The following is a 55585-nucleotide window of genomic DNA, read 5'->3' on the forward strand; positions in this document are numbered from 1 at the left end:
TGTCCCGCTACAAGGGCTACGGCGACCCGGCGCTCGCCTCCAGCTTCCGCTGCGTCTCCCCGACCCGGCACTGACCTGACCGCCGACCACCCGACGACTTGAGAAGGGCCGAACCATCATGAGCACGCAGACGGCGACACCCACCGCCCCGGCGGCCACGGGCGAACGCTCCTCCCTGCTGAGGCTGTACCTGGGCCGCGGCGTCCTGGCCGTGGCGTGGGCGCTGGCGTTCGCCGGTGCCCATGAGGACCTCAACGCCCTGGCGATCACGTTGCTGGTCGTCTACCCGCTGATCGACGCGGTGTCCTCAGTGATCGACTACCGTGCTCTGCCCGACGGCTCGGAGCGCCAAGTCACCGCGTTCAACGGGCTGCTGAGCACGCTCGCCGCGATCGCCCTCGCTCTCGCGGGCGCCGGTGGCGTCGCGCCCGTGCTCCATGTCTTCGGTGCCTGGGCTGTCATCTCCGGGGCGGCCCAGGTGATCGTCGGACTCCGGCGGCGCGGGCCCGAGCTGGGCAAGCAGTGGCCGATGCTGATCGCGGGCGGGCTGTCATTCCTCGTCGGCATCTTCTACAACATCCAGGCCGCGGGCGACAATCCCTCGCTCGACGTGCTGTCGGTCTACGCCACGGGCGGCGGGGTGTTCTTCATCGCGCAGGCCGCCCTGCTGGGCTGGAAGTCCCGCCAGCTGCGCACCCGGACCGTCTAACCTTCTCGTACACCGCACAACGCATTTCGACCCGCGGCTCCCTGGAGCCGCGGGTCGAAACATGTCCGGACTCCCGGTGATCACAAGGACAGGTGAGTCACAAGGACAGGCCGAACTCCTCCGCCAGGAGCGCGTACGAACGCTCACGTGTCCCGAAGTCGTGGATCAGCGTGGTGAGCATCAACTCGTCCGTGCCGGTGTGCTTCTGCAGATCCGTCAGGCCGGTCCGGACGGTGCCGGGCGTACCGTAAACGACGCCGCCCAGCCATCCGTCGACGAATTCCTGCTCCCGTGGCGTGTACGGGTACTGCTCCGCGGAGTCCGCGGCCGGTACGGCGGACTGCTCACCCCGCCGCACGCGCATCATCATTTCAAGGTACACGTGTGCGGGGGCACGGAAGGTTCACGGGTGGCGGTAGCCGGGCAGGCGCGGCCATGGCTGGCGGCAGAGCCGGGCGAATGCGGGCGGGCACAATGGACCGGTGAAGCCCGTGGAGACGAGTCCGAGCCCTACCGAATCCGGCGCACCCCCGCGCCGGGCCGGCGCCCGTCGCAACCACGAGCGCGTCTTCGCGGCGGCGCTCGAGGTCTTCCAGGAGTCCGGCCTGCAGAGGGCACCGCGCCGCAGATCGCCGAACGGGCCGCGGTGGGCAAGGCCCGGCCGCCGGGTGGCGATCGCGATGGCCGGTGCGCCTCCCACCGGGGATGACTGTCATGTGGTCCTCACCTTCATGGTCACGGCAGCGGGAAACACGCTCCCCGCCGTCGACGAGGGCACATGTGCTGTGCCGAAGTCGGCCCCAGCCACATACGTATCTGCGGAGCGGAGTCTACCGCCGCCGTCGAGCGTGCGGCCCGGACGTGTGCGCGTGACACATGTGTCAGCCAGAGCCGGGACGGGGCCTCCGCTACGGCCGCACCGGGCCCGTATGCTCATGTCCATGAGTGCTGCGCAGCCCGGCCGTCGCCGCGATGCCGTGGCGACCCGTGAGGCGATCCTCGCCGCCGCGGTCGTCGAGTTCACCGAGCATGGATACGCGAAGGCCGGAGTCCGGCAGATCGCCGAACGGGCTGGCGTGACGGCGATGATGATCAATCGCTATTTCGGGTCCAAGAAGGACCTCTTCGCCGAGACCGTGGACCGTTCCTTCGGACCGCCGACCATCGTCGGCGACGAACCCCGCGGACTGACGCGTGCCATGGCGCACACGCTCGCCGAGCGCACTGCCTCCGACGCCGAGCGCCTGGATCCGTTCCTGCTGATGCTCCGCTCGGCATCGGACCCGGAGGCCGTGGACATCGTGCGGCGGGGCATCGAGACGCATGTCGGCACACGTCTCGCGGGACTGCTCGGCGGTCCTGAGGCGGAGGTGCGGGCCCAGCTCGGGCTCGCCCTGGCCGCCGGGACCTGGCTGCTGCGCGCGGTGCTCGGCACGAACGCACTCGCCACGGCCGACACCGACCGCCTCGCCGAGCTGCTGGCCGACATGCTCGAACCCATCACCTGGGAGACCGGCGCCGACGACCCCGCCGGTGCCGCTGGACAGCGATAGCCGGAACGCTCACCGCCACCGTCCGGCTCGCTCAGAAGGCGGAGCGGATGAGACCGCCGTCCACGCGGATCGTCGCCCCGCTGACGTACTGGGCGTAGCCGCTGCACAGGTAGGCCACCGCCGCCGCGATCTCGTTCGGCTCGCCGAAGCGTTCCTGGTCGTTCGGGATCAGGGCCTCGACGGCGTTGCGGTGGATCTCCTCCCAGGTCTCGCCCCACCCGCGGGCGGGCCCGATCCCCATGACGAGGTCCTTCGTCGCCTCGACGAGGACCGCTCCGGGCGAGACCACGTTCGAGGTGACACCGGTGCCCCTGAGCTCTCGGGCCAGTGAGACGGCGAGATTGTGCCGGGCGGCCAGAGTGGCGTTGTACTGCGGGTGGGTGTTCATCGGCTGGGAGGCGAGCCCGCCGCCGATGGTGACGACCCGGCCCCAGCCGCGTTCGCGCATGGCGGGGACCAGATGCTGGATCATGCGAACGCCGGAGACGACGTTGATGTTGTAGGTGTCGTTCCACTCAGCGGGAGTCGCCTCGGTCCACGACAGATGCCGGTAGAAGCCGGCGTTGTTGACGAGGATGTCGATGGGGCCGTCCGCGGTCGCCGCCCGGGCGACCTCGGCGCCGCCGTCATCGGTGGCCAGGTCGCCCAGCACGGTGGTGACCCTCCCTCCGGCCGCGCGGATCTCGCCGGCCACCTTCTCCGTACGGTCCTTGTCCCTCCCGTGGACCACGACCGCGGCGCCCTCCGCCGCCAGCAGCTTCGCCGTGGCCTCGCCCAGTCCCGCGTTGGAGCCGGTGACCAGGGCGCGCTTGTTGGTGAGTTCGAGGTTCATGTGCCTGCTCTGCCTTCCTGGGATCTCCGGCGCGCTGTGACCGCGCACGGAGGCTGTCACGGATAAGTATACAGTCGTAGACTTGGCGGGGCCGGCGAGCCTCCCGCCGGGAGGGACCGCGAGACATCTCTGGCGCCGTTAGGCACACATATCTGCACGGTTGTGACCGGGGGGAGTCGGCGGGTGAATCGCGGTGTTCGTCACGTGTGAGTGGCGGGTCGCGTCGGCGCGCCCCGAGCCACCCCGTCTTCCCTCACGGAGAGGCACACCCACACCATGAACGCCGTGACAGGAACACTCGTGGACATCGCCACCGCGGACGGCATCGCCGACGCCTATCTCGCCCACCGGGACGACGGAAGGGCACACCCGGGTGTGCTCATGTGCCAGGACGCGTTCGGGGTGCGGCCGCATCTGATGGCGCTGGCCGACCGGCTGGCGGCCTCCGGGTACACGGTGCTCGTCCCGAACGTCTTCTACCGGCACGGGCGCACTCCGGTCGTGGAGCTGCCCGAATTCATCGACATGGAGGCCCGCCCGGACATTGTGGGGAATGTGGTCCCGCTCATGGAGGCGCTCACGCCCGAGCTGACGGAGCGCGACGCCGGTGCCTACCCGGGGTGGCTCGCGGAGTCGCCGCTGGTCGCGGACGGGCCGGTGGGGATCACGGGGTACTGCATGGGAGCCAGGCTCGCGCTGTACACGGCCGGCACCCGTCCCGCCGCCCGGCATCTCTCCTTCGGCCACGGCATCCACCACTGCCTAGGCGCCCCGGCTGGCCCGCCTGGAGGCCCGCGTCGCCCTGCATACCCTGCTCACCCGCGTCGCGCACCTGGGACTGGCGGTCCCCGCCGACTCCCGCGACTGGTTCCCGGCCGGCATGGTGTGCGGCGTGCTGTCGCTGCCGGTTCGTTACCGCCTCGGGTGAGGCCCGCTGTGTTCCACAGCACACACGCATCAATGCGTCACCGCCTTGACGGGTGACGCGGCGGGAGTGCAGGCTGACAGTGGTCCCGCCGTCCGACGGGGTCCGTCCACGATCGACGAAGTGGAGGCTGGTCATGAACCAGGAGGCCACGATGGACACCGCCGCGGCGGCACGGCACGCGCGCTTCGGCAAGCTGCCCGAGCGCATCCGGTACGAGGACATGACCGAGGTGGTGCCGCCCGCGCCGAGCGGCGCGGCGAACACCTCGCCCGAGGACGTGGCCGCGTATCGCACCTTCTCGTGCCTGGCCCTCGACCTGGGGCTGTAGGTCATGAACATGTACGACCACCCCCGCTTCCCGGGCCGCCTGGGCAAGGAGCGGGAGGCTCTCGATGAGCTTCTCCGCCGGGTGAACTGCAACGACCGGCGGGAGCAGGACCGGGAGCCGGACCTCGAGACGGAGGAGTACACCAGGGAGAGCCACCGCCTGGCGGCCGTCACGTTCCTCAGCGCTCTGCTGTGACAGCCGCGTCGGCGGTGAGGGACAGGGCGAGCGGGGCGGTCGCCGTGTAGTCGTCCGCCGGTTCGACCGTCTGCCAGGCGGCTACGTCGTCGACGTAGCCGGCGCCGTGCCCGTCGAAGTCGGACCACCGGTGTCCGGACGGCGCGGCGCTGCACGCGCGCATGCTGTCGAGCCGGGCCAGGCCGTCCAGCAGGCCCGCCTTGTTGGGGCCGTTGACCACGGCGCCCCGCAGGATGTCGCCCCGCTCGGAGTGGCTCATCGCGAGGTTGGCCACCTGGTGCTGCGGGCAGCGCGGGTACGTCTCGCCCGCGCCGACGACGAAGCTGCTGCCCCAGGCGTTGGCGCCGAAGACCCAGGCGCGCTGCCGGGAGGCGAAGGCGTCGTAGCGGTGGTCACCCGTGGCACGTGTGCAGAGCCCGGCGGTGGCCACCAGCCCGAAGGCGCGCGAACTCGGTGGGGACGACACCCGAGCCGAACGGGCCATGCGCGGCCTGCCGGGTCCCCTGCGTGAACTGCCGCCTGAAGTCCGCTTCGAGCGAGGCCCGCGTGACCTCGTCCAGTCCGGGCGAGGACAGCAGATCCGGGTGGAACAACTGGTGACCGCGGTGACGAAGCGGTTCTTCCAGCAGGCGACCGAGCAGATCGAGATCACCGTGGTCGCCGTGGCCGATCCGAGACAGCGCATCCCGGCCTACCTGTCGGGGCCGGAACGACCCGGAGCTGCCGACGGTCGCCCGGCCCGAGGACGCCGCCCGCTTCGTCGACGAGCGGATCGTGGAAGGCGCGGACCGCCAGGGCCACGTCCAGCAGGATCTTCCCCGGATCATGCACCGCCCGAGGAGGCCGCCACGATGCGAGCGCCGCCGAATCGCGGTGTCCAGGCCGCTCTTGCGGACCATCTCGACCATGAGCACCCCTCCGGCCTGGGAGACTACCGCCCTCGATGCCGACACGTGGATAGGACCCGTATCCGACGGGGCCGGAGCCTATGACGATGACCTCGCGGACCTCGCCTGCGGTGGTGGGCTCGGTCACGGAGCTCACGCCTCCTGCTTGGCGTCAATCTCGGCGATCAGCGCCTGGATGCGGGTCTTGATCTCGTCGCGGATCGGGCGGACGGCTTCGACGCCCTTGCCCGCGGGGTCTTCCAGGGCCCAGTCGAGGTACTTCTTGCCGGGGAAGATGGGGCAGGCGTCGCCGCAGCCCATGGTGATGACGTAGTCGGACGCCTGGACGGCCTCGGTGGTCAGGATCTTCGGCTTGGCGTCGGCGATGTCGATGCCGACTTCCTTCATGGCCTCGACGGCGGCCGGGTTGACCTGGTCGCCCGGGATGGAACCGGCGGAGCGGACCTCGATCCGGTCGCCCGCGAGGTGGGAGAGGAATCCGGCGGCCATCTGTGAGCGGCCGGCGTTGTGGCTGCAGACGAACAGCACGCGCGGGAGGCCGCTGCTGGGTGCGCCTTCGACGCCGGGCGAGCGCGTCGAGGCGCTCGGTGGCCAGATGCTCGGCCAGCACCACCAGATGAGTGCGGACCGGGCGTGCTCAACGAGACGCTCGTACGAGTCGCTGACCGCGCGCTGGATGGTCTCCGGCTCTTGTAGTCGGCGGTGATCTTCTCGATCACCTTGCGGACGTCTGCCGGGGAGTACCAGCGGTGGGGGTTGCCACCTGGCCTGACGCCGACCAGGTCACCGACCTTCAGCCCGGTGCGGTCGTTGCCCGGGTTGGCCGACAGCAACTTGTCGGCCCAGGGGTCGTAGCCGATGCCGTTGACGATCGTGTACGGGCGGTGGCGACGGCGCGTCCGTCGGCGGCGGTCGGCTCGTAGTCGTGCGGGTCGGTGGCGGGGTTGTCGATGATGCTCTTGACGTGCACGTGGCTCCCGTCGAGCTGCTGGGCGATGCTGCCCCAGAAGTTCTCCGCTGCCACGACCGGGATCACCTTGCCGGAGACTGTCTTGCCTCGGGCGGATTCATCGGCGGTGTCCGAGGAAGCGGTGGAACAGGCGCCGGCGCCGACAAGCACGGCTACGACGGCGACACCCCCGGCGAGGGCGCGGGGGCGGCGGGCTATGGCAGATCTCATCACACGGTCTCCTCGGTGCTGGGCGAACACCGGCAACGCTAGATGAAAATGGTTTCCAAAACGACGCGAGAGACTCCGAGATGAAAACCATTGCCAGAACTTGACTCGGACACCGGCTCTCACGAGGTGACGGCCGGGTACCCATCTCCCCTTCATCGGTGGCGAGTTGACAGGAAGGTCACGCCTCGGAGAGTCTCGTCTAGCGAACATGACATTCACATTCACCTGGAGGTGATGCACGGCCATGCGCATCGCGTTCGTCGGCAAGGGCGGAAGCGGGAAGACCACCCTCTCCGGCCTCTTCGCCCTGCATCTGGTCCGTTCCGGCGCCCCGGTCGTCGCCATCGACGCCGACATCAATCAGCATCTGGGGACCGCCCTGGGGCTGGACGAGGACGAGCTGTGCGAGGCCGTCCCGCTCAGCACCCGCCTCACCGAGATCAAGGAGTACCTGCGCGGCGACAACCCCCGCATCCCCTCCGCCGAGGTCATGGTCAAGACCACCCCGCCGGGAAGCGGCTCCCGTCTGCTGCGCCTGCTCGGCACCGATCCGGTGCACACCCGCCACATCCGGGAAGTCGCCGGAGTCGGGCTGATGACCACCGGCGTCTTCGCCGAGGAGGACCTCGGCGTGGCGTGCTATCACTCAAAGCTCGGCGCCGTCGAGCTGTACCTGAACCATCTGGTGGACGACCCCGGGGAGTACGTCGTCGTTGACATGACCGCCGGGGCCGACTCCTTCGCCTCCGGGCTCTTCACCCGCTTCGACATGACCTTCCTGGTCGCCGAACCCACCCGCAAGGGCGTATCCGTTTACCGCCAGTACAAAGACCACGCCACCGAGTTCGGCGTGCCCCTGGCCGTGGTCGGCAACAAGGTGACCGGCGAGGACGACCGGCTCTTCCTCAAGGAGCACATCGGCGACGACCTGCTGGCCTGCTTCGGCCACTCCGACTGGGTCCGTGCCCGTGAACAAGGCCGTCACACCGGCGACCTCGAGTCCGAACACCGCCTTGCGCTCGATGAGCTGCGGACCGCCGTGGACTCCCGCACCAAGGACTGGGAGACCTTCCAACGGCAGGCGGTCGAGTTCCACCTGCGCAACGCTCACGCCTGGGCGAACCGCTCCACCGGCCAGGACCTGAGCACCCAGGTCGACCCGGACTTCCGGCACGGGCCAACCGCACTGCCCGGGAATCACGCACCAGAGGCCCACGCCGGGACCGTCGGCTGAACACCACGCTTCATCGCCCGCAACCGACCGATTGGACACCGATCCGCCATGTCGCTCAACGTCGCACCGGAACTCCTCGCCCAGGCCGAGCAGGGCGAGATCCCTGAGCAGGACTTCGTCGCCACCGTCCGGGAATCGCTGCCGTACGCCTACGACCTCATCGCCACTCTGACGGGCACGCTCCGCGAGGGCGACGCCGAATTCGCCGACAACCAGACGCCGCCCCCGTCCGAGGCCGAGCGTGGCCAACTGCTGCGCGCTCTTGCCAGCGACGCCATCCGCGGCAGCCTGGAACGCCACTTCGGCGTCACCCTGGCCTTCATGAACTGCCACCGGGTGGCCGTCTTCCGCCCGGGCACCGAGGAAGGTCCGACCTACGCGAGGTTCACCTCCACGCGATCCCAGATCCTCAACCAGTCCCCCGAGTTCCGCGACTGCTGACCAGCTGTTGGGAAACCGGTACTGAGTATCTGCTCCATTCGGGTGATGTGCCGTATCGCTGCCTGGCCGGCTGGCACTGTATGTGGGAACCGTGTGTGGATGGGCGCCCGCCCCGGTGCCGGAGAGTGGCGCCTCCGGTCCGGGCCGAGCTTAGAGCCTTCTCCCTGGGCAGGTTCAGAAGCCGTGGCCGAAGTTCAAGTCGGTTCTATGGCCGGTCGCGCTTCTCTTCGACGGTAAACGCATCGCGGGTGCCGGACAGCCGCAGGATGCGGGCGAGGAAGCACGGGACGGCGCAGAGCCGCAGCTCGACGTGAGCGGCTTGAGCGGTGCGGGCGGCGGCCAGGAGCGCGCTCAGCCCCGTGCAGTCGCAGAACGTCAGTTCACCGAGGTCGATGACCACGACACGGTTATCGCCGACGGCCCTCTGGAGTGCCTGGCGCACCTCGCCGGCGGTGACAAGGTCAAGCTCGCCCGACACCGCGACCCGGCAGCTGTCGGGTCCGGTGGCCTCCCGGTCCACCCTGATCGTCTCGTGCACCAGCGCGCCCCCTTGGCGCGAGGCAGCCCCAAGGGTCTAAGAACTCCTAACAAAATGATCTTTAAGGTGGTTGGATCACTCCGGGACCGTGATCCGGGGGTGCTGGGTGGCTCGGCCGAAGCAGTGGGAAGTCGACGACGAGCTGTGGGCGGTGATCGAGCCGCTGCTGCCCAAGGTCGAACGTCGGATGCGGCACCCCGGCCGCAAACGGCATCCAGACCGCTTGGTGTTCCAGGGCATCCTGTTCGTCCTGCACACCGGGATCGCCTGGGAACACCTGCCGCAAGAACTCGGCTTCGGCTCGGGCATGACTTGCTGGCGCCGCCTGGCCGAGTGGACCGAAGCCGATGTCTGGCCCCGGCTGCACGAGGTCCTCCTCGCCAAGCTCCGCACTGCGAACGCCCTGGACTTCTCCCGCGCTGCCGTCGACGGCTCCCACATCCGCGCGTTAAAGGGGGTTCCAAGACTGGACGAAGCCCCGTCGACCGGGGCAGGACGGGCAGTAAACACCACCTGATCACCGACGCCACCGGCATCCCCCTCGCCGTCACCCTGACCGGGGGCAACCGCAACGACGTCACTCAGCTCATCCCGCTCCTCCAAGCCGTGCCGTCCGTGCGCGGCAAGCGCGGTCGGCCCAGGCGCCGCCCAGACGTGGTGCTGGCCGACCGCGGATACGACCACGACAAGTACCGCCGGCTGGTCCGGGACCTCGGCGTGAAACCGCTGATAGCCCGCCGCGGCATCGATCACGGTTCCGGACTCGGCACCCAACGCTGGGTCGTGGAGCGCGCGTTCGCTCACCTGCACTGGTTCCGTCGCCTGCGGATCCGCTGGGAGATCCGCGACGACATCCATGAAGCCTTCCTCACCCTCGCATGCGCGCTCATCTGCTGGAGGCGCTTGAAATCAGCGCGATAGGAGTCCCTAGAACTTCAACAAAGTGACAGGCTGATCAGTCGGCTGACCCGAACGAGGCCAGGAATCAGGTTCCAGCGATCGTTCGGCCTGGCATCGGCTCTGCGAGCGCGGCTCGCCAGGGCGGCGCTCCGAAGGGGTCGGCGAAGTACTGTGTTTCGTGCACCACGTGCTGGTCAGCGAATTCCATGATGCTCACCGAGTACGAAGGCACACCGTCGTAGGTGATCACGCATTCGCTCACCCACAGATTGGCGTGGCCGGTGATCCGCTGGACGGTGAAGTGTCGGTCGGCCGGGTGTCCGCCGCGTTGCGCCGAAATCGTCGCGCGGCCCCGGAACCGCTCACCTGACTGCGGGTAGTCCAGGATCGCGTCCGTGGCGTAGATGGCGTGCTCGACATCGGTGTTCCCGCGTTCCGAGGCCCGCCAATGCTCCTCGATCGCGGCCCTGGTCCGGGAGTCCTCATCCATGGCACCGCCCTTCCGTAGCGGTGACAGCCTAGATGATCTATTCCAAGGGGTTAGTGATCGTAGGCGGTCAGGGAACGTAGGACGGTGTGTCCGGTGGCGTCGTTGTGCCAGACCGCTGCGGTCAGGGCGAGGATTCGCTGCATGACGCGGGCGACCACGCCGCCGGGTGTGCGGCCCCGGTGCTGTTCGAGGTCAAGCTGTCCCTTGAACGTCTCGTTGATCGACTCGATGACCTGCCGCAAGGGCTTGAACAGATGCGCGCCCGGCCGCTGCCGTTCGCCCTTGCGGGCGGGCCGCAGTAGTTGGATTCCGTGCTCTGCGAGTTCATGTTCGAAGGCGCGACCGTAGTAGTTCTTGTCGCCGATCAGCGTCTGCCCGGTTCGACCTTGGAGAAGGCCGGGTTCGGCGGCGAGGAGGTCGAGGAGGGTCTCGCGCTCGTCGGCTTTTGCTCCGGTAAGGGCGAAGGCGACTGGCAGGCCCTGGAGGGTGCATATCAGGTGCAGGCGCAGGCCCCAGAAGAATCGGCTGTGGCTGGCGCAGTAGCCGTACTGGGCCCATCCGGCCAGGTCCGAGCGTTTGACGGTTTCGCGGGATCGGCCACATTCCACCGGGGTGGAGTCCACGACCCACACGTCGTCGCTCCACACCGAGGATGTGGTGGCCAGGATCCGGGTGACCCGTCGCAGCAGGCCGGCGGCCTTGCGCAGCCGCTTGTTGTAGCCGGGCTGCTGCGGCAGGTACGGGAAGAGGTGCCGCAGATGGGTACGGGCGTGACGGATCCACCTGGCCTCGGAAGTGAAGCCGAGCAGGGCCTGCATCACGGCGAGGGTGACCAGTTCGGCATCACTCAGGCGGGGTGCGATGCCGACCGGCGGGCGCCATGATGCCAGGTCCGGACGCTCCTTCAGCAGGTCGTCGGTGGTCGCGTAAAGTGCGGTCGCGAGGGTGTCCTGGTTGTTCGTCACACAACGATCTTGGACACCCTCGTTCTCATGCCCGCACACACCCCTTGGAATTGATCATCTAGGCGCCCCGGGCCACAGCCGGCCCCCGGTCGGGCAGACATGGGCTGCCAAGTCCTCCCTTTGGGCGGATCCCAGGCGACAGCCGTCCACCGTGGCAACGGCTTCGAGAGATCGTCACCCGGCTCACCCCACCTTCGATCCATTCTGTTAGGAGTTTTAAGTCCAGGAAAACTCCTGACCGGCGGTTCTGTCCACCGTCACCCCCGTGCAGCACTGGCGCGTGCCTGATCAGCAGGTTGATCGTTGGCCCGGTGGGAGGCCAGGATGGGGCACTGGGTGTACGCGTTTTCGGGTTGTCCGGAGCTGGACGATCAGCAGCATGTCGGCCACGAGGCCGAGCCGGGAGCCGCGATTGTGCGGAAGCGTCCAGGGGACCCTGGCATCGTGGACGGCTATGTGCGTGAGGGCCTCGATGAGGTGATGATGGTGGCCCGCTACCGGTGGGTGGCCAGTGGTGATCCGGCCTCGGTGACACCTGCGGTGTGGCGGGCCGCGGGAGCTCCTCCGCTGTCGTGAGTGCAGTGGCGGAGAGCTGATCAGGTGTCTTCATCGAGCTGATCCGGCCGGGATGTCAGTGGTCCGGCCCGTCGGGGTCACGAACCCGCCCGAGTCACCACCACATCGTGGTACGGGTCCTTCGGAGCCGGGACGCGCCGGACCGCGGTGGCGTCCAGGGCCGGGCTCGCATCGTCCGTGCCCACCTTTCCGGTGGGGTGCCAGGTGCCGGTGACGGTCACCCAGGCGTCGGCGGACGGCGCCGGTGCCCCGTGCACCCGCACCTTGCGCACCTGGGCGTCGGCGGCGCAGCAGCTGATGACGAGGCGGCTGACGTACCAGGTGCCGTGGCCCCCGGGGGTGACGAAGCCGGTGAGCCGGACGATATGGCCCTTGAGGGTGCCGTCGGTGTCCCAAACCGCCCGGGAGCTGAAGTCGTTCAGCGTCATCGGTACCACACCGGTGTCCGGCAGGGCCGGGAAGAGGCTGTCGCCGCTGGCGCCACTGTCGCCCGAGGAGGAGGGGGCCTTGGGGGCCTTCGCCTCGTCACGGGACGCGGTGTACGAGCCGAGCGCGGGCGGCGCCAGGAAGAGGATGGTCAGGGCCGGTATGTACAGCAGCCAGGCGACCTTCGGGCCGCCCGCGTGGCTGTGACCGTGGCCGTGTCCGTCGCCATTGCCCGGGTCGCCGTCGTGGCTCCGGGCGCCGCCCGTACGGGGACGGTTGAACGGGAAGCCGTCGCGGGCGGCGCTCACCGCGCCGAGCGCGATCAGCAGCACCCCGGAGGCGATCAGCGCGGGCCGCAGCCCCGGGCGCACATAGCGCAGATACAGATCGGTCAGCAGGGAGATGTGCAGCAGACCGACCCCGAGGAAGAGGAGCAGCAGCACCTGGATGTTGCGCTTCACAGCAGCCACCACCCCACCAGAGCGCTGCACAGCACCGCGACCACCCAGGTGGCCGACGAGAAGCGCACCGCGAAGGCGCGCCCGAAGGTGCCGGACTGCAGGGCGATGAGCTTCAGGTCCACCATCGGGCCGACCACCATGAAGGCGAGCCGGGCGGTGGGCGGGAACCCGGTGAGCGAGGCGGCGATGAACGCGTCGGCCTCCGAGCAGACCGCGAGGACCACCGCGAGCAGCCCCAGCATGGGCAGCGAGAGCCACGGGGAGTCGGAGAAGAGCCGCAGCACGGAGTGCGGCACCGCCACATTGAACGTGGCGGCGGCCGCCGCGCCCACCACGAGGAAGCCTCCGGCGTGCAGAAAGTCATGCTGGAGCGAGACCCGGAACTCCTCCGCCCGGCTCGCGCCGGGCGTGTGCCCGGTCGGTCCCTTCGGCAGCCGCAGCCACTCCTCGCGGCCCGCCCGGATCCACAGCCAGCCCATGGCGACGGAGGCCAGCAGCGAGGCGATCAGACGGGCGGCGACCATCCAAGGGTTACCGGGGAAGGCCACATGGGTCGCGACCAGCACGATCGGGTTGATGGCCGGGGCCGACAGCAGAAAGGCCAGCGCCGCCGCCGGGGCCACCCCGCGCCGCATCAGACTGCCGGCCACCGGCACCGACGCGCACTCACACCCCGGCAGCACCGCCCCGGCGACACCGGCCACGGGTACGGCGAGCGTCGGGTTGCGCGGAAGCACCCGGGTGAACACCCACGCCGGTACGAACGCGCTGATGGTGGCCGACACCACCGTGCCCAGCAGCAGAAACGGCACACCCTGGATGACGATCGCGGTGAACACCGTGCGCCACGCCGCCACCGCCCGATCGTCCAGCGCGGCGGAGGTCTCGGGCCCGAGCGCGAGGGCGAGGCCGCCGAGCAGCATCACTGGGAGGCCAGCGATCAGCGCATGAGAGGTGATGCGTGCTGCGGTGCGCATCCCGCCGGCCCCGGCGGGGGGAGACGTCACCCCACCACCGTCGCGGTCCGCGGACGATGACGGCGGCGCGAGGTCGACATCGCTGCCCAACCTTCCTCCTCTCACAGGGCCTTCACCAAACGAACATACGGCGACCCACCTTAGCGGCACGGCGTGTCCGCGAATTCGAGTCCCGACGAAGCATGACTCGTCATTCATGTGGTGACGGATTTCATTTTCAATCAGGCTCAGAATCGTACCGCCCCTGCCGCGCGCCAGTGGAGGTGATCTGCCATGACCAGCCGGAGAACCCGGCAGCGAAGCGCCATCCTGCGCATCCTCACCGGGTGTCAGGACTTCGTCTCGGCGCAGGAACTGCACGCGCTGCTGACCGCGGCCGACGTTCCGACCGGGCTGACCACGGTCTACCGCGCCCTGCGGGATCTGGAGGCTACGGGTGGCGTCGACGTCGTACGCGACGAGGTGGGAGAGCGGCTCTACCGCCCGCGGCCCGCCGAGGGACACCGTCACTACCTGATCTGCCGCTGCTGCGGCCGCAGTCGGCCGGTGGACTCCGAGATCGTGGAGCGATGGGCCGACCGGCTCGGAGCGGACACCGGATTCGCCGCGGTGGAGCACACCGTCGAACTCACCGGCATCTGCGGCGACTGTCAACCCGCCACCGACGAAGGAGAACCCGCCGCCATGCCACTGGGAACCTGTCCGGGGCAGAGCCCGCAGCTGCGCGAGCTGAGGCAGTCCGTACGACGCCTGCTCGGGCTCGACGACGACACCGGCGTCGTCATCCGACAACTCGCCTGCGCCGAACCCGGCTGCCCACCCTTGGAAACGGTCATCGCCGTCCTTCCCGTGAATGGCCAGGCCCACCGATGGACCCTGCACACCTGAAGGGTGTCTTTATTGCCGTACGGTGGTTGACCTGGGGCTTTGTGATCGTCCACGTATGGGCATGATCACTGATTGTGGGTCTGCGACTGCTCTACTTGATCTTCTGCCGACTACTGGGTTGCCTCCTCGTGCTGGGCCAATCGACCGCCGCGAAGAACGCCGAGATCCTTGCCCTTCGTCATGAGGTCACTGTGCTGCGTCGGCAGGTCCAGCGGCCGCGGCTCTCATGGGCTGATCCGTGCTGTGCTCTCTGCTCTCGCGCGGCACCTGCCATCCGCCTTGCGCCGCCATCGGCTGGTCACCCCGGGGACGCTGCTGGCCTGGCACCGTCGTCTGGTGCGTCGGAAGTGGCCGCAGGCACCAGTGAGGCCCGGTCGACCACCGTTGCCGGAAGGCGTTGCGGCGCTCATCCAGCGCCTGGCACGAGAGAACCCGACCTGGGGATACGTCAGGATCCAGGGTGAGCTACGTCGGCTTGGTCATCGGGTTGCCGCCGCCACGGTCCGGCGCGTCCTGCGCCGCTCCGGCCTACCGCCCGCACCGCAGCGCGCATCCCAGCAGACCTGGCGTACCATCCTCCGAGCCCAGGCTCACACGCTTCTGGCCTGCGATTTCATGCACGTGGACACCGTCTTCCTCAAACGCCTCTACGTCTTCTTCGTCATGGAGACTGCCACCCGGCGCGTTCACGTCCTGGGCGTCACCGCCCACCCGACCGGCGCATGGGTCACTCAACTCGCCCGCAATCTGCTCATGGACCTCGGCGACAGGGCTGGGTGCTTCCGGTTCCTCATCCGTGACCGGGACAGCAAATTTACCGCCGCGTTCGACGCCGTCTTCGCCGGCAACGGCACAGCCGTCTTACCGACTCCGCCGCAAAGTCCCCGGTCCAACGCTTTCGCCGAACGATGGATACGTACAGCCCGCGCCGAATGCACCGACCGCCTCCTGATCATCGGTGAACGACACCTGCGTACCGTCCTCAACCTGTACGCCGAGCAGTACAACACGGGCCCACCGAAGCCTTGGCCTACGAGCACCCGAGGACGACCCGAACGTCATCCCCCTGCCCGCTGTTGCGGTCAGGCGCCGCCAGGTACTTGGCGGACTACTCAACGAGTACCACCACCACGTCACCCCGTCTGCCTCACCACACACAGGAAAGGCCCAGCTCAGCAGCCTAAATGGAATATTGACACCCTTCAGGACTCTGTTGGTCGATGTGATCTGGGGTTTCGTCGATCAGGCCGCGAGGCTGAGGACGAGCTGTTCGCAGTGGGAGACTCGTGTCGTGCCCAGCGGGGGTCCGGTCCACCAGGCGTCGAGTCGGTAGAGGTTGAGTGCGGCCGCGGTCAGGACCTGGGCCAGTGAGGTCTTGGCGAGGCCGCGGTAGCGAGTACGCCGGGTGCCGGAGCGCCGCACCGCCTGCGAGATACTGCCCTCCACCCCGGCCCTGGTGTGGTACCGCTTCTTCCATTCCTCGGTCTGCTGTTCTGCCCGACGTTGTTGGAGGAGTTCGTGCTCTTCGCGCGGGAGCAGTGTCAGGACGCGGTAGGCGGCCGTGGTGCAGGTGTCCTTGGCCGGGCAGCTGGTGCATCCGGCGCCGGAGAAGTCGATGTGGGTGCGGGGTTCGCCGCCGATGACGGTGTCACTCCAGCGGGTGCTGATCCGGCCCTGCGGGCAGGTTGCTTGCCAGGCCTGCCAGTCGATGTGGAAGTCGGTGGCGGCGTAGCCGCTGTCGTGTAGGGCCGGTCGTCCGCCGGCCTGTTTGACCGGCCCGATGACCTCGATGCCCTGTGCACGGGCCTGAAGGATGATTTTCGCGCTGGTGTAGCCGCTGTCCATGTAGTGTTCGGCCGGCTTCAGGCCGCGCTCGGTCAAGGTCTGGTGGACGGCATGGGTGAGCTGGTGGTCGTCCGTCGTGGCCGGTGTGGTGGCCGTGCATGTGATCAGGTGCGGGAGGTCGTCGTCGCAGCTTTCGGTGAGATGGGACTTGTAGCCGTCCCAGGCTGATCCCCGCTTCACTCCGCAGCGCGCCTGCGGATCGTGTGGGGAGACGATGCGTGCCGCTCCCGGCGGGCGTTGTTTGTTTCCGCGCCAGCGCACTCCGCGGGCGTCGCGCTGGTACTCCTGGGCCCACACGGTGCGCAGGAGCACGACCGCCTCGAGGCCGGCGAGGTGGGCGGGGGCCGTGGGATCGTCGAGAGTGTCGAGGAGTTCGTAGCCGTCGCCCCCGACGTTCTCGGCGAACGCGGTGCGCTCGGCCTCGCCTTTGGGAAGCCGGTAGGAGTCGGCGCGCTGCTGGTAGCGCGCGAGCCAGTCCGCGTTGACCGCGTCGGTGCCGGCCAGCCAGGCGGGAGCGGCCACCGCCAGCGCCTCAAGGGCGCAGCGCATGGTCTCGGTGACGAACTCCAGCCGGTTCAGGTCACGGATGCAGGCGATGACGTGGGTGGGTGGAGTCGGTGCGGGCCCGGCCGCCGGCCCGCAGCAGGCCCTGCTTGTTGCACTGCGCGAGGATGGCGTCCAGGATCTGCTGTTCCAGGCGGTGGGCGATCAGCCGGTCGCGGAACTCGCTGAGCACCGAGAAATCAAAGCCAGGATCGGCCAGTTGGAGGCCGAGGGCGTATTTCCAGTCGATTCGGCCACGCACAGCATCAGCGGCCTGCCGGTCGGTCAGCCGCTCTGCGTACTGCAGCACGCTGACCAGCGCCAGCATCCCTGGAGACACGGACGGACCGCCCCGATGCGCGAACGCCGCCACGAACCTCTCGCTTTCAAACACCACCCCGAACTCGTCCCTGATCCGCATGGCCAGACACCCGCGCGGAAACGCAGCACGGGCGACCCTCGCCGTGGACTCAGGCACCGCGGGTGCAGGCAACGGACGCATCGACATGATCTCCCCCTCGGCCCCAGGAAACAGACCCGGCAACGAGCAGTGTCCAACGCACCCGAAGGTCATTTCACGTGAACCATCACATCGACCAACAGAGTCCTTCAGGGGAACGCGGGTCGGGCAGGGGAGGTGGGCGCGGGTGTTCCTGAAACCCCGGCGGACCCGGTCCGGGGTGAGTCGGTCGGAGGCGGTGGGTTTCTCCCAGGGCCGGCGGAGGTCCGCGGCGAGGGGCCGGGCGAGCCGGAGCTGGGTATGGGCGACGATCAGGATCCAGGTCCAGCGGTCCGCCGCCTCGGGAGTACGGAGTTTCAGGGTGGTCCAGCCGAGGGTCTGCTTCGCGAAGCGGAAGGTGTGAGGTCGGCTCGGGTCGGCCTGCCCCGGTTCTGCTGTCCCTCCTCCCACCGCGCATCACAACTCTCGGTGATCACGACGGCACTGGCTGGTTAGCGTATGCCGCCAGGCGTGGGATCGGGAAGGGGGCGCTCGACACTGCGCCGCAGCACCGAGAACCGTCTGGGGACGCAGGAACTTCCGCAGGAACGCCTCATCCGCTTCCCGGGACTGCCCGAAGGACTGACGGTGAAGGAAGTGGTCAGCCTGCTGGGGCCCTTGGTCCGTTCCCCGCTGCACGCGAGGAGCGGGGTCGTGCCGTGTGAACTGTCCGGTCTCGCCAAGAGGACGGTTCGGCACAGTGGTCTACGCGTCATCGATGGCAGAGTTCCATCACCTGGTCCGTCAGGTCCACGAGAGAATCCAGCAAGGTTGAGGTTGGAGCACATGAGCCCAGACGACGGGGCCGTTCACAGTAGGCGCTGGCTGATCCTGGCAACGGTGGCAGGGTGTTTTCTCCCGGTGGCGGCGGACGCGACAATCCTCAATGTCGCCGTGCCGTCGCTGACGGAGGCACTGGGAGCCTCGGCCCGGGAACTGCTGTGGATCGTGGACATCTATCCCCTCGTGATGGTGGGGCTGGTGCTGGTCACCGGCCCCCTGGGGGACCGGGTGGGGCACCAGAGGCTGCTCCTGACCGGCCTCGGGGTCTTCGGAGTGTCCTCCGCACTGTCCGCCCTGGCCACGGCCCCCGCCGCGCTGATCGCCGGGCGCGCCGCACTGGCAGTCGGCGCGTCGATGATCATCCCCGCCACCCTGGCCATCATCCGGCAGGTCTTCCACGACCCCCGTGAGCGGGCCTTCGCCATCGGCCTCTGGAGCGCGATCGCCGCGAGCGGCGCCGCCGTGGGGCCGGTGGCGGGCGGGCTGATCCTCGCGCACTACTGGTGGGGCGCCGTCTTCCTGATCAACATCCCCCTTGTCGCGGCCGCGCTCTTCCTCGTGTTCTCGCTGCTCACCAACCAGGTCCCCGAGGACAAGGACCCCTGGGAAGCCACTTCCCCGGCTCTTGCGGTACTGGGGACCGTCGGCATCGTGTACGCGGTGAAATCGGCCGCGCACCAGGGCTCGGCGCCCATCGAGACATGGGTGCCCGGAGTAATCGGACTCGCCGCCGCCACACTCTTCCTGCGACGCCAGCACCGCTCCGAACAGCCCATGCTTGACCTCGCCCTCTTCCGCGAGCAGCACTTCCGCGTCGGTGTGATGGCGGCAACCTTCCCGGTCTTCGTGCTCGTCGGCTTCGAACTCCAACTGGCCCAGCATCTGCAGTTCGTGATCGGGAAGTCCCCCTGGGCAGCGGGCATCTTCCTGCTCCCCATGCCGATCGCCGCGTTCGCCGCCGCACCTTTGGCCGGACTTCTCTCCTCCCGGTGCGGAGTGTCGGTCATCATCCCCGCCGGACTCGGGCTGGCAGCCCTCGGATACGTCGGCATCGCCATAGCGGTCGACAGCAGCGCCTCACTCGCTCTCGCCGGCTGTCTGATCCTGATCGGAGCAGGCCACGGAGGGGTCCAGGCCGTGGCTTCTGATGCCATCATGACCGGCGCCCCGCCGAACCGGGCCGGAGCGGCGGCCTCGATCGAATCGGTGTCGTACGAAGTGGGAGCCGGGCTCGGCATCGCGCTGCTGGGCAGCCTCATGGCCGCTGTGTACAGCCACACCTTCGCCCTGCCGCCCACTACTGAGGCAGCCGTCCCGGACAAGGCGTCGGACTCCATCGGCGAGGCTGTTTCCCTTGCCCACAAGGCTCAGACCGATGTGGGCCAGGCCATCACCGCCGCCGCCAAGGAGGCATTTATTCACGCCTACCGTGTCACAGCGATGAGCGCCGCGGTCATCGTCGCCGTCACCGCGGTGGTAATCGCCCTCATCCTCAAGCGGAGCATGCCTGGCCATGGAGAAGAAGAACAGGCCAGCCACCGATCTGACCCCATGCCTGATAACCGTCGCTGAGCCGCGTCAAAGTGCCTCATTTTCATCGGTTTTGGCTCACCTTCCGTGAGGTGGCCACACTGAGTGACGGGAGTGGTCTGCTGGATGACTCGGGAAGTTGACCCGGAGGCGGCCTGAAAGTCCTGCAGATGGGGGGATCATTGATGGTGTGGCTGACATCGTCCATGTGATCACAGCCTTGGAGGATTTGGCCCAATGCGGATCTACATCAGTGTGGACATGGAAGGCATTACGGGGCTCGTTGACACCGATGATGTCCAGCCTGGCGGCCGGGACTACGAGCGCGGACGTCAGATGATGGCCGAGGACGTCAACGCGGCCGTCCGAGGAGCGGTCGCAGCAGGTGCCACCCACATCACCGTGAACGATGCACACGGCCCCATGCGCAACCTTCTGCCCGAGGCCCTGCACCCGGCGGCCCGCCTCATCCGTGGCAAACCCAAGAACATGGGCATGCTGGACGGTCTCGCTGCCGACCACGACGCCGTGATCTGCGTCGGGTACCACTCCCGAGCCGGCACACTCGGTGTGCTGAGCCATAGTTTCACGGGGCATGAAATCGAGGACATGTGGCTGGACGGACGGCCGACCGGTGGGTGAGATCGGCCTGGCCCAAGCAGCCGCAGGAGCTCTTGGTGTTCCCGTGGCGGTCCTCACCGGCGACGACCGCGCCTGCGAAGAAATGACGGAGTGGGACGCCTCGGTCACCACCGTGGCCGTGAAGTACGCCCGCGACCGCTTCGCGGCCGAACTACGCCCTGCGGTCGAGGCACGTACGGCAATCGAAAAGGCCGTTGCCTCAGGTTGTGTTGCACCGAGGGTCCCGTCGACGGCTTCGGAACCGGCTACCCTCACGGTCCGATGGCAGTCGGCCTCGGTGGCCTCCGCGCTTCAGGGAATCCCCGGGGTCACCGCCACGGACTTCCGGACAGTTGGGGCGCAGGGCGCCCTGCCCAGCCTCTACCGTCAGTTTGGAGTGTGGATGCGGGTGGCGGCTTCCATGACCAATCAGCCACCGTACTGCTGACCGCTGTAAACAGAACTGCATCGCACGGTCTCATCCGACGTTACACAGCACCGAACGACGGTGGGTAACGAACGCGGACTCACCGGTCAAGCCCTCGAGCGGCCAGGGCGGCAGCCGGGCTGCCGGTATCGCAGCAGCCGGTCTCGGCGTTCAGCCGCCCCTGTTCTCTGGCCCAGGCCGTTGAGGTGACTGGCGAGGCGCGCCAGTCACCTGTACAGCAGGACCCGCTTGCGCAGGAGCGAGAAGTTGGCGCGGCCGAACATCTGGCGCTTGACGGGTGTGGAGGCTGGGCAGGTCGTCCTGCCGGACGGCGTCCAGCCAGTCCGGCAGGCGTTCGCCCTGGTGCTCGGTGAGCATGACCGCGAAGGAGCGGACATGCCGGGTGAGGGCGTCGAGTTCGGGGCAATGGGGGCGGACGGTCTTGAGCCGGAGCTGCTCGGGCTCGGTGAGGGTCTCCGGGGGGTGAGGATCCGTCCGGCGGCCTTCGGCGGAGAGGGCGACCGGGCGGTCACCGGCCGCAGCGAAGTGCGGTTCCTGCGCAGACACCTCACGTTGCTATGCCGTCAAGCCGCGGCGGCCAGTTCCGTGGGGAAGGCGGTGTTCTCGTCGAACGGTTCGCGGTGCTGGAGGCAGTGGTAGAGCTGTCCGATCATGCGGTTGAAGAGGTTCCTCTGGGCAGCTGCGTGCCAGTCTCCTTGTTCGCGTCGGCGCCGGTAGTGGACGTTGGCCCCGGCGGAGGCCCGGAGCGAGGAGAAGGCCCAGAGGTAGCCGGCGTGGTTGAGGCGGTCGTTCTTCACCCAGCGTCGGGTGATGCTGGACTTCTTGCCGGACGCGCGGGTGATGGGCGAGGAGCCCGCGTAGGCCTTCAGGCCGCGGGCGTCGGCGAAGCGGGTGTGGTCGTCCCCGATCTCAGCCAGGATCCGGGCGGCGAGCTGGATGCCGAGCCCGGGGAAGCTCAGCAGCACTTCGGCGTCCGGGTGTTGAGGGAACGACTCCTCCACCGCCTCGGCGAGGTCGTCGGCGGCGGTGCAGGCAGCTTCCAGCTGGACCAGGAGGGCGAGCATCTGCTTGCCGAGCGCGTCCTCGACCAGGGGCGGCTGGTGGGCCCAGTCGGCGCGGAAGACCTCGCGGAGCCGGTCGGCCTCGGCCTCGATACCTCGCTTCCGTCCGGCCCGCTTGAGGGAGGCCTGAATCTGCGTGCGGCTCAGCCGTGCGGCCCTGGCGGGCGTCGGGGCGGTCTTGAGGAGTTCGCGGGCTTCGGGCCTGCACAGGCCGTTGGTCCAGGTGGCGAAGGCGTCCAGGGCTGCTGGGTAGTACTCGCGCAGCAGGGAGCGAAGCTGGTTGGCGGTCTGTTGCCGGTTCCAGGTGGCGTCCTGCTGGGCGCGGGCGAGGACGGCGATGGCGCGGCCGAGGTCGCTGTCGTCGGGCAGCTGCCGGTGGGCGTGCATGTCGGTGCGCAGGATGTTCGCCAGGACCAGGGCGTCACCGGGGTCGGACTTCTTGCGCGAGACGCTGTGCCGGTCGCGGTAGCGGGCGGCGGCCATCGGGTTGATCGCGAACACCTTCCGCTTGCCCGTCCGCAGTACCGCCACCAGCAGGCCCCGGGACGTCTCGATCGCCACCGGGATCGGATTCTCCTCGGTGTCGCCGTACTCGGCGAGCAGGTCCAGCAGCAGTTTGTAGCCGGCCGCGTCGTCGGTGATGTGCCGCTTGGCCAGTAACTCACCGGTGTCGTCGACCAGGGCGATATCGTGCGTCCGTTCCGCCCAGTCGACTCCGCAGTAGATCAAGGGTCTTTCCTTCCCGATGTACAGGTATTTGCGCTGGTCACGAGCGCATGCGGGCCACGCAGCGACCTAATCCCAGGCCTCAACCGCGGCGCGGCCGGGCCGCCACCTCACTAGCCGTTCGTGGCACCAGCGCACCCCACGGGCCTCGGTCTGTGCAGGAGCTCAGCGGGCTCGGGCGTATCGAGAGGTCACCGTGCGATGGGCTCGCACCACCAACACCAACGAGTGATCAAGCGGTGAGTTGTTGACGGTGGTGGCGGTCGCGAAGACGCCGAACGTTGCCGATCTGCGCAGAGGCATAAGAGGCCAGGTAGGCGCGAGGCATCCGCCCGGCGTCCACGCGACCGCCACCACCATGAGCACCAGGACCGCGCACACGATCTACATTCAGGCGTTGCCCGCCCGGCTGCCCTTATTAGTCACGATCCGGCACTCGAACATCCCGAGAAGCACCCGCTCATCGGAACACCCTTAACTACGGATTAGGTAGGCGCGGACGCGCTGATAGCTGCCTTTGCAGCCGAGCGGCACGATCTCCTCCCAGAGCTTCCAGGCGCTGGTTCGGTCCTCGCTGCAGCGGTCGTCGAGGTAGGTCTTGTACTCGTCGAGGACAGAGGTCCGGTTCTGCCACTGCCCGGCGAAAAGCTCTTGGGGCGTGTCAGCACGGGAGAACCGCAAGACAGTGTTCTGGCTCATGCCGAGTTGCCGGGCCACGGACCGCTTGCTGTGTCCGGCGGTCGGCAGTGCGTGAATGGTGGCGTGCTTGGCACGGGTGCGCTCGGCGAACCGATGGCCCGTCGGCCAGGGTGAGCTGGACGGCTTCTCTTCGGAGGCGGGCTCCGGCTCGGGTTCGGAGGCTGTAGGAACGAGGCTCGGAGGCAGTGGCGGTGCTGGGCGACGGCCCGTTCGGCGGCTTCGCTCAGGTTGTGCCAGAGGTGCCACCGGTCCGCGACCCGGACGGCCTGCGGGGCGTCGGCGGCGGCGCCCTCGGCGAAGAACGGTGCTCCCGGCAGATGACCTCGACGCCTGGTTTGCCGACGCTGCCCCCCTCTGCGGAGCGAAGGCCAACCAGGACTGCACCGAGCCGGTCGAGCCGGTCGAGCCGGGCGGCGAAGCGGTCTCGCGAGACCACGGCCACCACGAGCGGATCATCCCGATCGTGAAGGAACGCGAGGCTGCCGCGAAGGCCAAGAAGGCACGGGGAGAAGAGGACCAACGGACGGGCCGGGGAACCACGAGCCTGGTGCCCGCGTACAAGCTGATGAAGATCTCCTGCCCGGTATCCACGCCAAGCCGAATGGTGTGCGCTGCCCGCCGGGATCCCACCAGGCAAGGCGGGACCTCCTCATGACGGTGGTGTGCCTGCTCTGCACACCAAGCGCGAGGAATTGCGGAGGCAGCCACCCGTGGGGGTGAATCCCCTCAGGTGAGGCCCCGCGGTAGCCGGGTCCGGCCACGGTGGTGGGCATGATGATGAGAAGCTGTGTCAGCAGCCGGTGATCCGTGACCTTCTGTCGCCGAACGTTTTTCACTTCCGATTCACACAGTTGGCCTCAGAAGCTGTGTCACGTCCTCTTTCCGGAGGTCGCCGCGGTCACGGTCAGCTGAGTGCAGTGGTTGGCGCGTAGCGCGGTGAGGATCCCGAGGGCGGAGATGGCTGCGAAACCGAGCAGGAGATAACGCGCGGAGGTAGCCGTTGAAGGGCCGCCCAGATTGACCAGGAGGCCGGCGACCGCCGCGCCGAACGCTGTCGACATCGTGAGCACAGTTGCGATCGCCGCGGCGGCCTTCTCTCCCTCCTCTGTGTCCGGCGTGCTGTCCATCGCGGCAACGGACAGGTGGGGCATGGCCAGGCCGATTCCTGTGCCGGCGAGGAGAAGAACCGGCAGCCATGAGATGACCAGAAGTAGTGATGCGTCGCGGTGCTGCAGCAGGGCGAGCACGGCGAGCCCGGCAGCGAGGAGCCCGGGGCCGGCTACCCGGAGCCGCCGAACCGTCCGCCGCTGACGTGCTGAGGAGCTGATGACTTGGCTTGCTGACCAGCCGAGCGAGAGTGCTGCTCCGAAGAAGCCGGCGACAGCTGGTGGCAGTCCGCCCAGGCGCTGTCCGAACAAGGGCAGGAACGTCTCTGTGGCGACGCCGGCGGCGAGGAACACGATGGTCAGGTAGACCCACCGCAAAGCGGAGCCGGTCTGGTAGGTCGGGCGTGGCAGGACTCGGACCTGGCTCCTTTTCTCCGTCATCACGAAGGCCATGACCAATGCCAGTGCCAGCGCGATGAATACCACCATCATGGCCCCGTTCGAGAGAAGGCCGGCGACGCTCACGGCGCCTGCGGCCCCGATGACCAGCATCAACGAGCCCAGTGGTACCGGAACCGCCTCCACCTGGCTCCGGCCGCTTCCGGGAAGTACTCGCGGGACGAACGCCGCCATCACTGCCGAGGCGACAGCCAACACGACGAACGCCAGCCGCCAGGATCCGAACTGGGCGAAGAGCCCGCCCAGAGTCGGGCCGACGAAGTTGCCCAGGCCGAACATGGCGGAGATCAACGCGCTGCCCCGTACCCACAGGTGGCGCGGCAGTGCCGAATAGATCAGAGCGAACCCCAGACCGGTCAACAAGCCCGCCCCAAGCCCTTGCGCGCCACGGCCGGCCAGCAGTACCGGCATGGTCGGACTGGCGGCGCAGACGACCGACCCGGCGGCGAAGACGCCAAAGCCAAGCAGGTAGGAGCCGATATTGCCGTGCCGGGAAAGAGTCCGGCTCACGAGCATGGTCGCGACAACTTGGGCGGTCAGGAAGACGGTCATGTTCCATGCATAGAGGCGTTCACCACCGATGTCCGTGACCGCCGTCGGCAGCAGGCTCGCGGCCAGGTAAATGTTGACGGCGCCGACGAGTACGCCTCCGGCCAGCACCACAGCGGTGCCGAAATAGCTGCCGAGTTCCCGCCACGACCCAACGCTCTGACTGTCGTCCACGTGCGAACCCCGTCCTTGAGTGGCTTCCTTCCGGGCATCATGACGGGACGGGGGGACCCGGTAATCCGGCAAAACGGACGTGACTCACCTCACACTTTCACCCTCGCGGTAGCCGCCTGAAGACCACCTCCTGCCCCGGCTCCGTGCGGTGATCCTGAGCGTGTGAGTATCAGGAGTGAGTACCCAGTGAACGCCAACCAGATCTATCGGGCTCTTGTGGCGTTGGGGGCCGAGCCGCTCTTCGACCCGGAGGTGCGGCCTGAGGGCCCGCAGGAAAGGGCCGTTTGCGCTTGCTCGGCGCTCTGCCGGCCAAGACGGACCTGAAGCTCACTGCTTCGCCCCGGTCGGCGGACGAACAGATGGAGGACGTCGCCGAATCGGTGATCGGCTGGATGGAGGAGGCGGGACCCGACTCCGATCTGTCGGCCAACGTGCTGTCCAGCCGGTTGTAGCGCACTGGGCTGCAGCTCCTGGGTCAGGAGGAGGGGGCGCCGCCGGGCCGGACGGCGTCCTGCATGGCCGTGACTGCCCCGGCAGACATGTTCAGTGCGCATCTGCACTCCCAACGCGGTGACGCGGGCGGCACCCGGCGAGCCCTTGGCCGGGCGGAGGTGTCCGTCATCCAGGTGCTGCAAGGACTGCATGACCTCCGCGTCGTCATCGGCGGCGTCGAGGAAGAGGAGGAGTAAGACGGCGGTTGGCCGTCGGCCGAGTCCAGCAGCTAAAGTCCTACGGCCGCGCCTGGGTCTCGGTGAAGCATGTATAGGGTCTGACCGTGGCCCCAGCGGGACGCTCGGCCCTGGACAGCATGCTCGCCACCTGCGTCTGAGGCAAAGCCCCGGTGAGCAAGAGGCAGTGTCCACACTGTTCTCCGGCGCTCGACGATTACAGGGCCTTGCGTAATGCCCGGTTGATCTGAGGGTCTCGTCCTGGGCGGTACGGGGTGATGGGGAGGTAGCCGCTTTGTCGGTAGAGCGCGAGGGCTGCCACGTTGGCCACGCCGGTCTCCAGTTGCATGTGCGTGTATCCGCGGAGACGGGCGTCGGTCTCGAGGCGGAGCAGGAGTTCCCGGCCGAGTGACTGGCCGCGGGTATCGGGGTGCACGTACATGCGTTTGACTTCGGCGGTGCTCGCGTCCAGGCTGCGCCATCCACCGCAGCCGGCCGGGCGGGCGGTGACCTCCCGGGCGAGGAGGAAGAGGCCCTGGGGCGGGGTGTAGTCCTCGGCCGGGGTATCGGTGGGATCGTCGGCGTAGCCGTACATCTCCAGCTGGGCGGTGTGCAATTGCCAAAGGAGCTGCTGTACATCGGGGTTGTCATAGCGAGCAGGCGTCACTGTCCACGACCGGGGCGGCTGGGTGCGTGTCGGGCATGTCATGCATCTGATAGTCCCCGGTCGATGGCAGCGACGGTGGAGGTCTTCGAGGGCGGCACGGGCAAGCCGCCGCGGAGCAGGCCCGCCGGGAGGCTGCCCGTGCGGCTCCCAGGAACCCACGGAGCGCGAGCACCAGGCCGTGGCCGTGGACGCGGTTTTGCCAGGTGCTGCCGTGCGAGGGGCGGGATCGGGAGCCGGACGGTGCGAGGCGTGCGGCTGCCGGCGCCGGGCCCTGAATCGATCCGGCCTGCCGCCGCTTCTGTCGCGGGCCAGGGGCTGTGAGGAGGGGGTGCGGTGGCTGCTCGTACCGGTCGCAGGAGCTTCGGCGGGATTTACGCCCTCGGGCAGGCGGTGCGGAGCAGGTTCATCGTTCCGAGGCCAGGTGGGGAGGGGACATGGCGGGAGTGCTGCGGTTTCCTGATCTGCGAGATCTTGGACCGTTGAGCCGGGTGGAGTGGGAGACACTGCGGTCGTTGAACCGAGCGTGTGTGGATCTGGAGCAGGAGTGGGAGGCGGCCCGGGTCCAGACCGGCCGCGCGATGGCGCGGGTGGAGGTGACCGAGGGGTACACGGAGCACAGCCAGTTTCGGTACCACGCGGCGGGCATGGATACGGCGTACGATCCCGCTGTCCAGTACGAGCGGCGGATCAGCGAGATCACCTGGCGGTACGCAAGCGCGAGCGTGCTGCTCGGTATCACCGTCCTGGACCGGGGCGCTTCGACGCTTCCAGCGCCGGTGGCGTTCATCGCTCGCGTGCGCCGAGCTGATCGCCGACGACATCGTCTCCGTCGACCTGACCGGCCACATCAAGACCGTCACCGACACCACCGGCACCGTCCACCGCGCCAAGGCCGTGATCGTCGCGACCGGATCCGGCCACCGCAGACTCGGCCTCCCGAACGAGGAAGAACTCTCCGGCCGCAGCGTCTCCTGGTGCGCCACCTGCGACGGCTTCTTCTTCCGCGACCACAACATCATCGTGGTCGGAGGCGGCGACCCGGCCATGGAGGAAGCCACCTTGCTCACCCGCTTCGCCCGCTCCGTGACCGTCATCCACCGCCGCTCCACCCTCCGCGCATCCAAAGCCATGCAGGACCGCGCCTTCGCCGAAAAGATCTCCTTCGCCTTCGACAGCGAAATCACCCAGATCACGGAAACGGACGGCAAGCTCACCTGCGTGGTCCTGCGCGACACCTTCACCGGCGCCACCCGCGAACAGGCCGCCACCGGACTGTCCATCGCCATCGGCCACGACCCGCGCACCCACCTGTTCACCGGCCAGCCGGAACTGGACGCACAGGGCTACCTCAAAGTCGACGCACCCTCCACCCGCACCAACCTCCCCGGCACCTTCGCCGCCGACGACGTCGTAGACCACACCTACCGCCAGGCCATCGCCGCCGCTGACACCGGCTGCGCCGCAGCCCTGCACGGCGAAGGCGCCAACTCCGTGTAACCGCAGGCGGAAGCGCGATGACTGATCGCGCCGCTCGGTTCAGGATTGAGGGGTCTGCCTGGTGACACTGGCGGCGAGGGTGGCCAAGACGAGGCAGGCGGCCATGACTGCTGCCATCGGTGCGGGGCTGTGGGTGCCGAACAGTCCGACCAGCGGGGAGACGGCCGCTCCGAAAAGGAACTGGCCGCTGCCCAGGAGGGCGGAGGTGGCTCCAGGTGCCGTGCGCCCGCGGCCTTGGGCGATGGTGACCACAGCAGGGAAGAAGACCCCGAACGCGGTGAGGGAGAGCAGAAGGCACAGCCACGTCACGGGTATGGTGCTGCCGATGGTCACCTGGACGAGCAGCAGGGCTGCTGGGCCTGTCATCGCCAGCACGGCGCTGGCGGTGAGGAGGGCTTCGGCGGACCAGCGTCTGGCCAGCCGTCCGCAGGCCAGGCTGCCGGCCATGTTGCCGATGGCGTTGACGCCGTAGACGAGGCTGGCAAGGCTCGGGGCCAGGTGGTAGATGTCCTGGAAGACGAAGGCGGTCCCGGCGATATAGGCGAAGACCGCGGCCCCGCCGAAGGCCAGGGTCAGTACCGGGGCGATGACGGCGCGCTGGGCGGCAACCTGTCCGATGGCGCGAAGGCTGCCGACCAGTCCTCCGGTCAGGCGCGCGTGCGGCGGATGGGATTCCGGAACCCACCGCAGTACACCCAGGAGAAGGAGCAGGCCGATGAGGGCGAGGACTGCGAAGACGTAACGCCACGACACCACCAGCAGCAGAGCTCCCCCTACCAGCGGGGCCAGGACCGGGGCCGTGGCGCCGATCGCTCCTAATCGGGAGAAGACCGTGGCGAGTTCACTGTCGTCGAACAGATCGGCGACGACCGCGCGGGCGATGACGATCCCGGCCGCTCCCGAGAAGCCCTGCCCGACCCGCGCCGCGTTCAGTACAGCCAAGGTCGGGGCCAACGCGGACACCACGGAGAAGAGGGCGAACAGCCCGGTCCCCGAGACGAGAACCGGGCGGCGTCCGATCGCGTCACTGAGCGGTCCCAGGACGAGCTGTCCGGCGATGATGCCCGCCAGGAAGCCGGTCAGGGACATCTGCGCGCCGGAGGCGTCGGTTCCCAGTGATCGTGCCAGGTCCGGAAGTCCGGGAATGTACATGTCGGTCGCCAGCGGACTGGCCGCGCTCAGCCCGGCCAACACCACCAGCAGCCGGGCTCGTTGCCGGGAAGCGCCGCGAGGGGCGTGAAGAGGCCGGGCCGCGTTCTCAGCGTGGTGAGCGGTCATAGCGGGGGAGCAGCCCCCTCTGTGTCCGTGTGTGCTGGCGTGCTTCGCGCCTTGGTGGCGACCTCGGCCGCAGCCACCTGCTCTATCAGTCCGGCGGCGATCTGCAACATGCCGCGCTCGGCAGGCGATAGCGTCTGACGCAGCGCCTCCGCCAGCCACCTGTTGCCGTCTCGGACGTGCTCCTGCAGTGCGTCCCGTCCCGCGTCCGTGAGCGCGATGTTCTGGCGGCGCGCGTCCACCTCACTGCGGGAGCGGCGGATACGCCCCTGCTCCTCCAACTCGTTGAGTACTCGGGTCAGGGACTGCACCTGAAGCCCTTCGACGGCGGCCAGTTCGGAGGGCGTCAAGGCGCCGCTGTGCCGAAGGTTCGCCAGTACCGAAGCAGCCAGTCGCGTCAGGGTCCGGCCGCTTCCCGGTTGCTCGGCGCGGAGCCGTGACGCCAGTCGGGACACCCCCACCGCAACGACTCGGCCAGCAGGAGATCCGCTTTCTCCTGCCTGTCTGTATCACCGTCCACAGATAGAAAGCTAAAACTTGGTGTATATGAGTGGCAAGGCTTGGTGGGGCGCCATTTTGTAAAGCATCAGCTTGCTTTCTGGCGGAGGGAGGCTTGGCAGTCGAGGGGGCGGTCGGGGTGGACTTACCAATGCCTTGCCGACCGGCACCCCTCACCGCTCGTCTTGGCCGTGTGGGGCGGGCAGCGCCAGGGCCAGGGCGGCAATGCCCGTGCACACGGCCGCAATGGTCAGGAACACCGCCCGGTAAGAGGCTGCAGTACCGGGAGTGGTGGCAGCGAGGGTGCCCAGGGCGGCAAGGCCGAGGGCACCGCCGATCTGCCGGGTGGCGTTCATCAGTCCCGAGGCCGCGCCGGCATCCTGCTCGGCGATGCCGTCGGTGACCGTGGTGGTGATGGGGGTGATCAGTAGGCCCATACCGGCGGACATGGCGACCGCGGGCCCGAGCAGGCCCTCCAGGTAGCCGCTGCCCGTCTCGATCCGGCTCTGCCACACGAATCCGGCCGCGGACAGCAGCGCGCTGCCCATGATCAGGGTCCGGGGCCCGGTGTGCTGCATGACGGCGGGGGCCAGGCGGGCGGCGGCGATGCCGACCAGGGTGTGCGGCAGGAACCCCGCTCCCGTGGCTAGTGCTCCGTAGTGCAGCTCGCCTTGCATATACAGCGACAGGAAATACCACATGGGGATGAAACAGGCCCCGGCCAGCAGTATCACCACGTTGCCCGCCCAGACCGGACGCATCCGCAGCAGGCGTGGCGGCAGCAGCGGAGCCGTCGCGTACCGGGTTTCCACCGCCGCGAACACGGCCAGCGCGGCAACCCCGACGCTGAGGCCCACCAGGACCGCCGGTGAGTGCCAGCCGTGTGCGCCGACCTGGGTGACCCCGTGGACGAGGGCGCTCACGCCGAGCGTCGCCAGCAGCGCCCCCAGCAGGTCGAGCTTCCCCGACTCGCTGCGAGCGTGGTCAGCGGGCAGCAGCCGTACGGCGGCGAGAACCGCCGCCGCGCCGACGGGGACGTTGATCAGCAGGATGGATCGCCAGGACAGGGAGTCGGTGAGGACGCCGCCGAGCAGGTTGCCCGCGGCTCCCCCTGCGGAGCTGACCGCGGTCCAGGTGGCCAGTGCCCGGGTGCGGCCCGGCCCTTCGGTGAAGGTGGTGGTCAGGATCGTCAGCGTGGCCGGGGCCAGTACAGCGGCCCCCAGCCCTTGCACGGCCCGCATCGCGATCAACACCGCCGGTGTGGTGGCCAGTCCGCCCACCAGGCTGGAGGCGGTGAAGAGCACCAGCCCCCACAGGAACACCCTCCGGCGGCCGTACAGGTCCGCCAGGCGCCCGCCGAGCAGCAGGAATCCGGCGAAGACCAGTGCATAACCGCCGACCACCCACTGCAGACTTACGGAGTCGAAACCCAGGGCGGCTTCGATCGAGGGCAGGGCGACGTTCACCACCGAGACGTCCAGCACCACCATGAACTGCGCCGCACATGCCAGCCACAGCACCGCCGATGCCCGGCGGCTCGGTGTCCTGGCCGGCTGGGTCGTGGTGTCCGGTGTGCTGCTGCCCTCGTGTGCTTCGTGGAATCCCATGTCCCTCCACCCGTCGTCGCTGCCCAGTTTTATCGTACGGCGGTACTATGAAACCGGGTTGCCGGACGGAGAGGGGATGGGGTGCCGAAACGGGTCGATCACGCCCAGCGTCGCGGGCACATCATCGATGCGCTGGTCCGGGTGGCCGCGGCCGAGGGGCTGCATGCGGTGACGATGCGTGGGGTTGCGGCGGAGGCGGGCATGTCGCTGAACCTGGTGCAGTACTACTTCGACTCCAAGCCGCAGCTCATGCACGCGGCGCTGGAGCGGCTGGAGCAGCAGAGCCATGAGCGTTGGTCGGCCAGGCTGGCCCGCCTGCCGCATACTGTGACCGCTCATGCCTTCATCGAGGCGTTCTGTGCGGAGGCGCTGCCCACTGACGGGCCCAGCCGCGCCTTCCACTTGGTGTGGACTTCATACGCGGTGCTGGCCATGACCGATCCGGAGCTGGCCGCGCAGCCGTTCGTCGAAGGCCCCAATCGCCTGGAGCGGCAGCTCACGGACGTACTGCGGCAGGCCCAGGCCGCCGGCGAGCTGGCCGCTGACGTTGACGCGTCTGTTGAGGCTGCGCGCCTGCTGGCCATGAGTCACGGTCTGGGCACCAGCGTTCTGGTCGGACAGCGCACCGCGGAGGCGGCGAAAGCCATGATGCGTCATCACCTCAGCGGGCTTTTCGGCCTACCCGCCGAGGTATAGAGGCGGCGGGAGCTGTGCTGCCCGCCGGGCACGGTCGTTGTGGCCGCTCAGGCGGTGGTGATCCTCGTGTTCTGGACGGTGCAGACCCACCACGCGCCGTCCTTCCTGGTCAGTACCCAGGTGCCGGCGTTGGCGCCGCTTTCCTGCGGGGTGGCCCAGTGCTGCCGGGTGGACACCACGGCGACGTCGGCGGCCGGGAAGGTGATGTGGTCGATCTCGAGCGAGGTGCGGAAGCCCTCGGCGTGATGACGGGACGATCCCGCTCACCTGGCTGATCGCCCAGTGGCCCGAAGGCGAGACGGAGCCGGTCAAGTACTGGATCTCGAACCTGCCCGCCGACATCCCCGCGAAAGATCTGGTCCGTCTCGCGAAGTCCCGGTGGCGGATCGAGCACGACTACCGCGAGATGAAGACCGTCCTGGGCCTGGACCACTTCGAGGGCCGCTCCTTCAACGGCTGGCACCGCCACGTCACCCTCGTCACCGCCGCCCACCTGTTCCTGACCGAACAACGGAGGAGCCCCAAAGCCCCTGCCAGGGCCTGACTCTCTACCAGGCCCTGGACCTCCTCCAACACCTCATCGCCACCTGGACCGGCACCTGCCCCACCTGCCAACGGACCGTCCCCTGGCAGCCCTACGACACCACCTAACAAAGCACTACTAGAAGGCTCGTGAAGATCTTGGGTTCTGGCCCTGCCGTGTCAGCGGCAGGGCCAGACTTGTCTTGTGGCGATGGGTGAGTGGGTCGGCGAGATGGTCGGGCCGGATGTGTGGGAGACCTGCCGGGACCTGATTCCGGCCGGGAGTGTGTTCGCGTTCCTGGCCGAGCATCGTGGCGAGCTGTTCCCGGCTGAGATGTTCGTGGACATGTATCCGTCGGCGAATGGACGGCCGAGCATGCCGCCGCAGATCCTGGCCGCCGCGATCGCGCTACAGGCCCTGCACGGGCTGTCGGACTTCGAGACAGTCCAGGAATTGCGGTGCGACCTGCGGTGGAAGGCCGCATGCGGCCTGGGCCTCAACGACATGGCGTTCGATCCATCGCTGCTGGCCTACTTCCGCCGCCGGCTGGCCCGTTCCGCCCGCCCGAACCGCATCTTCGAGACCGTACGCGAGGTCGTGAAGGCCACCGGTGTCCTCAAGGGCAAGCACCGCCGGGCTCTGGACTCCACTGTGCTGGACGACGCGGTCGCCACCCAGGACACCGTCACCCAGATCATCGCCGCCGTCCGCGCGGTGATCCGCGAAGTCCCCGGCGCCGACACGGCCGCCGCTGCCCAGTGCACCGCCCACGACTACACCGACCCGGGCAAACCGAAGATCGCCTGGAACGACGAGCAGGCCCGCGCCGAGCTGGTCGACGCACTCGTCACGGACGCGCTGCGGCTGCTGGGTCACCTGCCCGAACAGCAACTCGGCGAGAAGGCCGCGAACGCGGTGGGCATCCTGGCCCTGGTCGCCGGTCAGGACGTCGAGCCCGCCGAGGACTCCGACGGCCGCGACGGACGCTGGCGCATCACCCGGGGCACCGTCCCTGGCCGGATGGTCTCCACCATCGATCCGGAAGCCCGGCACATCCACAAGACCCGCAGCCACCAGCAGGACGGTTTCAAGGCCCATCTGGCCATCGAGCCCGAGACCGGCTTATACACCGCCGTCGCCCTGCGGCCCGGCTCCGGGCCCGAGCACCATGAGGCTGCCGTGGGTCTTGAGCTGCTCGCCGACGAGGACACCCCGGTGGACGCCTTCGGTGACACCGCCTACTCCACCGGCGACGCCCGCCAGGCCCTGGACCGGGCCGGGCACCGGCTGTTCCTCAAACCCGCCCCGCTGCGGCCCGCCGTCCCCGGCGGCTTCACCCTCGACGACTTCGCCATCGACACCACCACCGCCATCGTGACCTGCCCGGCCGGACACGCCGTGGGCCTGTCCGACCCCGGCGGGCAGCACCACCAGCGCAAAGCCTCTTTCGGGAACTTATGCACCGGATGCCCCCTGCGCGAGCAGTGCACCAAGGCCAAGGCCGGACGCATCCTGACCATCCGCCCGCACCACGACCTCCAAGCGGCCGCCCGCCACCAGGCCGCCACCGATCCTGACTGGCAGGCCGACTACCGCCGCTGGAGACCACCGGTCGAACGCGCCGTCGCATGGCTCGTCCACCACGGCAACCGCCGACTCCGCTACCGCGGCACCCTCAAGAACGACACCTGGCTCCACACCCGAGCCGCCGCCCTCAACCTCCGCCGACTGATCAACCTCGGACTCACCCGCATCGACGGCGCCTGGCACCTCGCCCCAGCCACCACATAACGAAGAGGGGCCATCCGGCCTCCGGCCGGACAGCCCCTCACCAAGATCTTCATCGGCCTTCTAGGCTCTGTCTCAGGGGCAGAAGCGGTCACCGTGGCCATACCACGCGAAGGAGGCCCAGCATGACGATCCAGCGGATGGACAACGTCCTCATAGTCGTCGACGACCTTGAGGCTGTCATTGCGTTCTTCGTCGAACTCGGCATGGAGCTGGAGGGCAAGGGGCCCCTCGAATGGCGCGGGGCGGAGCGTGTCATCGGGCTCGATGACGTCCGGCAGGACATCGCCATGCTGCGGGTCCCGGACGGCCACGGGCGAGTAGAGCTGGCCAAGTTCCACAGGCCGAAGGCCATCACCCCCGAGCCGAAAGACGCGCCGGCGAATACGCTCGGCCTTCGTCGCATCATGTTTGCCGTCGACGACATCGAGGCCGTCGTTGCCCGCCTGCGGGCCCAGGGCGCCGAACTCGTCGGCGAGATCGTGCAGTACGAGAATATCTATCGGCTCTGCTACGTCCGCGGCCCCGAGGGAATCGTCGTCGGGCTCGCCGAGCAGCTCAGCTGAAGGCCGCCGAAGGGGCCGTGCACCCACAGGGCAGGCGGCGCCACCTCAGCTGACTTGCGGCTTCTACACATGTCGGAACGGCCCAGCGCCCCGTGTCACTGAGGGCGAGGGCACGGCGGTGGTGGGCGCCTTCAGCCCCGACAGCTCGAATCCGGGCGCTCCCGGTCCGCTGGCGTGGGCCGAGCCGGCTGACGGTCAGAGCGTCACGGCCCAGGTCATCCGCCGCCTGCACCGGCCCGGCGCCGGAGGCGGCTGGTGGCGTGGTGGTGCCAGTCGGTCCAGGAGCGGCCTTCGAAGTGGTCCAGGCCCAGGTCGTGCTTGAGTGCGCGGTAGTCGTGCTCGATGCGCCGGCGGATCTTTGCCAGGCGGACCAGGTCGGCGATCGGGGTGTCGTCGGGCAGGTCGGACAGCCAGAATCGGGTCGGTTTGTCCTTGCCGTCGGGCCATTCGGCCAGCAGCCGCACTTCGGGCAGGACACCGTCCCAGCGGCCGTGCTCAGCCGCCGCTGCCGCCTGGGCCGGCCGACGCGAACGCGCCCCGGCCGGCCGGACCCGGATCGCGAGGAAACGCGAGGTCATCGGGCCCCGGGACCCTTCCCGCCAGGTCACCTCGCCGAAGGCGTCCCGTCCGGCGGCCGCGGCCAGTGCCGCCACCGTCACCGGTGGCTGCCGGTAGCGGGGCCTGGGCCTGCGGCCAGTGCCGGACCAGGCGGGGGCCGTGGGGTGCGCGTCGTGCGGCTGGGCGGTGATATCGCCGCGGATGCCGACCACGTACACGTGTCCCCGCTCGGCCGGGCCGGCGCGGAAGTCCGCGTTCTGGCCGTAGCCGGCAATCGGCCACCACGACCGGCGGCACCAGTCCCCATCCGGCCAGTTCATCCAGGGCCTCCAGTGCCGGCCGCCACTTCTGGCGGTGCCCGACGTCCTCGGGCACGCCGGTCCGCCGTCGCCGGACGGCGTCCTCCGCCCACTCCCGGGGCAGGAACAGCCGCCGGTTCAGCGGGCACGAGGCCGTATCGGAGACCGCGTGCCCGCTGACCGCGACCTGGCAGTTGGCCTGCTTGCCCCAAGCACCGCAGTACTGATGCCCGACGCCGGCCGACATCCTGCCGTCCTTGGGAAACGACACGTCATCGACCGCCCAGGCATCCGGCCCGATCCGCGGCACCATCCGCTCGGCGATCCGCCGGCGCACCGGCACCGGATCCCAGGTGGACTGGTTCACGAACTGCTGCAGGTTCTGCTCGTTGCCGTCCGGCAGCCGAGCGGCCATGGCCTGGACCGACTTGCGGCGGCCGTCCATCATCAGCCCCCGCAGGTAGCAGTCACCCTTGGCGCGCTGATCCTTCCGAGGTACCGAGGCGAACACATCCGCCACGAATAACGCCAACCACGCCCGAACACGATGCACTTCATGTGCATCCACACAGCCCGCAAGCCCCTGAACACAGGCGACACACAGACCTGACGAAGTCCCACTAGTGTCCTGCGCCAGTAGTTGATCGTTAGTTACTGCATGACTTCTTCTGCTGCTGGTGCTTCGGTCCCTCGTCGGGGCCCGAAGCTTGAACCGTTGCTGCTCTCCGACGAGGAGAGGGCGGTGTTGCAACGGTGGTCGCGTCGGGCAACGTCGGCTCAGGCGCTGGCCCTGCGGGCGCGGATCGTGCTGGCGTGTGCGGGCCCGGAGGTGCCGCCGATCGTGGTGGTCGCCCGCGAGTTGCGGGTGGCCGCCGACACGGTCCGCAAGTGGCGGCGGCGGTTCCTGGCCGAGCGACTGGACGGCCTGACCGACGAGCCCCGGCCGGGGCGACCGCCCACCATCGGTGTCGAGCAGGTGGAGGCGGTCGTGGTCGCCACGCTGGAGGAGATCCCGAAGAACGCTACGCACTGGTCGCGGAAGTCGATGGCCGAGCACAGCGGTCTGTCCAAGTCCACCGTCGGCCGGATCTGGCGGAAGTTCCAGCTCAAGCCACACCTGACGGACACCTTCAAGCTGTCCACGGACCCGTTCTTCGTGGAGAAGGTCTACGACGTGGTCGGGCTGTACTTCAACCCGCCCGAGGGCGCGGTTGTCCTCTCGGTGGACGAGAAGTCCCAGATCCAGGCACTGGACCGGTCCCAGCCGGTACTGCCGATAATGCCCGGCATGCCCGAGCGACGCACCCACGACTACGTCCGTAACGGCCTGACCACGCTGTTCGCCGCCTTCGATGTCGCCACCGGCGAGGTCATCAGCTCCCTGCACCGGAGGCACCGGGCGACGGAGTTCAAGAAGTTCCTGGTCAAGATCGACAAGGAGGTGCCCGCGCACCTCCAGATCCACCTCATCTGCGACAACTACGGCACCCACAAGACACCCGCGATCAGGACGTGGCTGTCCAAGCACCCACGCTTCCACATGCACTTCACCCCGACCGGATCCTCCTGGATCAACCAGGTCGAGCGGTGGTTCGGCTTCCTGGCAGACCAGAAGATCCGCCGCGGCGCACACAAGAGCGTCCAGACCCTCGAAGCCGACATCCGCGCCTGGGTCAAGGACTGGAACGCAGACCCCAAGCCGTTCATCTGGACCAAGACCGCCGAGGAGATCCTCGAATCCCTCGCCCAATTCTGCCGACGGATCTCCGGCGCAGGACACTAGTGTCCTGCGCCGGAGATCCGTCGTTAGTTTGTGTATGACTGCTTCTGCGGATGTGCCGGTGCCTCGTCGTGGTCCGAAGTTGGAACCGTTGTTGCTGTCGCCTGATGAGCGTGTGGTGTTGGAGCGCTGGGCCCGCAGGCCGTCATCTGCGCAGGCAGTGGCCTTGCGTGCCCGCATCGTGTTGGCATGCGCCGGTGCTGATGTGCCGCCGATTGTTGTGGTGGCACGGGAGTTACGGATCGCGGCGGACACGGTCCGCAAGTGGCGTCGCCGCTTTCTGGCGGCCCGTCTGGACGGGCTGGTGGACGAGCCCCGGCCGGGGCTCGTCGGTCAGGCCGTCCAGTCGCTCGGCCAGGAACCGCCGCCGCCACTTGCGGACCGTGTCGGCGGCCACCCGCAACTCGCGGGCGACCACCACGATCGGCGGCACCTCCGGGCCCGCACACGCCAGCACGATCCGCGCCCGCAGGGCCAGCGCCTGAGCCGACGTTGCCCGACGCGACCACCGTTGCAACACCGCCCTCTCCTCGTCGGAGAGCAGCAACGGTTCAAGCTTCGGGCCCCGACGAGGGACCGAAGCACCAGCAGCAGAAGAAGTCATGCAGTAACTAACGATCAACTACTGGCGCAGGGCACTAGGGAAGCGGCGGACACCCGGTCTGCCGTCCCAGGGCTCGCTGACGCAGAGTCAGTCGCCGTCGGGCGGCAGTGGCACGTCGTACGCATTGAGGATCGCCGAGATGGCGGCATACTGCGCGACGAGGAAGACGAGTTCAGCCATACCGGAGTCGCCGAAGGTGCGGACCCCGGCTCGGTAAAGCGCTCCCGGCAAAGGCGCGCCGCTGTGCAGCCGGGCAGCCACATCGTGAGCGACCGTTTCCTCGACGGTCATGCCTGCCGGGCGCTGCCCCGCGACCAGGCCCTCGATGATGTCCTCCGGCAGACCGACGTCGAGCGCAACTCGGGAGTGCGAGTACAGCTCGTAGGCCGCGGCATACCGCGAGCCCGTGGTGAGAATCGCAACCTCGCGCACCCGGGGCGGGTGCGATCGCTTGCTTCACCCCTAGGTCTGCGCCTGCGGCATCTCGGGCAGAGGTGATGCCTTGGTCGAGCAGGAGCGACAGGTTGCGCTTTGCTTCGTAATACTGCAGGGAGAAGGCTTGTTGTTCGGCGCGTGTGAGGTTGAAGTCTCGGGCCATCACGTGCACGTGGCAGTCGAACAGCCCGGGGAGGACCGACTTTCCAGAGCAGTCCACAACGTGATCACCGTCCAGATCGGTCCCGACATCGACGACGTGGCGGCCTTCGATGACGAGGTCGGCTATGCCTGCTGCGGTTCCGTCGAAGACCGTTCCATTCTTGAAGACTGTGCGGATTGCCATTGCTCCTCATTTCATGAATGTTCGACTGCGCAGGTCGGGCGCGGGGGGCGCCTGACGCGGCTCGGGCACTTGACAACGTTGACGGCCAGCCCGCTCAGGGCCGTCTCCTTGTACTTGTGGTTCATGTCTGCGCCGGTCTCACGCATGGTGGCGATGACCTGGTCCAGCGAGAGGTGCTGGTTGCCGTTCGCCCCAGAGCGCCATTCGCGCGGCGTTGATCGCTTTCACTGCACCGATCGCGTTGCGTTCGATGCAGGCACCCGTACGAGGCCGGCAACGGGATCACAGGTCAGCCCGAGATGGTGTTCCAGCGCGATCTCGGCGGCGTTCTCCACCTAGCGTGGCGTGCCACCGAGGATCTCTCGGTCAGTCCGGCTGCAGCCATCGCCGACGCGGAGCCAACCTCACCTTGACAACCCACGTCGGCACCGGAGATCGAGACGTTGGCCTTACAGAGGCTGCCCACCGCCGTGGCGGTGAGCAGAAACCTCTCGGCGATGTCGTTGCGTGAATCGTCGTCGGCGCCCTTGCCGGCAGCCGTGTAGTTCAATGCGTAAAACGGTATGGCGGGGATGATGCCGGCCGCACCGTTGGTCGGTGCGGTCACGACGCGGCCGCCGCTGGCGTTCTCCTCATGCACTGCCAACGCGATGAAGTTGACACGCTCTTGCCAGTATTGGTCATGCGCTTGGGGTCCTCGCGGTCCAATCGCGACGCCCATGCACCGGCTCGCCGACGGACACCGAGGCCACCAGGGAGCACCCCTGTGCGCGATACAGCCGAGGTGACGCATGTTTGCATCGTTTGCCATAGTTCTCGCAATCCCTGGTTGAGGTCGGCGCTCGAGCGCCCTGCGAGTTCGTTGTCGCGTATCACTTCGCTGATGCGGGAACCTGTCTGGCCGCAGACAGCGAGCAGCTCCGCCGCCGTGCGGAACGGGTATGCAACCGACGTCGATTGCACGCCGGAGGGGCGCTCCTCGTCGCCGTCGCGGACAATGAACACGAAGTCCTCGATCCGGCAGGGGATTCGCTGCCCTGCGCCGAGGCTCACTGTGCCGGATGCCGTGATGTCCGCCAGCCTTCGCTCAACTTCGCCGGAGTCGGTCCTGGCTGATTGCGCACCATCCAAGCCGAGAAGCACTGCGGTGAACGTGCCGTGCCCGTGTCCGGTCGCGGCGAGCGAGCCGAATATCTCCACTCGCACTGATTCGACGCTGTCCGCCGTGCCCGCTCGTCGTAGGTCCTTCGCAATGGCGGCGGCTGCCTTCATCGGTCCGACTGTGTGCGAACTTGAGGGCCCGATCCCGATGGTGAACAGGTCGAAGACACTGACAGGAGCTGTCGAGGTGGTCATGAAGCGGGACGGTAGTCCGCGTGTGTCATGGTCCCGGCCTGTTGCAGGATTTTACTCGAAAGACGGGTTTGGCTGAGGCATATTGGTCAGCAGAGGGCTGAATTCGCCAGTGGCGTGCCCATGGGCAGTGAGGCGGTGTCCTTCCTTCTTGACCGTGCGCAGCACGACGGAGCGGTCGGCGATGCTGACGCCGGGAAGTTTTTCCTCGAGGGCGGCCTCGAGCCGCTGCACGTCAGCCAGCGTCGGCAACCACACGGCGAGGACGAGGTTGTACTGTCCGACAGTTGAAACCGCGAGGCGGATCTCGCCGATACGCGTGAGCACCGACCCGACGCGCTGCACGAGCGCGGCAGGGACACGGAGGAAGTACCACGCATGAACCGGCCGGCCTGATTGCGCTTTTGCCATATCCAGGCGGGTGTCCAACCGCCCTTGTGCAGTCATGGCCGCAACCGCATCCCGTACCCGACGTTGGCCCACGCCGACGCTCCTCGCCAGGAAAGCCACTGTCGCCCTGCCATCCGCTCCCAGAAGGCGAAGAAGTTGGTCCTCCAGCTGAGAGTCGACGCGGCCCCTCGGGGATCGCGAGACCTCGATGCTCCGCTCTACCGCAGCGATCTCCTCGACTGACAGGGAGCGAAGACGCCACTGACCTCCGTCCACGAAGGGTGACGTGAACAAGTGGGCCCGGGTCGCCCGAATCCCGTCAAGTTTCGGTACCCGCATCATCAAATACTCCGTGAGGGCATCCATGCTGGATGTGGCCACCAGCACGAGCATCTCGCGTCCCCCGGCCGTGAGGTCCACCGTGAACGCTTCACTGTCCGCCGAGATCTCCTGTGCGAGACCGAGCGTGGCGGCAGGGTGGGCTTCGATTTCCAGTATGGCCGACGGCCCTCTCAGCTCCGGGCCGGGATGTCCGGACACCCATGCGATGCCGGCCTCGACGATGCGTTCCCAGCGCCGGGCGAGGGTGACCGCGTCGACCCCGATAATCGGCGCCAGCGCAGCCCAGCGTGCTCGCGGGTTGATCTGGAGGGCATGGATGAGCCGCCGATCGAGCTCATCGAGGTCGTAGTCCTGCCGACTCTCGTCCAAATGACTCATAAGACTTGACTCTATGTTACGGGAAAAGGTTGATGTTTCTGCGGGCATGCGGTTGTTCAAGCGCAGTGTGCCGAAGCATCCCGACGTGGCTCCGTGCGGAGATTCCAGACGCCGCAACTCGCGACGCCCTTTGAGTGCCAGCGTGGAGCTCGTGACGCTGGCCGAATTGTGGCAGAAGGACACGCCTGCCTGCCGTCAAACTTCATCGCGGTCGGCTTCTGGGGATTTTTCCTGCGTTGCCGGTCATGACGCTTCCTCGCGGAGTAATGATCTTCGCATTAGTGCGAGAGCGTCGGTATCCCGGCGCTGACGAAGGAGGACGACCTTGGCGACCATGTCAGACCCTCGGTGGGAAGGCCACGTGCCACCGACCGCATTTGAGGAGTACTCAGAGAAGTACGCCGCTTTCTTCAAGATGCGCAGGGAGAACGGGATCATCGAGCTTCGGCTCCACACTGACGGCGGTCCGTACATCCACAACTGGGCCGCCCACAACGCGTGGAACCGGGTGTGGCAGGACGTGGGCAACGACCCCGACAACCATGTCCTCATCCTGACCGGCACCGGCGAGACCTGGTTCCGAGGCGACCCCGAGGAGACGTGGCCGCGGCCCATCGTCGACGAGGAGCCCGACTACATCTTTCAGCAGACCATCGATGCGTGGAAGCTGATCGAGAACTTCGTCAACAACCTCGACATCCCGACGATAGCGGCGGTAAACGGTCCCGGGATCCACACCGAGTTCGCGCTACTCTGCGACATCACTCTGGCCGCGGAGGACGCAGACTTCATGGACCCGCACTTCATGGCGGGCACCGCGCCGGGAGACGGACTCTCGCTCGCCCTGCAGCACCTGATGGGCACGAAGCGGGCGGCCTACGACATCTACAGTGGCCGCTCCATCCCCGCGCGGAAAGCACTCGACTACGGGCTCGTCAGCGACGTACTTCCGCGTGAGGAGCTCCTGCCGAAGGCGTGGGCGATCGCAGGCGACATCATGAAGCGCCCGCGGTTCGCTCGCTGGGCAACCCACAACATCGTGTCTCGCCCCTGGCGCAAGCTCGTTGCCGAAGACTTCGGTTTCCACTTCTCGCAACAGATGCTTGCCACCGTCGCTGCCAAGCGACAGGTTCCCGACCCCGACCTAGTCGTCGAGGCGCGCTCACGCAACGTGTGGTGAGAACCTGAGGGACGGAGCAGGTTGTCGGCCGCCGTCACGGACGGCGGCCGACACTTGTCTACTGATCTCCTCGGGGTGTTGCCGGATGGCGAGTCAATTTCGCGCGAGCGCCGTGAAACAGCTGCCGATCAGAGCGGGGCGACTGTTCGCGCGCCTGGACGAGGCCGTCACGACCCGGAATGCCCAACTGGCCCGAGAACTGCTGGCCCGCGCCAACGCGACCGCCGCGCACGACCGCATCGAGGACGAGGACCGGATCGCGGGCGCCGCCGTCGACTTCGCGGTCGCGCAGCCCCGAGTGCAGGGAGCCGCGAACGCAGAGCGAGCCATGGAACGGGCAGAAGAGGAGTTGGCGGAGCTGACCGCGCGGGCCGCCTTCGAGACGGTGCGCCGGGTCGTGAGAGATCTGCGACACCGTCCGCGGCGCCGCACGTCGAAAGCGACGCTGTACAGCCAGGCGCAGTTGCTCGTCGAAGAGGCGGCCAAGGCGGGCAAGTACGTCACCGTGTCCCAGCACCAGGAGATCGACCGCTGGATAAAGCGTGCGGAACACGCACAGGCTGGCGCGCCCGCCCCGACGGCTCCTGCACGGACCGTGGGGAAGGACCCGGTGTCGTCGAAGCCGCGCGCGAACGCGGGCACCGGAACAGCAGAGCAGTCCGACACGATCACGGTGTGGGTGTGGAAGGACCGCTACGGCGGCGGCCTGCACGCCGCCGACACGCAAACCCGCCCAGAGGCGTCCGTGCGGCATGATCGATCCGCTGACCGACATGCCTGCCGTACACACACGCGACGGAGGGATCGAAACCCTCGCCCCGCAACGCCTGCCCATCATCTCCCGCTCGCCACCCTGACCATCGGCCACGGTGCGGTCTGGGTGCGCACCGAGAACGGCGCCGTCTTCCTGGCGCCCCAAGGTGATGAAGGGAGGCAACTACACCACCGATTATGGCGGCGGAGGGCCGAGGGCGCTTGCCAAGCTCATCGACACGCTGCTGGACGACATCACCAACCCAGCGCCCGACTATGGAGCAGAACAGCCGTCGCCCGGTCTCGTGTACGCCACACAGGAAGGGTGGAAAGGCCGTACCCCACCGTTCACCCTGACCCGGGGCGAGCTCGAGAATCTCCGGGACGGACAAGGTCCTTCGTCCCTGCCGTCTGGGCTCGGGCCATCAGCACGCGACTTCGGTCTGCGTCAGCTCGCGCAGGAGGCCGCTTCCCATTTCGGTCCGATAGTCGTTGACCTGCTGATACGGGGTCCAGAAACGGGGCCTGTCAGGGCCGGTCAGGCCCCGTTGGCCGACGACGGCCCCTGCGGCCCGCCGCTCAGACCGGAACCGAGCAGACGGACAAGGGACGGCCGACATCCCGGATAGGTGGAACCGCCTCCGCCAGGGCATTCACCAGTTGTGTATCTGTGGATGGTTCACTCTTGCCTTGCCCTCATCAAGGGGCAAGAGGCGAACCGTTCAGGGACTCGCAAGACGGGGAGGACACGAGATGCTGATCGAGAGGGTATTCCGCAGCGAGGACTTGCCCCCGGCCGACCGGTTCGACTGCTGGCGCGAACTGGTCGGCCAGACCCATGCTCCACTGGAGCTGCGCAGTGACCACTGGGCGGATTTCCGGGCTTCCCAGCGCCTGCTGGACCTCGGTGCCGTATCCGTGTGGCCGACAGCCTTCCAGCCACTGTGCTTTCGACGGACGCCGAAACTGATCCGGCAGTCCGATCCCGAGGGGCTGCATATCTCTCTGCCTCTGAGCGGGGCGCTGCGCGCCGTCCGGGGCGAGGAAGAGGCCGTCTACGGTCCGGACAGTCTGTGCGTCGTCGACACCTCGCGGCCCGTCGACATCCACGGGGGTGACGACGCCAGCCTGCACACGGGGGTTGGGCTGGAGGTCCCCAAAGCACTGCTGCCACTGCCCCGTAACCAGCTCGACCAGGTAACCGGGCTGCGGCTGTCAGCGCAGGAAGGGTTCGGCTCCCTGCTGGCACAACTGCTCACCCAGCTGGCAAAAAGCACCGATTCCTACCAGCCGACCGATGGGCCCCGGCTCGGGACCGTCGTGGTCGACCTGTTGTCCGCACTGATCGCCCATGCCCTGGACTCGGACAACTCGCTCCCACCGGAAACCCGCCAGCAGGCGCTCGTCATACGCATCCGCGCCTTCATCCAGCAGCACCTGCACGACCCGCACCTGACCCCACGCGCCATCGCTGCCGCGCACCACATCTCCACCAGCTACCTTCACCGCCTCTTCCAGAACGAAGAGGAAACGGTCGCGGCCTGGATCCGCCGCCAGCGTCTGGAACGCGCCCGTCACCACCTCGCCGACCCGGCTCAGCGCACCACACCCATCCACGCCATCGCCGCCCGCTGCGGCTTCCCACGCGCATCCGACTTCACCCGCGCCTTCCGCAGCGCCTACGGCATCCCACCCAAGGACTACCGTAACCAGAGTTCACAGCATTGCCGGACAGACGGCTGTTGATCACCTCTGGGTCACCAGGTATCGGGTGCGCCGACGAATCGGGCCCTGAGGGACCTTTGCCGGGAGGTGACTGAGTTCGGCACGGTAGAGCTTGCGAGGCTCATCGACGACATGTTCGCCACCAACCAGGTGGCGGAGGGCGCGGGGCTCGCCGCCAACCGGGTGGATGTGGATCTGCAGTTGTTCGTGTGGGACATCACGGACGAGTGGGGTATGCGTCATGTCGGGCACACTGCCAACCCGGTCCTTGAGGAAGTATCCGCCGACGGCCGCCGCCTGGTGGAGGAACTCGAAGGGTGCCTGTCCGTCCCCCGTCCGGACCGCGTCCGTCACAGTGTCCGGCGTGAGCAGCTGCTCTCGGCCCTCGAAGCCGGTCACGGCCGCAGCGTGTAGTCCGGCAAGGCCGTCGGCCGACGCCGGGCGCCCGCTCCGGGCAGCTCCATACCGAACCGGGTCACCGTAGAGCGAGTTGTGGTCCCCTCACGAACGAATTACCAGCCTGCCACGCCGGGCGGGCGTCGCACGCCTCTCCCGTCTACCTCACCGGGAGTTCACCTCCGAATCCGCTCACGTGAGTGGACTGGCTGCCAACAAACTGGCGACTGTCTGCTGACGACGCGGCTACGCTCTCCCGCCATTCTGGTGATGCGTTGCCCAGTCCCGTTGCCAGGCGGGTCGGCCTTTGCGGAGGAACGGGAGACATGCGCATCAAGAGGCGAGTCTCCGCCGCGATCGGGGCGGCCGCGCCGATCGGAGTCGCTGCCGACGCCACCCCGGCCACTTTCGAGGAGAAACGATGAGGAAGACAGCTCGGCGGGCCGCCAGCCTGCTGGTGGCGACTGCCGCCGCCGTGTCGGTCATGAGCGTCACGGCGCCGCAGTCGCAGGCGTACGACTGGAAGTGCAATGGCAAGAAGGTCAGCCGCTGCATCACCAAGTCCGGTGGCAAGTTCACCGTGAAGTTCACGAACAACACGAACAAGAAGGTGAAAGGACGCTTCGGCATCACCTGCGCCGGCGACAAGGGACAGAAGCTCTACACCGTGCGGACGAACCTCGCCGCGAACTCGGGCGTCATTCCCGCCCTGCGGACCTGCCCCAAGGGCTTCCGCTACAGCGCCGTTGGCTGGCAGGTCAGCGCCGACACATACTACACGCCGTACATCCGCTTCTGACGCCTGGCCCGGTGGCCCGGTGGCCCGGTGCGGAGCCTGTGCCGGACCGCGGCTTTCGGATGCGAGTTCACACGGAGTCAAACCGCCCCCTCCGGATACCGCATGCCTTCGGCATACCGGCTCGGACGCTGCTTCGTCAAAGTGTTGGTGAGGTCCGGGTTGGGCTGGCGGGCCATCATCCCCATTTCATCGCAGCGGGTAGTCAGTCGAGTTCGTTGCGTATGCTGCCCCAGGGCGGGACCTTCCACGCAGGAAGTTCGTGCCAACTGTCCTAAGAACTCCTAACGGAATGACTCTTTGGGGTCGGCTGCCCGGCGTGGGGGCTGTCGGGCAGCATGGGCCGATGGACTTCGAACAGCCGCTGCCTCGCGAGGTGAAGGTCATCGAATCGGCCTCGCTGTTCAGACTGGAGGAGCGGGCGGGTGGCCTCGGCCTGAGCCAGCGGTTGGACCCGGCGTGGGTGCAAGCGAATGCGGCGCCTGACGGCACCCACTACCTGTGGCCGGCCCTGTGGCACAGCTTGTCCCACCGACCGGACGTTCCACGTCACCTGCGGTGCGAACTGTTGATCACTCTGCGCGCGGGAGACCGCGTGCTGAGCCTGCTGGATGTGATTCCTGACGACTTCACCCCGCTGCCGAAGGTGACCTCACGAGAAGAGGGGATGCGGGTCAGGCGGCTCCTTGACCGTGCTCCTTCGGTCAGGGAACGGCTAATGGGGGAGGGCGAGGGCACTGGCCTGCTGTGACAGGCGTCGCCAGCAGATGAGCGCGCATCCACGGTGAGGAAGGCTTCGTGGATGTCGTCGCGGACCTCCCCGCGGATCCGCAGGCGGCGGAACCAGTGCAGGGGGCGGTTGGGTCGGCCGCGCGGCGAGGTGCTCGCCGTGGGCGAGTCCTGTTCCGCGCGGCCTCCCGCCGAACCGGACATGACGGTTTCCCAGTCATCCGGCTCTCCAGTGATTACGGCGTGAGTGATCTGGCTGGCTGTTCTGAGTGGATGCGGTCGTGGCAAACGTCGCAGGCCACGACCGTTTTGCGGCGCCGGTGGAGCATGACGCGCGCCCAGTCGAGTGGCTGCCATCCGGCATGTGCGAGGTCGGCGAGAGCACGGACGTGGTGCACTTGCACGTTGCCCTTGCTTCCGCAGATCTCGCAGGTGTCCGCCAGGAGTCTCGCGATGAGTTCCTTTTGTGGATAGTCCACCCGGACCGGCTCGCGGTCGGCGAGTTCCGCCGCTCGCTGCCGCTGGAGGGGAATCCCACCGAACCGTGCCACCAGTGGTTTCCTGTTATTCCGCTCGATACGGGCCTCGAAACAGACTCGGGGCCCGTTGGGTGTGTCGATTCTGGCCTTGTGCTTTGCTGCCATCTTCGACACCGACGAACGGTGCTTGGCCGCTAGGGTCTTGAGCATGGAGGTTTCCATGACCCATTGCAGCCGGTGCAGCCGGAAGACATCTCCGGCGAGCAGGTAGTACTGGACAACGCCCCGGTAAACGGTCCCGAAGGTCGCCACGATCGCGTGATCGCTGCTGTTGATCAGGGCCGTCCTCTTCGCGGGGTTTCCGCGGGCGAGATAGGGGGCGCACTTGGCTTTGACCACGTCCTGTGGGACACGGAGAGCGATCTGGCCGTTGACCCGTCGGTAACGGCCGGTCTTCTTCGTGTCGTTGTGCTGGGTCGTGATTTCGTAACCGAGGAACCTCGCTGCCCCGGTGCGGGCATGAGTGATCAGCGTCTTTTCCTGGGACAGTTCCAGTTTGAGTTTGTCACGCAGGAACTGGGCCAGGCGCTGTTTGATCTGCTCGGCTTCGGCTTTTGGTCCGGTGAAACCAAGGAGATGATCGTCCGCATAGCGTATGTAGCGCAGTCTGCGGTATGCCGGATCGTTGGGATCCGCGCTCGGCAGACTGACCATCCGCTGACGTAACGCACGGGCCTGGACCCGGTCGCCGCGCCGGCGGGCTTTCGCCAGCAGATTCTGCACCTCCAGATAGGCCGGGTTTCGGGCCCGGCGCTTCCCTCGGGTGTACTCCGGAATCAGAACTGTCTCGACAAACTCGTCCAGCTTGTGCAGGTAGATGTTGGACAGGACTGGGGAGGCCACTCCGCCTTGCGGCGCTCCGGAGAGCGTGGCACCCCACTTCCAGTCCTCCAGGTATCCGGCTGTCAGCATGTTGCGCACCAGCCTCAGAAACCGCTGGTCATGGATCTTCTCGCCGAGGATCGACAGCAGCACCTGATGGTCCAGGCTGCCGAAGCAGTCGGCGATGTCCCCTTCGATGAACCAGGACGTCCCAGTCCAGGTGTGGTCCACCTCCCGCAGAGCGGTATGGCAGCCACGGCGGGGACGGAATCCATGGGAGCGGTCGGAGAACATCGGCTCGTAATACGCCTCCAATAACAGGCGAATCACTTCACCGACGAGCTTGTCCGACCAGGTCGGCAGCCCCAGCGGACGCGTCTTCCCGTTCTTCTTCGGGATATGGACACGCCGGACCGGATGGAAACGGTAGCGCTCGTGACGCATCGCCTCGATGATCCGGTCGATCTTCCGCTGTGACATGCCGTCCACGGTTTCCGACGTGACCCCCGGCGTCATCGCACCATGGTTGGCGTAGATCCGCCCGTAGGCCAGCAGATACAACTGCGGGTTGAACAGTTGCCGATACAGTTCATTGCACGGCAGGCCACACCTGCCGCGTTCACGCAGGACACCCAGCACCGTTTCGGCGTTCTGCATTTCGCATACCTCCCGACTCTGTGGTGTCCGAATCACCTGGCCCCCTTCGCCCGATGCGGACGGCTTTCCCGTCCTCCCTGGCCGGTCGTTACTCCGGCGACTACTACGGGGCCTCCGTCGCCATAGGACTCGCATCCCGTAGGCGATCCCACGTTCGTCCCTGTCTGCACGTTCTAGCGCTACTTAGGCGTCCCACTCATCTCCTTGAATGCCCTCGCTGGACATCGCTCCGAGCTCCGGAAGTGCACCGGACAACCTTCGAATCCAGGGCAGAGCACGGCGCCGGTTTCAGTCGTCTTTCCGGCGGATGAGAACTTGCATCTTCTGGAGATTGGGCTTCAAACAATCCAGTCTTCGCCATATCACGCGGGCCGCCCAGCACACCGTCCCTGACAACTGAGCCCGGTCACTGGTTTTCTGACATGCTGTTGTCCCCTTCACCTTTCGGATCCAGGTAAGTCATTCGGCCCAGGAACCTCCTTCCGAGTTCCTCCCAGCTGAGCCGGGGATACAAACAGAGCGCCTCGTGGCGCACAAGGCACGCTCGACCACCCAGCGCCTGGTGCCGAGTCCGGAGCCGGGTTCGGTGCCGCGTCGTGCGATCAGCGGCTTCACTCCCAGCGCGCGGACGAGGCGGCGGTACTTGTCGTGGTCATAGCCACGGTCACCGAGCACGACGTCGGGGCGGCGCTGGGGTCGGCCACGCTTGCCCCGCACTGGCGGCACTGCCTGGAGCAGGGGGACGAGCTGGGTGACGTCATTGCGGTTGCCGCCGGTCAGGGTGACGGCGAGCGGGATGCCGGCGGCATCGGTGATCAAGTGGTGCTCGCTGCCCGTCCTGCCCCGGTCGACGGGGCTTCGTCCTGTCTTGGAGCCCCTTTTAGCGCTCTGACGTGGGAGCCGTCGACCGCCGTCAGGGAGAAGTCCAGGGCATCCGCGCTGCGGAGCTTGGCCAAGAGCGTTTCGTAGAGCCGGGGCCACACGGCGGCCTCGGTCCACTCGGCCAGCCGCCGCCAGCACGTCATGCCCGAACCGAAGCCGAGCTCCTGCGGCAGATGTTCCCAGGCCATCCCGGTATGCAGCACGAACAGGATGCCCTGGAACACCAGCCGGTCCGGATGCCGCTTCCGTCCCGGATGCCGGGCCCGACGCTCGACCTTGGGCAACAGCGGTTCGATCAACGCCCACAACTCGTCATTGACTTCCCACGGCTTCGGCCGAGCCACCCCACACCCCGATCAACGGTCCAGGAGCGATCCAACCACCTCGAAGATCATTTCGTTAGGAGTTCTAAGTGCAGTGGTTCTTCAGGCCGAAACCGGCCAGGCCAGCCGCTGACCGACTGACGTGCGGCTTGCCCGAGACGGGCCTGACGTCTGGTCTGATCTGCGTGTTCCTGCGATTCCATGCCTACGGCCGGGCTGCGGTGTAGCAGCCGCTCGCCAGTCTCCTCGCTGGCCCGGCCCGCGTTGTCTGCCCGGCCGGGCGGGGAGGGCTGGCGGGGACGTTTGCAGGTCGCCGCACGTCGCATCTGTGATCTGGAACACGCGGCTTTGGTGAGACGCAAGTGGAGTGCGATTAACGATGGTTAGTTGTCGTTAGAACGGCATTGTCATCGGTGGGTAAAGGGTGCAGGTGAAGGCATCTGTCGCACCCTCCGTGAGGGCGTGACCTTGGGAGCCGTCGGCGTGCAGTCGGGAACAGATTCGAACGAGAGTAACCGCCCGGTTGCTTCGCGTATAAAAATCTCGAGTGTGCCGTTCAACGTTTGGGCCTCGTGGTCGATTAGCTGGTGATCGAGGGCAAGGACGCTCTCCAGCGCCCCGAGGGGGGACCAGGCGCTGCTCACCTTTGTTGACCAGAAGGGTCTTGCACTCGTGACTCACGATGTCGCCAACCGCGTGCTGGCTTCGGCTATCGCGCTGCGCGTATTCACCCCGGACGCCGTGGCACTGGCCTGCCGGCTGCTCGGGGCCGGGGTGCGTGTGGGGGCCGCGGCCTTGGTGGAACGCCGCGACGACACCCCGGCTGCCTGCGCTGCCCGCGAGGACGGTGGCCCGGAGTGAACGACCAGCACACGTCGCAGTCCAAGCCCGCCCTGATGGTGCCGCTGCCACAACTGCCGAAGGCATTCTGGGCGTTCCACGACCAGTACTACCGTGCCTACCGCCGCTACGCCCACGTGCATCTGGGTGATCCGCACGCGGCCGGTGAGCTGGTCCACCAGGTGCTGATGCACCTGGCGATGAACTGGGCCCACCTGATGGAGGAGGCGAACCCCGCCGCCTCCGCCTGGGCTCTGCTCAAGGAGAGTGTCGCCGGGGAGCTGCGGATCCAGGGCCGCAAACCCGCGGTGCCCGAGACGGCCATGCTGCAACTCGTGGTGCGCGCGGTGCTGGAGTCCAGCCGCCAGGAATTCGAGGTCATCGAAAGCGCTCTGGGTCTGTATCCGGCGATAGCCAGGCTGCCCGAGCGGCAGTTCGACGTGATGGTGCTCCGCTACGTCCTTGGCTCCTCCACCGACACCGTCGCCCGCATCATGGGAGTCACAGAGGCCACAGTGCGTTCGCACTGCCACTTCGCGCGCCGGAAGATCGCCCGGGAACTGGGCATAGGGTTCGATACGGACTGCGACGATGAGGAGTGACATGACACCGCGCAGCCTCGATGAACTCCTGGCCGATGCCGAGGTCCTTCAGCATGAGTACGACGATGAGGACAATGCGGCCTCACGTCTGCGGATCGAACGCGAGGTCGCCGACACCTGGTGGCGCAGCGCGCTACTGCTGGAGTCCTCCGCTCAGCGGGTCAAGCCCTGGCTTCCCGAGGACGCCCCCCGCCACCGCACCCCCTTGTGCACGGCCCAGCACGAACAGGCCGCACAGGATCTGCGCAAGCTGTCCACCCTGGTGATCCGCGACTCCCGGGCCGCTCACCACATCGCGCTTCTGGCGCAGTCCTGCCGCGCCGAGCCCGCCAGCGCGCTGATCTTCGCTTGCCTGCTGCACCTGGCGGACAGGGAGGGAGCACAGTTTTGGTGGCAGTTCTCCGCCGGTGCCGGAAGCGCCACCGCGGCACTGTGCCTGTATCTGATGCACATGCAGCGCGGAGAACTCCGCGATGCCGAGCACTGGGCACACGAAGCCGCCTGCCTGGAGCACCTGGAGAACCAGACCAGCCCCAGTGACGACCTGGCCGGCCTCCTGCGCCGGCCTCCCAGCCAGGGACACCGCGGCAGCTGGTACACCCCCCAGTCCATGATCAACCGCACCATGGCGATCCTGCACTCCGGCGTCGCGGCCAGCACGCGCGTCGTGGACAACCCAGCCCTCGCCGACCAGCCGCTGTGCCAGTCACTCGCCGTGGCCGTTCAGCGCCTGGAGAGCAAATCCGACGCCGACTACGGCGCCATCCCCAAAGCCTCCTTCGAACTCGCCGCCCGGCTGGAGGACTGCGCGGCATCGTCCCCCTGAGCCAAGACCCCCACGGGTGCACACAGCTGCCGCGAGAACCGCTGAGCGGGCAGCGGCGGGTACGGCTCCCGGGCCGTGCCCGCGAGGAGCTAACGAGAGCCACTGATCGGCTCTATGTCTGGCCGTGCCGCTCTTCGATGGTGAAGGCGCCGTGTGTGCCGGACAGCCGCAGGATGCGGGCGAGGAAATGCGGGACGGCGCATAGCCGCGGCTCGACGTCACCGGCTTGAGCGGTGCGGGCAGCGGCCAGGAGCGCGCTCAGCCCCGCGCAGTCGCAGAACGTCAGCCCTCTGAGGTCGATGACCACGACACGCTTCTCGCCGACGACCCTCTGGAGGGCTTCACGCACATCTGCGGCGGTGACAAGGTCAAGCTCTCGCCGTTATCTAGTGCTGTCCAGCAATGAGCTAGGTCAGAGCGATACATGCCTTTGAGGCACATGAGGCAAGTCGGTGGTGCATGCCCGCCGACGCGGCGTGAGATTCGGGTTTCTGAGGGTGCCCACCATGAGGCCCTGTCCGAATGACCACGCGCCGCACGGATCGAAGAAGATCCGATTTGCTCTAATGCGCTCAGTCCGTCACCCATTCGGGTGATTGGCGGTAACTGCCCCCGCGCGGAACATTGGAATAGTCGGCGAAGAACGCCAGGAGGATGGCGATAGGGCGGCACCGAGCCCGTCTTCCTCCCACCCGTGGCCGCAGCAAGGTAGATCGACAAGTAGCCGGGGCCTTGCCCGGAACGAGAGCCAGGCTGACGGCTGCAACCTCTGACAAGACGGCGACCGTGGCTCCTTCAAGTCCCGTGCAGCCGGAAGCGGGCGTATCGGTGCCGTACAAATTGCGGCTGCCGCACCGGGGCCGTCCGGTGCCTGATACTCGGGCGGTTCGTGCTGTGGAATGAGGCGTGAATGTCCTTGCAGACCGATGAGCGGTGGACGGCGAGACGATTGGCGACGGGTCCTCCGGTGACCGGCACGGTGGTCGCCTGGGGTGATGACACCTACGGTCAGACCGCAGTTCCGTCGGGTTTGACCGATGTGGTGGCGGTGGCCGCGGGGCAGTTCCATACACTGGCGTTGCAGCCCGATGGCACAGTGACGGCCTGGGGACGCAATGACAGCGGCCAGACCGACATCCCGGCGGGCTTGGGCCATGTGGTCGCGATCGCAACGCACCGTGACCACAATCTGGCATCGATATCAGACGGCACGGTCGTCGCCTGGGGCAGCAACACCAATGGGGAGGCGACCGTACCGCAGGGCCTGACCGGAGTCGTGGCGGTGGCCGCAGGCTCGACCCACAGCATGGCGCTGCGCTCGGACGGCACGGTCGTCGCCTGGGGCAGCGATCTGATGGGGCAGGTGGATGTCCCATCGGGCCTGACTGACGTCGTGGCCATCGATGCGGGCGGGCATCACAGCGTGGCCGTGAAATCCGATGGGACGGTCGTCGCGTGGGGGTGGAACCGGTATGGCCAATCGACGCTCCCGCGGTGCCTGCCGGCCTCGATTGGCGTCAGTTGCACCCGGTTCGGCAGCCTCGTGCTGCTGGCCGACCAGACCCTCTTCGGATGGGGCAGCGACCAAAACGGTGAGACGACCATCCCCTCCACGTGCGGTGTCAGCGCTTTCAATGCCGGCGGCTATCACATTCTGGCGATCAGAGTGGATGGCACGCTGGTGGGTTGGGGATCCAACGTTAACCGCCAGCTCGACATCCCGCCGGGTGTGAACAACGTGCTCGCCGTCGCCGCGGGGTTCCATCACAGCGTCGCGCTGATCGGGCCGACCACCCGTGCTGCCACCGCCACCGCACTGACCAGCAACCCGAACCCGTCGGTGTTCCACCAGCCGATCACCGCATCAGCCACCGTCACCCCCACGTCCGCCACGTCGCAAACGCCAACCGGGACGGTGGATTTCTTCATCGACGGATTCGGCATCGAACGTGCCGCTCAACCAGGCTGGAACAGCCCACACCGAATTCCAGGCACCAGAAGTCGGCACACACCCGCTGATCGCGATCTACAACGGCGACATGAACTTCGCCGGCTCGGAAAGCGGGACGGTCATCCAACGGGTCAACGCCGGTGCCACAAAGACGACACTGACGTCCACCCCGAACCCGTCCGCACTGGGGCAGTCGGTCACGTTGACCGCCAACGTCACCGCCATACCGCCTGCAGGCGGAATCCCCGTCGGCACCGTCACCTTCACCGTGGACTCCACCGTGCTGGCCGCCGTTTCGGTGGACTACCGCGGGGTGGCGACTACGACGGCCTCCTCACTCACCGCAGGAACCCACACACTCGGCGCCAGCTTCCAGGACAGCTTCCGCTACACCACATCCAGCGCCGCCCTCGTCACGCAGCAGGTCAACCCCTGAATCGGACGGCGACAGCCCTTGCGGTTCAGGCCATCGGGTGGACCAACGACTTGTCCACGCGCCCGCTGCCTTTTCCGAGCCCCCCGACGGGTGCGGTCGTGGCTCCTGCGATGTGTCTCGGCAAGGGGCAGAGCATCCACGCAAAGTGATGTTGACACTGCTCTTTCCGCCTGAGGACCAGGTTGCACACATTCACCTGGGATTGCGTTGCGAGCGATCACAGGTCGTGGACAGGCCGCCTTTATCGAACTCTTTCGCAGGTAAGGAGGCACCGGCGATGGTAGCG

The 55585-nt window shown here is 67.6% G+C and carries 53 protein-coding genes and 11 pseudogenes (2 of these 64 running past the window's edge); 33 read left to right on the forward strand and 31 right to left on the reverse strand.

The window, feature by feature from the left end:
• Positions 1-74, forward strand: partial view of a tannase/feruloyl esterase family alpha/beta hydrolase gene (locus tag AS97_RS45085; RefSeq protein ID WP_125757136.1) — the 3' portion only. Its footprint begins 1540 nt before the window's first position; 74 of the gene's 1614 nt are visible here — the last part of the coding sequence; the start codon falls outside the window, past its left edge; the stop codon is at positions 72-74.
• Positions 75-118: 44 nt separating this feature from the next.
• Positions 119-709 (forward strand): DUF308 domain-containing protein, encoded by a 591-nt coding sequence (locus AS97_RS45090; protein WP_059147303.1) that lies wholly within the window; start codon positions 119-121, stop codon positions 707-709.
• A gap of 97 nt (positions 710-806) precedes the next feature.
• On the opposite strand, the gene AS97_RS45095 is transcribed toward AS97_RS45090, so the two are convergent.
• Positions 807-1067: a hypothetical protein gene (locus tag AS97_RS45095; protein WP_125757132.1), complete on the reverse strand. Its 261-nt coding sequence runs from the start codon at positions 1065-1067 to the stop codon at positions 807-809.
• 583 nt (positions 1068-1650) lie between these two features.
• On the opposite strand from AS97_RS45095, the gene AS97_RS45100 reads away from it, so the two are divergent.
• Complete coding sequence (locus tag AS97_RS45100) at positions 1651-2262, forward strand: TetR/AcrR family transcriptional regulator (RefSeq protein WP_228052410.1); 612 nt, start codon at positions 1651-1653, stop codon at positions 2260-2262.
• A gap of 31 nt (positions 2263-2293) precedes the next feature.
• Here the strand turns inward: AS97_RS45100 and AS97_RS45105 are convergent, their stop codons facing one another.
• Positions 2294-3094, reverse strand: a complete 801-nt coding sequence (locus AS97_RS45105) for an SDR family NAD(P)-dependent oxidoreductase (protein WP_210566957.1) — start codon at positions 3092-3094, stop codon at positions 2294-2296.
• A gap of 276 nt (positions 3095-3370) precedes the next feature.
• Here AS97_RS45105 and AS97_RS45110 point away from each other — a divergent pair, with 276 nt between their 5' ends.
• From AS97_RS45110 to AS97_RS45120, 3 genes are all read left to right on the forward strand, one after another.
• Entirely contained in the window at positions 3371-4078 is a 708-nt protein-coding gene (locus AS97_RS45110) for a dienelactone hydrolase family protein (protein WP_210566958.1), read from the forward strand.
• A gap of 77 nt (positions 4079-4155) precedes the next feature.
• Positions 4156-4350: a hypothetical protein gene (locus tag AS97_RS45115; RefSeq protein ID WP_059147300.1), complete on the forward strand. Its 195-nt coding sequence runs from the start codon at positions 4156-4158 to the stop codon at positions 4348-4350.
• A gap of 3 nt (positions 4351-4353) precedes the next feature.
• The gene (locus AS97_RS45120) at positions 4354-4545 is read left to right on the forward strand and encodes a hypothetical protein (RefSeq protein ID WP_143670191.1); all 192 of its coding nucleotides are present in this window, start codon (positions 4354-4356) and stop codon (positions 4543-4545) included.
• Here AS97_RS45120 and AS97_RS48280 read toward each other — a convergent pair.
• The 4 genes and pseudogenes from AS97_RS48280 to AS97_RS45140 all read right to left on the reverse strand — a co-directional run bounded on the left by AS97_RS48280 (position 4529) and on the right by AS97_RS45140 (position 6633).
• Positions 4529-5029 (reverse strand): glycoside hydrolase family 9 protein, encoded by a 501-nt coding sequence (locus tag AS97_RS48280; RefSeq protein WP_247204713.1) that lies wholly within the window; start codon positions 5027-5029, stop codon positions 4529-4531. The genes AS97_RS45120 and AS97_RS48280 overlap by 17 nt on opposite strands.
• Positions 5030-5331: 302 nt before the next feature.
• A pseudogene (locus AS97_RS45130) lies at positions 5332-5535 on the reverse strand (hypothetical protein); the annotation flags it as partial.
• Between the two features lie 50 nt (positions 5536-5585).
• Positions 5586-5942 (reverse strand): arsenate reductase ArsC, encoded by a 357-nt coding sequence (locus tag AS97_RS45135; protein WP_247204882.1) that lies wholly within the window; start codon positions 5940-5942, stop codon positions 5586-5588.
• 304 nt (positions 5943-6246) lie between these two features.
• Entirely contained in the window at positions 6247-6633 is a 387-nt protein-coding gene (locus AS97_RS45140; protein ID WP_247204714.1) for a zinc ABC transporter substrate-binding protein, read from the reverse strand.
• 244 nt (positions 6634-6877) lie between these two features.
• Between AS97_RS45140 and AS97_RS45145 the strand changes: the two genes are divergently transcribed.
• Positions 6878-7867: an ATP-binding protein gene (locus tag AS97_RS45145; protein ID WP_086706713.1), complete on the forward strand. Its 990-nt coding sequence runs from the start codon at positions 6878-6880 to the stop codon at positions 7865-7867.
• A gap of 48 nt (positions 7868-7915) precedes the next feature.
• On the forward strand, positions 7916-8308 hold the full coding sequence (locus AS97_RS45150; protein WP_059147295.1) for an SCO5389 family protein: 393 nt from the start codon (positions 7916-7918) through the stop codon (positions 8306-8308).
• A gap of 205 nt (positions 8309-8513) precedes the next feature.
• Here the strand turns inward: AS97_RS45150 and AS97_RS45155 are convergent, their stop codons facing one another.
• A complete protein-coding gene (locus AS97_RS45155) occupies positions 8514-8846 on the reverse strand; it encodes an STAS domain-containing protein (RefSeq protein WP_197049207.1) in 333 nt (110 codons plus the stop codon).
• Positions 8847-8952: 106 nt separating this feature from the next.
• Here AS97_RS45155 and AS97_RS45160 point away from each other — a divergent pair.
• Positions 8953-9767 (forward strand): IS5 family transposase gene (locus tag AS97_RS45160; RefSeq protein WP_210564151.1). Its coding sequence is split into 2 segments (ribosomal slippage): positions 8953-9298 and positions 9298-9767, totalling 816 coding nucleotides; the frame shifts between segments, so codons are not numbered across the junction.
• 64 nt (positions 9768-9831) lie between these two features.
• Here the strand turns inward: AS97_RS45160 and AS97_RS45165 are convergent.
• Positions 9832-10236, reverse strand: a complete 405-nt coding sequence (locus AS97_RS45165; protein ID WP_037652204.1) for a hypothetical protein — start codon at positions 10234-10236, stop codon at positions 9832-9834.
• 50 nt (positions 10237-10286) lie between these two features.
• Complete coding sequence (locus AS97_RS45170; RefSeq protein ID WP_210564085.1) at positions 10287-11201, reverse strand: IS982 family transposase; 915 nt, start codon at positions 11199-11201, stop codon at positions 10287-10289.
• A gap of 324 nt (positions 11202-11525) precedes the next feature.
• Here AS97_RS45170 and AS97_RS45175 point away from each other — a divergent pair, with 324 nt between their 5' ends.
• Positions 11526-11777 (forward strand): hypothetical protein, encoded by a 252-nt coding sequence (locus AS97_RS45175; protein WP_059147293.1) that lies wholly within the window; start codon positions 11526-11528, stop codon positions 11775-11777.
• 77 nt (positions 11778-11854) lie between these two features.
• On the opposite strand, the gene AS97_RS45180 is transcribed toward AS97_RS45175, so the two are convergent.
• Together AS97_RS45180 and AS97_RS45185 are read right to left on the reverse strand one after the other, a co-directional pair.
• Positions 11855-12664 (reverse strand): TIGR03943 family protein, encoded by an 810-nt coding sequence (locus AS97_RS45180; protein ID WP_059147292.1) that lies wholly within the window; start codon positions 12662-12664, stop codon positions 11855-11857.
• Positions 12661-13641, reverse strand: coding sequence for a permease (locus AS97_RS45185; protein WP_210567424.1), 981 nt, complete (start codon positions 13639-13641; stop codon positions 12661-12663). Before AS97_RS45185 ends, AS97_RS45180 begins: the two co-directional genes overlap by 4 nt.
• Before the next feature lie 273 nt (positions 13642-13914).
• On the opposite strand from AS97_RS45185, the gene AS97_RS45190 reads away from it, so the two are divergent.
• Both AS97_RS45190 and AS97_RS45195 read left to right on the forward strand, forming a co-directional pair.
• Entirely contained in the window at positions 13915-14529 is a 615-nt protein-coding gene (locus tag AS97_RS45190; protein WP_247204715.1) for a Fur family transcriptional regulator, read from the forward strand.
• 74 nt (positions 14530-14603) lie between these two features.
• Positions 14604-15713, forward strand: a pseudogene (locus tag AS97_RS45195) (IS3 family transposase).
• A 58-nt stretch (positions 15714-15771) separates the two neighbouring features.
• On the opposite strand, the gene AS97_RS45200 reads toward AS97_RS45195, so the two are convergent.
• The 3 genes and pseudogenes from AS97_RS45200 to AS97_RS48810 form a co-directional block, all read right to left on the reverse strand.
• Entirely contained in the window at positions 15772-16923 is a 1152-nt protein-coding gene (locus AS97_RS45200; protein WP_247204716.1) for a transposase, read from the reverse strand.
• Positions 16924-16954: 31 nt separating this feature from the next.
• Positions 16955-17338 carry a transposase gene (locus AS97_RS48285; RefSeq protein ID WP_247204717.1) on the reverse strand — a complete coding sequence of 128 codons (384 nt, stop codon included), beginning with the start codon at positions 17336-17338 and terminating at the stop codon, positions 16955-16957.
• 192 nt (positions 17339-17530) lie between these two features.
• Positions 17531-17779: pseudogene (locus tag AS97_RS48810) on the reverse strand (transposase); the annotation flags it as partial.
• A gap of 477 nt (positions 17780-18256) precedes the next feature.
• Here AS97_RS48810 and AS97_RS45205 point away from each other — a divergent pair.
• Both AS97_RS45205 and AS97_RS45210 read left to right on the forward strand, forming a co-directional pair.
• Positions 18257-19771 carry an MFS transporter gene (locus AS97_RS45205; protein WP_185930020.1) on the forward strand — a complete coding sequence of 505 codons (1515 nt, stop codon included), beginning with the start codon at positions 18257-18259 and terminating at the stop codon, positions 19769-19771.
• 195 nt (positions 19772-19966) lie between these two features.
• A pseudogene (locus tag AS97_RS45210) lies at positions 19967-20798 on the forward strand (M55 family metallopeptidase).
• Between the two features lie 563 nt (positions 20799-21361).
• Here the strand turns inward: AS97_RS45210 and AS97_RS45215 are convergent.
• From AS97_RS45215 to AS97_RS45225, 3 genes are all read right to left on the reverse strand, one after another.
• A complete protein-coding gene (locus AS97_RS45215; protein ID WP_210566959.1) occupies positions 21362-22588 on the reverse strand; it encodes an IS110 family transposase in 1227 nt (408 codons plus the stop codon).
• 471 nt (positions 22589-23059) lie between these two features.
• Positions 23060-23302, reverse strand: coding sequence for a hypothetical protein (locus AS97_RS45220; RefSeq protein ID WP_125759759.1), 243 nt, complete (start codon positions 23300-23302; stop codon positions 23060-23062).
• A gap of 851 nt (positions 23303-24153) precedes the next feature.
• A complete protein-coding gene (locus AS97_RS45225) occupies positions 24154-25572 on the reverse strand; it encodes an MFS transporter (RefSeq protein WP_210566960.1) in 1419 nt (472 codons plus the stop codon).
• A 284-nt stretch (positions 25573-25856) separates the two neighbouring features.
• On the opposite strand from AS97_RS45225, the gene AS97_RS45230 reads away from it, so the two are divergent.
• Both AS97_RS45230 and AS97_RS45235 read left to right on the forward strand, forming a co-directional pair.
• On the forward strand, positions 25857-26024 hold the full coding sequence (locus AS97_RS45230; RefSeq protein WP_210566961.1) for a hypothetical protein: 168 nt from the start codon (positions 25857-25859) through the stop codon (positions 26022-26024).
• A 69-nt stretch (positions 26025-26093) separates the two neighbouring features.
• A complete protein-coding gene (locus AS97_RS45235) occupies positions 26094-26261 on the forward strand; it encodes a hypothetical protein (RefSeq protein ID WP_210566962.1) in 168 nt (55 codons plus the stop codon).
• Between the two features lie 196 nt (positions 26262-26457).
• Here AS97_RS45235 and AS97_RS45240 read toward each other — a convergent pair whose 3' ends face one another.
• A complete protein-coding gene (locus tag AS97_RS45240) occupies positions 26458-26949 on the reverse strand; it encodes a GNAT family N-acetyltransferase (RefSeq protein WP_086708555.1) in 492 nt (163 codons plus the stop codon).
• Between the two features lie 756 nt (positions 26950-27705).
• Between AS97_RS45240 and AS97_RS45245 the strand changes: the two are divergent.
• Positions 27706-28404: pseudogene (locus AS97_RS45245) on the forward strand (FAD-dependent oxidoreductase); the annotation flags it as partial.
• 39 nt (positions 28405-28443) lie between these two features.
• Here AS97_RS45245 and AS97_RS45250 read toward each other — a convergent pair.
• From AS97_RS45250 to AS97_RS45260, 3 genes are all read right to left on the reverse strand, one after another.
• Positions 28444-29682: a multidrug effflux MFS transporter gene (locus AS97_RS45250; RefSeq protein ID WP_210566963.1), complete on the reverse strand. Its 1239-nt coding sequence runs from the start codon at positions 29680-29682 to the stop codon at positions 28444-28446.
• Positions 29679-30140, reverse strand: coding sequence for a MarR family transcriptional regulator (locus AS97_RS45255; RefSeq protein WP_210566964.1), 462 nt, complete (start codon positions 30138-30140; stop codon positions 29679-29681). Before AS97_RS45255 ends, AS97_RS45250 begins: the two co-directional genes overlap by 4 nt.
• A 210-nt stretch (positions 30141-30350) precedes the next feature.
• Positions 30351-31784, reverse strand: coding sequence for an MFS transporter (locus tag AS97_RS45260; protein WP_210566965.1), 1434 nt, complete (start codon positions 31782-31784; stop codon positions 30351-30353).
• An 81-nt stretch (positions 31785-31865) separates the two neighbouring features.
• On the opposite strand from AS97_RS45260, the gene AS97_RS45265 reads away from it, so the two are divergent.
• The 5 genes and pseudogenes from AS97_RS45265 (at position 31866) to AS97_RS45285 (ending at position 35357) form a co-directional block, all read left to right on the forward strand.
• Entirely contained in the window at positions 31866-32480 is a 615-nt protein-coding gene (locus AS97_RS45265) for a TetR/AcrR family transcriptional regulator (protein WP_210566966.1), read from the forward strand.
• Between the two features lie 39 nt (positions 32481-32519).
• On the forward strand, positions 32520-32726 hold the full coding sequence (locus AS97_RS45270; RefSeq protein ID WP_086708549.1) for a hypothetical protein: 207 nt from the start codon (positions 32520-32522) through the stop codon (positions 32724-32726).
• Position 32727: 1 nt separating this feature from the next.
• Positions 32728-33024 (forward strand): annotated as a pseudogene (locus AS97_RS45275) (transposase); the annotation flags it as partial.
• A 189-nt stretch (positions 33025-33213) separates the two neighbouring features.
• Entirely contained in the window at positions 33214-34794 is a 1581-nt protein-coding gene (locus AS97_RS45280) for an IS1182 family transposase (protein ID WP_210564187.1), read from the forward strand.
• Between the two features lie 122 nt (positions 34795-34916).
• The gene (locus tag AS97_RS45285; protein ID WP_059149216.1) at positions 34917-35357 is read left to right on the forward strand and encodes a VOC family protein; all 441 of its coding nucleotides are present in this window, start codon (positions 34917-34919) and stop codon (positions 35355-35357) included.
• Positions 35358-35611: 254 nt separating this feature from the next.
• Here AS97_RS45285 and AS97_RS45290 read toward each other — a convergent pair.
• Positions 35612-36782 (reverse strand): annotated as a pseudogene (locus tag AS97_RS45290) (IS701 family transposase); the annotation flags it as partial.
• Positions 36783-36872: 90 nt separating this feature from the next.
• On the opposite strand from AS97_RS45290, the gene AS97_RS45295 reads away from it, so the two are divergent.
• Positions 36873-37997: an IS630 family transposase gene (locus tag AS97_RS45295; RefSeq protein ID WP_086710425.1), complete on the forward strand. Its 1125-nt coding sequence runs from the start codon at positions 36873-36875 to the stop codon at positions 37995-37997.
• Positions 37998-38229: 232 nt separating this feature from the next.
• Here the strand turns inward: AS97_RS45295 and AS97_RS45300 are convergent, their stop codons facing one another.
• The 4 genes and pseudogenes from AS97_RS45300 to AS97_RS45315 all read right to left on the reverse strand — a co-directional run bounded on the left by AS97_RS45300 (position 38230) and on the right by AS97_RS45315 (position 41842).
• A complete protein-coding gene (locus AS97_RS45300) occupies positions 38230-38541 on the reverse strand; it encodes a helix-turn-helix domain-containing protein (RefSeq protein WP_210566967.1) in 312 nt (103 codons plus the stop codon).
• 144 nt (positions 38542-38685) lie between these two features.
• Positions 38686-39030 carry a hypothetical protein gene (locus tag AS97_RS45305; protein WP_210566968.1) on the reverse strand — a complete coding sequence of 115 codons (345 nt, stop codon included), beginning with the start codon at positions 39028-39030 and terminating at the stop codon, positions 38686-38688.
• A gap of 360 nt (positions 39031-39390) precedes the next feature.
• Positions 39391-40735: pseudogene (locus tag AS97_RS49170) on the reverse strand (L-serine ammonia-lyase).
• Positions 40736-40786: 51 nt separating this feature from the next.
• Entirely contained in the window at positions 40787-41842 is a 1056-nt protein-coding gene (locus tag AS97_RS45315) for an Lrp/AsnC family transcriptional regulator (protein WP_059149213.1), read from the reverse strand.
• A gap of 334 nt (positions 41843-42176) precedes the next feature.
• Here AS97_RS45315 and AS97_RS45320 point away from each other — a divergent pair, with 334 nt between their 5' ends.
• Positions 42177-43022, forward strand: coding sequence for an enoyl-CoA hydratase/isomerase family protein (locus AS97_RS45320; protein ID WP_086707883.1), 846 nt, complete (start codon positions 42177-42179; stop codon positions 43020-43022).
• 58 nt (positions 43023-43080) lie between these two features.
• Here AS97_RS45320 and AS97_RS45325 read toward each other — a convergent pair whose 3' ends face one another.
• A complete protein-coding gene (locus AS97_RS45325; RefSeq protein ID WP_210566969.1) occupies positions 43081-43575 on the reverse strand; it encodes a hypothetical protein in 495 nt (164 codons plus the stop codon).
• 953 nt (positions 43576-44528) lie between these two features.
• Between AS97_RS45325 and AS97_RS45330 the strand changes: the two genes are divergently transcribed.
• The 4 genes and pseudogenes from AS97_RS45330 to AS97_RS45345 all read left to right on the forward strand — a co-directional run bounded on the left by AS97_RS45330 (position 44529) and on the right by AS97_RS45345 (position 47443).
• On the forward strand, positions 44529-45521 hold the full coding sequence (locus AS97_RS45330) for an AraC family transcriptional regulator (RefSeq protein WP_210566970.1): 993 nt from the start codon (positions 44529-44531) through the stop codon (positions 45519-45521).
• A gap of 6 nt (positions 45522-45527) precedes the next feature.
• Positions 45528-45848: pseudogene (locus AS97_RS45335) on the forward strand (peptide deformylase); the annotation flags it as partial.
• Positions 45849-46317: 469 nt separating this feature from the next.
• Positions 46318-46695 (forward strand): hypothetical protein, encoded by a 378-nt coding sequence (locus AS97_RS45340; RefSeq protein WP_059149209.1) that lies wholly within the window; start codon positions 46318-46320, stop codon positions 46693-46695.
• Positions 46696-47038: 343 nt separating this feature from the next.
• Positions 47039-47443, forward strand: a complete 405-nt coding sequence (locus AS97_RS45345; RefSeq protein ID WP_210566971.1) for a hypothetical protein — start codon at positions 47039-47041, stop codon at positions 47441-47443.
• A gap of 214 nt (positions 47444-47657) precedes the next feature.
• Here the strand turns inward: AS97_RS45345 and AS97_RS45350 are convergent, their stop codons facing one another.
• Entirely contained in the window at positions 47658-49439 is a 1782-nt protein-coding gene (locus tag AS97_RS45350) for a reverse transcriptase/maturase family protein (protein ID WP_185929671.1), read from the reverse strand.
• A 537-nt stretch (positions 49440-49976) separates the two neighbouring features.
• Positions 49977-50665, reverse strand: a pseudogene (locus AS97_RS48300) (IS5 family transposase); the annotation flags it as partial.
• Between the two features lie 651 nt (positions 50666-51316).
• Here AS97_RS48300 and AS97_RS45360 point away from each other — a divergent pair.
• From AS97_RS45360 to AS97_RS45370, 3 genes are read left to right on the forward strand one after another with little or no spacing between them, the layout of a single operon-like run.
• Positions 51317-51505, forward strand: coding sequence for a hypothetical protein (locus AS97_RS45360; protein ID WP_059146861.1), 189 nt, complete (start codon positions 51317-51319; stop codon positions 51503-51505).
• The gene (locus tag AS97_RS45365; RefSeq protein ID WP_247204721.1) at positions 51502-52086 is read left to right on the forward strand and encodes a sigma-70 family RNA polymerase sigma factor; all 585 of its coding nucleotides are present in this window, start codon (positions 51502-51504) and stop codon (positions 52084-52086) included. The genes AS97_RS45360 and AS97_RS45365 overlap by 4 nt, the downstream gene beginning before the upstream one ends.
• A 1-nt stretch (position 52087) precedes the next feature.
• On the forward strand, positions 52088-52912 hold the full coding sequence (locus tag AS97_RS45370) for a hypothetical protein (RefSeq protein ID WP_210566973.1): 825 nt from the start codon (positions 52088-52090) through the stop codon (positions 52910-52912).
• 112 nt (positions 52913-53024) lie between these two features.
• Here the strand turns inward: AS97_RS45370 and AS97_RS45375 are convergent.
• A pseudogene (locus AS97_RS45375) lies at positions 53025-53276 on the reverse strand (STAS domain-containing protein); the annotation flags it as partial.
• 1400 nt (positions 53277-54676) lie between these two features.
• Entirely contained in the window at positions 54677-54841 is a 165-nt protein-coding gene (locus AS97_RS45390) for a hypothetical protein (RefSeq protein ID WP_210566975.1), read from the reverse strand.
• A 20-nt stretch (positions 54842-54861) separates the two neighbouring features.
• Between AS97_RS45390 and AS97_RS45395 the strand changes: the two genes are divergently transcribed.
• Both AS97_RS45395 and AS97_RS45400 read left to right on the forward strand, forming a co-directional pair.
• Positions 54862-55299, forward strand: coding sequence for an Ig-like domain-containing protein (locus AS97_RS45395; protein WP_210566976.1), 438 nt, complete (start codon positions 54862-54864; stop codon positions 55297-55299).
• Between the two features lie 277 nt (positions 55300-55576).
• Positions 55577-55585, forward strand: partial view of an IPT/TIG domain-containing protein gene (locus AS97_RS45400; RefSeq protein WP_210566977.1) — the start only. 999 nt of this gene lie beyond the right edge of the window; 9 of the gene's 1008 nt are visible here — the first part of the coding sequence; it begins with the start codon at positions 55577-55579; its stop codon lies beyond the right edge, outside the window.

This window comes from Streptomyces sp. AgN23 (genome assembly GCF_001598115.1).
Lineage (GTDB): Bacteria > Actinomycetota > Actinomycetes > Streptomycetales > Streptomycetaceae > Streptomyces > Streptomyces antimycoticus.

Coding starts and splice junctions, on each gene's coding strand:
- AS97_RS45315 (WP_059149213.1), bottom strand. CDS start 41,842: ATGAGTCATTTGGACGAGAGTCGGCAGGACTACGACCTCGATGAGCTC.
- AS97_RS48285 (WP_247204717.1), bottom strand. CDS start 17,338: ATGCGGATCAGGGACGAGTTCGGGGTGGTGTTTGAAAGCGAGAGGTTC.
- AS97_RS45175 (WP_059147293.1), top strand. CDS start 11,526: ATGGGGCACTGGGTGTACGCGTTTTCGGGTTGTCCGGAGCTGGACGAT.
- AS97_RS45190 (WP_247204715.1), top strand. CDS start 13,915: ATGACCAGCCGGAGAACCCGGCAGCGAAGCGCCATCCTGCGCATCCTC.
- AS97_RS45320 (WP_086707883.1), top strand. CDS start 42,177: ATGTCAGACCCTCGGTGGGAAGGCCACGTGCCACCGACCGCATTTGAG.
- AS97_RS45115 (WP_059147300.1), top strand. CDS start 4,156: ATGAACCAGGAGGCCACGATGGACACCGCCGCGGCGGCACGGCACGCG.
- AS97_RS45370 (WP_210566973.1), top strand. CDS start 52,088: ATGACACCGCGCAGCCTCGATGAACTCCTGGCCGATGCCGAGGTCCTT.
- AS97_RS45350 (WP_185929671.1), bottom strand. CDS start 49,439: ATGCAGAACGCCGAAACGGTGCTGGGTGTCCTGCGTGAACGCGGCAGG.
- AS97_RS45240 (WP_086708555.1), bottom strand. CDS start 26,949: ATGACATGCCCGACACGCACCCAGCCGCCCCGGTCGTGGACAGTGACG.
- AS97_RS45200 (WP_247204716.1), bottom strand. CDS start 16,923: ATGCGCTGCGCCCTTGAGGCGCTGGCGGTGGCCGCTCCCGCCTGGCTG.
- AS97_RS45120 (WP_143670191.1), top strand. CDS start 4,354: ATGAACATGTACGACCACCCCCGCTTCCCGGGCCGCCTGGGCAAGGAG.
- AS97_RS45295 (WP_086710425.1), top strand. CDS start 36,873: ATGACTTCTTCTGCTGCTGGTGCTTCGGTCCCTCGTCGGGGCCCGAAG.
- AS97_RS45135 (WP_247204882.1), bottom strand. CDS start 5,942: ATGGCCGCCGGATTCCTCTCCCACCTCGCGGGCGACCGGATCGAGGTC.
- AS97_RS45165 (WP_037652204.1), bottom strand. CDS start 10,236: ATGGATGAGGACTCCCGGACCAGGGCCGCGATCGAGGAGCATTGGCGG.
- AS97_RS45090 (WP_059147303.1), top strand. CDS start 119: ATGAGCACGCAGACGGCGACACCCACCGCCCCGGCGGCCACGGGCGAA.
- AS97_RS45345 (WP_210566971.1), top strand. CDS start 47,039: ATGGACTTCGAACAGCCGCTGCCTCGCGAGGTGAAGGTCATCGAATCG.
- AS97_RS45105 (WP_210566957.1), bottom strand. CDS start 3,094: ATGAACCTCGAACTCACCAACAAGCGCGCCCTGGTCACCGGCTCCAAC.
- AS97_RS45390 (WP_210566975.1), bottom strand. CDS start 54,841: ATGAAGAAATCCACCGTCCCGGTTGGCGTTTGCGACGTGGCGGACGTG.
- AS97_RS45140 (WP_247204714.1), bottom strand. CDS start 6,633: ATGAGATCTGCCATAGCCCGCCGCCCCCGCGCCCTCGCCGGGGGTGTC.
- AS97_RS45285 (WP_059149216.1), top strand. CDS start 34,917: ATGACGATCCAGCGGATGGACAACGTCCTCATAGTCGTCGACGACCTT.
- AS97_RS48280 (WP_247204713.1), bottom strand. CDS start 5,029: ATGGCCCGTTCGGCTCGGGTGTCGTCCCCACCGAGTTCGCGCGCCTTC.
- AS97_RS45330 (WP_210566970.1), top strand. CDS start 44,529: ATGCTGATCGAGAGGGTATTCCGCAGCGAGGACTTGCCCCCGGCCGAC.
- AS97_RS45110 (WP_210566958.1), top strand. CDS start 3,371: ATGAACGCCGTGACAGGAACACTCGTGGACATCGCCACCGCGGACGGC.
- AS97_RS45145 (WP_086706713.1), top strand. CDS start 6,878: ATGCGCATCGCGTTCGTCGGCAAGGGCGGAAGCGGGAAGACCACCCTC.
- AS97_RS45260 (WP_210566965.1), bottom strand. CDS start 31,784: ATGGGATTCCACGAAGCACACGAGGGCAGCAGCACACCGGACACCACG.
- AS97_RS45250 (WP_210566963.1), bottom strand. CDS start 29,682: ATGACCGCTCACCACGCTGAGAACGCGGCCCGGCCTCTTCACGCCCCT.
- AS97_RS45150 (WP_059147295.1), top strand. CDS start 7,916: ATGTCGCTCAACGTCGCACCGGAACTCCTCGCCCAGGCCGAGCAGGGC.
- AS97_RS45100 (WP_228052410.1), top strand. CDS start 1,651: ATGAGTGCTGCGCAGCCCGGCCGTCGCCGCGATGCCGTGGCGACCCGT.
- AS97_RS45185 (WP_210567424.1), bottom strand. CDS start 13,641: ATGCGCACCGCAGCACGCATCACCTCTCATGCGCTGATCGCTGGCCTC.
- AS97_RS45280 (WP_210564187.1), top strand. CDS start 33,214: ATGGGTGAGTGGGTCGGCGAGATGGTCGGGCCGGATGTGTGGGAGACC.
- AS97_RS45340 (WP_059149209.1), top strand. CDS start 46,318: ATGAGGAAGACAGCTCGGCGGGCCGCCAGCCTGCTGGTGGCGACTGCC.